Below are 57,671 nucleotides of genomic sequence, written 5' to 3'. Positions count from 1 at the left end.
ATCACCTCACGGTGATCCGCACGGAGGCGATCCGGGCCGTGGGGGGCCTGCGTCCGGGCTTCGAGGGCAGCCAGGACCACGATCTGCTCTTGCGGATCACGGCTCGACTGACGCCGGATCGCATCCGGCACATTCCGCGGATCCTCTACCACTGGCGGGCGGCCGGCGGCTCGGGGACGTTCTCGGACCGGGCCCTGGAGCGGAGCGAGGTGGCGCGGCTGCGCGCCCTGGCCGAGGTTGCAGCACCCCTGCAGGCGACGGCGGTCCGCGGCCCCCTCGGTTTCAACCGGCTCGTCCGTCCGGTCCCGGAGCCCGCGCCCCTCGTCTCGGTGATCATTCCGACGCGCGACCGCGCGGACCTGCTCGCCGTGGCGCTCGCGGGGGTTCTCGACGGGACGGACTATCCGGCCATCGAACTGCTCATCGTCGACAACGACAGCCGGGAGACCCGCACGCGCGATCTCTTCGCGCGCTTCGCGAACGACCCGCGCGTGCGGATCGTGTCCGTGCCCGGGCCCTTCAACTTTTCCGACCTCTCCAACCGCGGTGCCGCAGCGGCGCGGGGCGCGCTGCTGCTGTTCCTGAACAACGACGTCGAGGTCATCGAGCCCGGCTGGTTGCGCGAGATGGTGTCCATCGCGCTGACGCCGGACATCGGCGCCGTGGGCGCGAAGCTGCTCTACCCGGACCGGACGCTCCAGCACGGCGGCATCGTGCTCGGGATCGGCGGCGTGGCCGGCCACAGCCATCCCGGGCTGTCCGAGGACGATTCCGGATACTTCGCCCGGATGGTCCTGACCCAGGAAGTCTCGGCCGTGACCGGGGCCTGCCTGCTTCTGCGGGCTTCGGTCTTCGCCGAGAGCGGGGGCTTCGACGCCGACGAACTCGCCGTCGCGTTCAACGACGTCGACCTCTGCCTCAAGCTGCGCGCGCACGGGTACCGGATCGTGTGGACACCCCATGCGCGCCTGATCCACCACGAATCGAAGAGCCGCGGCGCGGAGGACACGCCCGAGAAGCTGGCCCGGTTCGAGCGCGAGGTCCGGATCATGCAGGACCGCTGGGGACCGGTTCTGCGCGCCGATCCGTACTACAATCCCAATCTCTCGAAGACCGCGGCGCGCTATCGGCTTTGATGGTGCGGCGCAGCGGCGTCCTGTCGCACCGCAAAGTCGCCGTAATCGGAGGCTCTATCCGCCTACCTTCAGTGGTGCCGGCAAAGCGATGCGCCGGTACCGGAGAGGGCGGCACCGAGACCGGAACCTTCGGGGCGACGATGGTTCGCATCCGCGGGGCCTGTCCGGGCCCTCCGCGGCCGGGATGCCGAAGTCACGGGCTCTTTGGCACGGGTCGGTGATAACACAGGACTCAGGCCGGGCGAGCCGATCTGATTTGTGGCATTTGTTTGGAAGTCTTGCCTGAGATCGAGTGAAAGTCGTCGCATGTGACGGCGCGCTGCTCCCTCGTCTTGCCGGAAGACCGATGAATACGTGCAACAGGGTGACTGTTCCCGGTTGGTGATTGCCCGGATTCCGAGCGCTCCGGTTGGACAGTAGCCTGGAGCCATACTAAGGATCGGGTTGGTTGCCGCCGGTGGTACAAGTCGATCCTGTCCCCCGTTCAAGAGCGTGTGCGAATCGAACGTGACACAACGTACAGACATCGCGATCATCGGCCGTGCCTGCCGGCTTCCCGGCGCTTCGAGCGTCGACGGGCTCTGGCAACTGCTCACCGAGGCGCGATGCGCCGTCGGTCGGATCCCGGACGACCGCTGGTCCCTGGAGCGGTTCGGCCACCCGCGCGCGCAGGAGCGCGGCAAGAGCTATACCTGGTCCGCCGGCGTCCTCGATGACATCTGGTCGTTCGACCCGGGTGTCTTCGGCATCTCGCCCCGCGAGGCCGAGCAGATGGACCCGCAGCAGCGCCTGCTGCTGGAACTGACCTGGGAGGCCCTGGAAGATGCGGGGCTGCGCCCCTCGGACGTGGCCGGGACCCAGATCGGCGTCTTCGTCGGCGCCTCCTCCCTGGATTACGGCAACCTGCGCGTCCTCGACACGTCGTCGGGCGACGCCTACGCGGCCACCGGGAACACGCTCTCGATCCTGTCGAACCGCATCTCCTACATCTACGACCTGAAGGGACCGAGCTTCACCGTCGACACGGCCTGCTCGTCCTCGCTCGTCGCCCTCGACGCCGCGGTGGCGGCCATCTCCAGCGGTCGGATCGACACGGCGGTCGTCGCCGGCGTGAACCTTCTCGCCAGCCCCTTCAACTTCATCTGCTTCTCGAACGCGCAGATGCTCTCGCGCACCGGCCTGTGCCAGGCCTTCTCGTCGAGCGCCGACGGCTACGTGCGCTCCGAGGGCGGTGTCGTGCTCGTGCTCAAATCCGCCAAGGCGGCCCTGCGCGACGGCAGCACCGTGCGCGGCGTCATCGCGGCCAGCGGCGTCAATTCGGACGGGCGCACCACCGGCATCTCCCTGCCCTCCGGCTATGCCCAGGGCGCGCTCCTGGAGCAGGTCTATCGCGAGGCCGAGATCGACCTCGACTCCGTGGTCTTCGTCGAGGCCCACGGCACCGGCACGCCGGTCGGCGATCCGATCGAGGCGAGCGCGATCGGCGGTAAGCTCGGTCGCCCGCGCAAGGCGCCGCTGCCGATCGGCTCGATCAAGAGCAACATCGGCCATACCGAGCCGGTCTCGGGCCTCGCCGGTCTCCTGAAGGCCAGCCTAGCCCTCGAGCATGACCTGTTCCCGACCTCGCTTCACGCGGCCGAACTGAATCCCGAGATCCCGTTTCAGGATCTGAACCTGTCGGTGACGAACAAGCCGCTGCCGCTGACCCGCGATGGCAAGGTGCGCTTCGCCGGCGTCAACTCCTTCGGGTTCGGCGGCACCAACGCGCACGTCGTTCTCACGGACGGACCGCCGGTCCGTGCCGATTCCGTCGCGCCCGATGCGGCCCGGATGCCGGAGGTGCTCCTGCTCTCCGCCCAGAGCCGTGCCGCCCTCAACGAACTCGCCCTGGACTACGCCGAACGCTTCGACGGCGCCGGCAAGGCCGAGATCGCCCGCATCGCGGCGGCCGCCGCGCATCGCCGCGAGCGCCTGTCCTCGCGTTTGGCGGTGTCCCTGGACGCCGATCTCCCGGGGGTTCTGCGTGCCGTCGGTGAGGCCGAGGATGCCCCCGAGGCCCTTCTCGGGACCGCCGTGGACCGCGCCGCGGAGGTCGCCTTCGTCTATTCCGGCAACGGCAGCCAGTGGGCCGGCATGGGTCGCGAGGCCTATGACGAGAACGCCGCGTTCCGCGAGGCCTTCGACCGCATCGACGGCCTGTTCCACACCCTGTCCGGCTGGTCCCTGAAGGACGCCCTGTTCGCCGAGGATCTCGAGGAGCGCCTCGCCCTCACGCGGGTGTCGCAGCCGCTGATCTTCGCCATCTCGAGCGCCTCGACGACGGCCCTGCGGGCCCGCGGCCTCAAGCCGAGCTACGTCCTCGGCCACAGCGTCGGCGAGATCGCGGCAGCGGAAGCCGCCGGGATCCTGAGCCTCGAACAGGCCGTGAAGGTCATCTTCTACCGGAGCAAGCACCAGGAGACGACGCGCGGCTTCGGCACCATGGCCGTGCTGCTCGCCCCGGCCGACGAGATCGAGCTGTTCCTGAAGGATTATCCGAGCCTCGACATCGCCGCCTATAACAGCCCGAAGGCCATCACCGTGGCGGGCCCGGTGGAGGATATCGACGCGGCCATGAAGGCGCTGACGCGCAAGCGTCGCCGCGGGCGCAAGCTCGACCTCGAGTACCCCTTCCACGGCCGGTTGATGAACCCGACCGAGAAGCCGCTGCTGCGGGATCTCGCGGGGCTCAAGCCGCACGCCGCGACGACCGCGATGGTGTCGACCGTCACCGGCAAGGTGCTGGCCGGCGACCAGTTCGGGGCCGGTTACTGGTGGCGCAACATCCGTGAGCCGGTTCGCTTCTGCGAGGCGGTCCAGGAGGCGACCCGACAGGGCGCCCGCGTCTTCATCGAGGTTGGCCCGCGCGCCACCCTGCTGTCGCATATCGGCGACGCCATCGAGCCCCTCGGCATCGAGAACGCCACCATCGGCGTTCTTCACCGCAAGCCGGCGGGCGGCGATCCGATCGCCCGCACCGTCGCGGCCGCCCTCGTGCAGGGCGCCGCCGTCGATGAGGCGACGGTGTTCGGCACGAATCCGACCGGCGACGTGCCGCTGCCGCTCTATCCCTGGCAGCGTCGACCCTTCCGGCTCGCCGAGACCACCGAGGGCGTCGGCGCGGCGACACCGCGTCCCTATCATCCGCTCTACGGCTCCCGCGTCGCACCGGACGGCCTCGAATGGCACGGTCACGTCGACATCGCGACGGTGCCGGACCTCGACGATCACCGCATCGACGGGCAGGCGATCCTGCCCGGTGCCGCCTTCATCGAGATGGCGCTCGGCGTCGCCCGCGAGGCGATGAAGAGCGACAGCGTCACGCTCGCCGACTTCGAGATCCAGTCGCCGATGGTGTTCGGCGAGGAATCCCTGCGCGAGGTCGCGGTGCGGGTCGCCGGCTCCGGCAACGCCATCCAGATTCTCAGCCGCCCCCGCCTGACCCAGGCCGCGTGGCAGCTCCACGCCGCGGCGAAGATCATCGACGGGAGCTTCCCGGCGCCTGCCCCGGTGGACATGCACGTTCCCGCTGAAACGGCGGTGGCGGGCGAAGGCCTCTACCGCCTCGCCGCCGCCTCGGGTCTCGGCTTCGGCCCGAGCTTCCGCCAGGTCGCGGCGAGTGCGCGCCTGGACGAGACGACCATCGTCTCGGAGCTCCTGCCCGCCGAGGCGGACGAGCGGTTCGGGCTCGTCCCGGCGCGCCTCGATTCCTGCTTCCACGGCCTGATCCTGCTCTTCGCCGGCCTGATGGGCGAGGGGTCGACCAAGGCCTATGTCCCGGTTCGCTTCGGGGAAATCCGCCTCGTGAAGCCGGGGGCCGTCATTGCCCGGGCGATGATCCGGACCCGGCGTGCCAACGAGCGCAGCATCCTGGCCGACTTCACCCTGGTGGATGCCGAGGGTGCCGTCATCGCCACCCTGCGCGAGGGGCGGTTCCAGGCGCTCCGCGCCAAGAACGGCAGCGATCTGGCCGCCTACGCCATCGCGCAGCGGCCCGAACTCGCCACCGAGCCCACCGCCATCGCGATGGAGCGCGGGAAGCGCGTCGCCGACGCGATCCGTCCGGCCTGCAAGGCCGCCGTCGCACCCGCCGAAGCACCCCTGGCACCGGGGCACCTGCTTCTCGAAGGCTGGGCGACCTCGATGGCTTACCGCCTGGCGGAAGGCCTGCAGCGCTCCGGCACCGTGGCGATCGACGACCGCGTGCCCGAGGCGATGCGTCCCTGGCTCCTCAACGCCCTCTACGCCCTGGAGAGCAGCGACCTCGCCACCCTCACGGGGGAGCGCTGGACCCTGCGCAAGGATGTCTCCCTGCCGGCCCCCGACGAGATCATGCGCTGGATCGCGGCGGATCATCCCGAACTCTCCGCCGAACTCGTGCTCACCGCCGATATCGGTGCCGTGGTCGGCCGCCTGCTCACGGGGGACCTGACCGAGGCTCCGACCCTCTCCCAGAATGCCCTGGACGCCTTCGTCCTGCGCAGCGCCACGGCACGGGCCGCGGCCGACGTGATCGCAGCTCTCGCCGAGTCCGGCCGCGGCGCCCTGCCCCGCGACCGTGCCCTGCGGGTGCTGCAGGTCGGCTTCGGGCCTCTCTCGGCGCAGGCCGCCGCCTTCACGGACACCATCGAGGCGCAGCTGACGGTCTTCGAAGCCGATCGTCGCCTGGCGGAGCGGGCGCGCCTCGCCCTGCCGCGCGGCGTTGCGGTGATCGAGGATACGGCCGAGCTGGCCGCGGGCAGCTTCGACGTGATCCTGGCCAGCAACGTCCTGCATCGCTCCGAGCGGACGCTGCTCGGCAAGGTCGCCGACGCTCTGGCGACCGGTGGGTTCCTCGCCGCCGTCGAGCCCGGGGCGTCGCTGTTCCGCGATCTGGTGTTCGGTCTGACGCCGGATTGGTTCGAGGCGACGGCCGACCTGCCGGTGGGCCGTCTCGACGACATCACCGGTTGGCAGCGTGCCCTCAGCGACACCGGCCTCGTGCGGGTGGCCGTCGATCGCGCCGTCTCGGCCAATGGCGACGATCTTCTCTTCATCGCCGAGGCCCCGGTGCGCGCCAAGCCGGCGCCCGGTCAGACCTTCGCCTTCGTGATCGGATCGCACGACGCCGTCGCGGCGGAGACGGCCTCCTCGCTGGCGACCTTGCTGGTGGCGAGCGGCGTCCACGTCTCGATCATCCTGGATTCGGAGCAGTCGCTGCTCGAACTGGAGCGTGAGACCCCCGACACGGTGGTTTTCCTCGCCGGCGCCTTCAACCATGCCGGCGCGGCGGCGGACCGCCTGCGCGAGCGCTGCCTCAGCCTGACGCGCTGTGTCGAGCATCTCGGCAGCCGCCAGACCCGGCTCTGGGTGGTCTGCCCCGGTGCCACCCGCGATGCGGGCGATCCCACCGGCTCCGTGGAGGCCGGCGTCTGGGCCTTCAGCCGGACGCTCGCCAACGAGGTGGCCAACCTCGACGTGCGTCGGATCGACCTCGCGGAGACGCTCTCGACCAAGGCTGCCGCCGAGCGCCTGCGCGATCTCATCCTCTCGGGCACGCTCGAGACCGAGATCATTCTCGACGCCGACCGGACCCGCGTGATCCGGTTCTCCCCGGGCCAGCTCTCGCGCCGTCCCGGCGCCGATGCGGTCCCGGCCGAGGCGGCCCGCCTGGAGCGCAGCAACACCGGCGGCCTCAACGAGATGGCCTGGGGGCCGGCGACGCGTCGGGCTCCCGAGCGCGGTGAGGTCGAGATCGCGGTCGAGGCCACGGGTCTCAATTTCCGCGACGTCCTCTGGGCGCTGTCGATGCTGCCGGAGGAGATCCTGGAGGACGGCTTCGCCGGTCCGCGCCTCGGACTGGAAGTGGCCGGCCGGGTCCTCTCCGTCGGCAAGGGTGTCGATGCCTTCAAGCCCGGCGATCGCGTCGTCGCCTTCGCGCAGTCGGGCTTCGCGACCCACATCGTCGTCCCCGAGCTCGTCGTCGCCCCGAGTCCGCCCGGCCTCGATCCGCAGGCCGCGGCCACCGTGCCGGTGGCCTTCCTCACCGCCTATTACGGCCTCGTCAGCTGCGCCCGCCTGCGCCGTGGCGAGTGGGTGCTGATCCATGGCGGCGCCGGCGGCGTCGGTCTCGCGGCCCTGCAGATCGCCAAGATGAAGGGCGCCCGGGTCATCGCCACGGCCGGCTCGCGGGAGAAGCGCGCCCTGGTCAAGGCGTTGGGCGCCGAGCACGTGCTTGACTCGCGGTCCCTCGCCTTCGTCGACGATGTCCGCCGCATCACCGGCGACGGGGTCGGCGTGGTGCTGAACAGCCTGTTCGGCGAAGCGATGGAGCGCAGCCTCAACGTCCTCAAGCCCTTCGGCCGCTTCATCGAGCTGGGCAAGCGCGACTACGTCGCCAACACCCATATCGGCCTGCGTCCGTTCCGGCGGAACTTGTCCTACTTCGGCGTCGATCTCGATCAGGTGCTTCAGCACCAGGGCGAGGACGGGGCGCGGCTGTTCCGCGAGGTGATGTCCCTGTTCAAGGAAGGCGGGCTGAAGCCGCTCCCCTTCCAGCCCTTCACGGCGGACGAGGTCTCGGATGCCTTCCGGCTGATGCAGCAGTCGGGGCATGTCGGTAAGATCGTCATCGCCCCGCCGAAGCCCGGCAGCGTGATGCAGGCGGAGGAATCGGCCTTCACGATCTCGCCCGAGGGGGTCCATCTCGTCACCGGCGGTCTCGGTGGATTCGGGATCGAGGCGGCGCGCTGGCTGGCCGATCGCGGCGCCAAGCACATCGTCCTGGTGGGGCGCAACGGGGCCGCGAGCCCCGAGGCCAAGCAGGTGGTGGCCGATCTCGGAGCCCGGGGCGTCAACGTGGCCGCGGTGGCCTGCGACATCACCAGCCGCAAGGCGGTGGATGCGCTGCTGGCCGCGGTGGAGCGCGAGGGCCGGTCCCTGGCGGGTGTCATCCACGGCGCGATGGTGCTGCAGGATGGCCTCATCGCCAACATCGACGCCGCGGCCCTCGACACGGTCATCCGTCCGAAGGTCATCGGCGCCGAGCACCTCGACGCGGCGACCCGCGAGCGCACGCTCGACTACTTCGTGATGTTCTCCTCGGCGACGACCTTCATCGGCAATCCCGGACAGGGTGCCTACGTCGCCGCGAACGGCTTCATGGAAGGCCTCGCCCGCCGCCGGCGCAAGCTCGGCCTGCCGGCGCTCGCCGTGGCCTGGGGCGCCATCGGCGATGTCGGCGTGCTGGCCCGCAATCGCGCGGTCATGGAGACCCTGGCCGGCCGCGTCGGCGTGACGCCGATGGATGCCCGCCACTGCCTCGACCTCATGGCGGACGCGCTCGAAGGCCAGGGGACGAACCCGGACGACGCCGTGATCGCCATCGCGTCGATGCATTGGGGCAAGGCGCGCGAGCGCCTCGCCACCATGAAGAGCCCGAGCTACGCGGAGCTCGGTTCGGACCAGCAGATGGAAGCCGGTACGGTGGCGGCCATCCATATCGGCCTGCTCCTGAAGACACAGGACATCGACTCGGTGCGCAAGACGGTGGCCGACGCCATCGTGGAGGACATCGCCCGCATCCTGCGCCTGCCCAAGGACGACATCAGCCGCGTGCGTCATCTCTCCGAGATCGGCCTCGATTCGCTGATGGGCGTCGAGCTCGGCGCGAGCCTGCAGGAGCGCTTCGCCCTCGAGGCGCCGCCGTCCGGCATCTCCTCCGGCCTCACCGTCAACGAACTCACCGAGACCCTGATCCAGTCGATCGCGGCGCCGGTGGACGAGGCGGCGGCGGCCGTGATGAGCCTGGCCCAGCGTCATGCCAGCGAGGGGGTGGATGTCCGCACCCTCGAGCCCTTCCACGCGATGGTCGAAGAGAACAGCCTCGCGATCAAAGAAATCCTCCCGTGAGCGATTCCCCCTTGAGGCATGCCGCATGAGCAATTCCGCGAGACCCGACGGCGGACGCGCGGCCCTGGCGGGCTTCGTCACCAACCGCCTCGGGCGTAACGCAAACCGGCCGGCGCCGGCCCGTGCGGCCCAGCGCCCGTCGGGCGATGCGTCCGTGCAGAACTTCGAGTCGCTGCCGGGCTACCGGGAACTGCGCCTTCAGCGCTCGGCGGCCGACCTGATCGGCCTCGGCAACCCGTTTTTCCGGGTGCACGAGACCAAGGCCGGCGCCACCACCCGCATCGCCGGCAAGTCGTTCGTCAATTTCTCGTCCTACGACTATCTCGGCCTGAACGGGCATCCCGACGTCAACGCCGCGGCGGCCCGTGCGATCGAGACCTACGGCACCTCGGCCTCAGCGAGTCGGATCGTGGCCGGCGAGCGACCGGGACACCTCTCCTTGGAGAAGGCCCTGGCCGACCACTACGACACCGAGGCCTGCGTGGTGATGGTGAGCGGCCACGCCACCAACGTCACGACGATCGGCGCCCTGCTGGAGCCGGGCGACGTGATCTTCCACGATTCCTTGAGCCACAACAGCATCGTCACCGGTGCCCAGCTCTCGGGGGCCCAGCGCCGCTCGTTCTCCCACAACGATCTCGACGCCCTGGAGACGCTGCTCGGCGCCACGCGCCACGAGCATCGCCGGGCGCTGATCGTGGTGGAAGGCCTCTACAGCATGGACGGCGATGCGCCGGACCTCGCGGCGCTCATCGCCCTGAAGCAGCGCTACGATGCCTGGCTGATGGTCGACGACGCGCACGGGCTCGGCGTCCTCGGGCGGACCGGCATCGGTCTCGCCGAGCATTGCGACGTCGATCCCCACGGGGTCGACATCTGGATGGGCACGCTCTCGAAGACCCTGTCCACCTGCGGCGGTTACGTCGCCGGACCGGCGGCGCTGATCGAGTACCTCAAGTGCACGGCCGGCGGCTTCATCTATAGCGTCGGCATCTCGCCGCCCCTCGCCGCCGCGGCCGAGACGGCGCTCGAGATCATGCATGCCGAACCGCACCGGGTGGAGCGCCTGCGCCAGAACGGTCACCTGTTCTTGTCCTGTGCGAAGAAGCACGGCCTCGACACGGGGACCAGCCTCGGCCTCGCGGTGATCCCCATCATCGTCGGCGACTCCCTCAAGTCGGTGACGCTGTCGGACCGCCTCTTCAAGCGCGGCATCAACGTTCAGCCGATCATCCATCCGGCGGTGCCGGAGCGGGCGTCGCGCCTGCGCTTCTTCATCACCTCCGAGCATACGCCGGAGCAGATCCGCGAGACCGTGGATGCGGTCGCCGAGGAACTGGCGGCCATCGAGAAGGGTGGTTCGCTGATCGAGCAACTCATGGCCAAGCGCGGCAAGCCGTAGGCGGCGCCGGGGCGCGACGCCTGCGTCGTCCAGCGGGCCGCGAGAACCGCGTCGCAAGGAAATCGCGCCGCAAGAGAATCGCGGCGCAGGATAAGCAAGTCGTAAGAAAATCGGGTTGCAGGAGAATCGGCCTGCATGAGTTCTGGGCACCGGCGTCACCACGCCGGTGCTTTTTTGCGCGCTTCGCACCGATGCGGCCGATTGCCCTCGACCCCTGAGCAGGAGACACTGACCTTGCTATCTCTGTCTGATCGCAACCGGAACCCGGCCCGGACTGCGACGTTCGTCCTCAGCCCGTCGGTCAGGAGCCCGTCATGAGACAATCGACTGTCGCCTCCATCGCGCGAAGTCTGATCAAAACCGTCGCCGAGGCGAGCCGCTCGCTGATCGGTGCGATCCTCGAAGGCCCGATGCCCGCGCCCCAGCCGGTTCCCGTGCGCGTCCGCGCCGACCGTCGCCGTTGAGGCCCTTTCCCTGAGATGGACGTGGTGCGGCGCCGTCAGGCGCCCATCACGGTGTCGAACAGCAGCTTCCCGTTCAGTACGACGATGACCGCCGCGATGGCCCAGGACAGGATCTTGAGCCACGGCCGGATCGTATGCGCGCCCATCTTCTGCCGGTCCGACACGAACCCGACCAGGGGGATGACGGCGAAGGGGAGCTGCATCGACAGCACCACCTGACTCAGCACGAGCAGCTTCGCGGTCCCCTGCTCGCCGTAGAGCGCGGTCACACCCACCACCGGCACGATCGCGATCGCGCGTGTGATCAGGCGCCGGGCCCAGTCGGGGATGTGGAGGCGCAGGAATCCTTCCATCACGATCTGGCCGGCCAGCGTCGCCGTCACGGTGGAGTTGAGGCCCGAGGCCAGCAGGGCCACCGCGAACAGCGTCGAGGCGATCCCGGCACCGAGCAGCGGCGACAGCAGCTCGTAGGCCTGCTCGATCTCCTGAACGTCGGTGCGTCCCTGCGCATGGAACACCGAGGCGGCCATGATCAGGATCGCGGCATTGACGAACAGGGCGAGCATCAGGGCGATCGTCGAGTCGGCGACCGCGAAGCGGATCGCCCCGCGCCGGCCCTCCTCGGTACGCGGATAGGCGCGGGTCTGCACGATCGACGAGTGCAGGTAGAGGTTGTGGGGCATCACGGTGGCGCCGATGATGCCGATGGCGATGTAGAGCGCCGCCGGGTTCCGCACGATTTCGGATGAGGGCAGGAAGCCCACGAGCACCGCCTGGATCGGGGGTGCCGCGAGGGCGATCTGGATCCCGAAGCTGACGAAGATCACCGCCAGCAGGGCGATGACGAAGGCCTCGAGCGCGCGAAACCCCCGCCGCATCAGAAGCAGGATCAGGAAAACGTCGAGGGCCGTGAGCGTTGCCCCGACGACGAGGGGCAGGCCGAACAGAAGCTTGAGGGCGATGGCCGTCCCGATGACCTCGGCGAGGTCGCAGGCGATGATCGCCGCTTCACAGGCGAGCCATAAGACCAGGCTGATGGGGCGTGGGTAATGATCCCGGCAGGCCTGGGCGAGGTCGCGACCCGTGGCGATCCCGAGCCGGGCCGCGAGGGCCTGGAGCACAATGGCCATGAGATTGGACAGCAGGATGACCGAGAGCAGCGTGTATCCGAACTGCGCACCGCCGGCGATGTCGGTCGCCCAATTGCCGGGATCCATGTACCCGACCGAGACCATGTAGCCGGGGCCGATGAAGGCGAGCAGCCGACGCAGCCAGGTGCCGGTCGCCTGGACCGGAACGCTGCCGTTCATCCGCCCGAGGCTCGGCTGGGCTCCCGTGTCCCGGCTGAAGCGCCAGGATCCTTCCGTGGGCGCCTGATGCGCCGGGGGACCCTCCGGTGCCGAGACGGGCCCCGGAGCCGTGAGATGTTCGTGTCGAGCCATGCGCACGCGTGTTTCCGGCAAGAGGACCGCCAGGCGCCTGCAGGCAGCCCACCGAGTTATAGCAGGGGCTATAAAAAGAGCAAACGGCTAAGTCGGCGTGTCCGCGATGCCGCGTCGTTTGGCTGCGCCGGCCGTCAGGATGCGAGGGCCTGCAGGTTGCGATCGATCTGCGCCACCCCGTGGGCCGCGGTCTGCATGCTCATGGAGATCTCCTGGGTGACGGCGCTCTGCTCCTCGACCGCAGACGCCACGCCGGTGACGAAACCGCGAACCACGTCGATCGCCTGTCCGATCGCCGTCAGGGAGGTGACGACGTCGCCGGAGACCGTCTGCATGGTCTTGATGTCCTCGGCGATGCGTGCGGTGGCGTTCGTGACCTGGTTGGAGAGGTTTTTGACCTCGCCGGCCACCACGGCGAAGCCGCGCCCCGCTTCGCCGGCCCGCGCCGCCTCGATCGTGGCGTTGAGGGCCAGGAGATTGATCTGTCCTCCGACACCCTGGATCAGTTGGACGATCCCGTTCATCGACGTGGCGGCGTCGGCGAGCTGGCCCGTCGACCGATCGGCCTTCTGGGCGCGCTCGTCCATCTCGTCCACCTCCTGGCGCGATCGGGCGAGGCTGCTGGCGATCTCGCCGATGGAGGCGTTCAATTCCTCGGCGGCCGAGGCCACCGTCTGGACGTTGACCAGGGTCTGCGACGAGGCGCTGGCCGCCTCGATCTGCGAGCGCATCCGCGCCGTGATATCGGTGGCGTACTTGACCACCTTGAACGGCGTGCCACTCATGTCCAGGATCGGGTTGTAGGAGGCCTGGATCCAGACGATGCGGCCCCCCGCACCGACGCGCTGGAAGATGCCGCTCTGGAACTCGCCCCGGCGCAGGGCGGTCCAGAACGCGCCGTACTCCGCCGAGGCCCCATAGCTCGGATCGACGAACATGCGGTGGTGCTGCCCCCGGATCTGGGCGAGATCGTAGCCCAGAACGGCCAGGAAGTTCGGGTTCGCATCCAGGACGTGCCCGGCGAGGTCGAAATGGATCACGCCCTGCGAGCGGCCGATCGCTTCAACCTGGCCCTGCAGCTCTGCCGTCCGCAGCCTCTCGGCCGTGATGTCGGTGGCGAACTTGACCACCTTGATCGGCCGCCCGGCCGGGTCGAGGATCGGGTTGTAGGTGGCCTGCAGCCAGATCGCCCGGCCGTCCTTGCCGACGCGCCGAAACTCGCCGCTCTGGAAGACGCCCTTGGCCAATCCCTCCCAGAAGACCCGGTAGGCAGCGCTGTCCCGCTCGGGGCCGTCGACGAACAGGCGATGATGCTGCCCCCTCACCTCTTCGAGGCTGTAGCCCACCACATTCAGGAAATTGCGATTGGCGCTCAGGATCGTTCCGTCGAGGTCGAACTCGATCACGCCCTGCGACCGGTCGATGGCTTCGATCTGGCTCAGGGTATCGGCGCTCCGCCGCTTCTCCTCCGTGATGTCGGTGGCGAATTTGACCACGCCGGTGACGCGGCCGTCCCGACCCCGGATGGGATTGTAGGTCGCCTGCAACCAGATCTCGCGGCCGCCCTTGCCGATCCGTCTGTACTCGGCACGCTGGAATTCTCCCCCGGCCAGGGCGGCCCAGAAGGCTTTGTAGGCCGGGCTGTCCCGATCCGTTCCATCGACGAAGATGCGATGATGCTGGCCTTTGATCTCGGCGAGGTCATAGCCCACGGTCTTCAGGAAATTCTCGTTGGCGGCCACGATCGTGCCGTCGGGAAGGAACCCGATCACGGCCTGGGACCGGTCGAGCGCCTCGAGCTTCGCCGCGGTGCGGCTGTTGAAGAACGTCATGGGCAATCCTCGGCTGCGATGCGGTCCATTGCGATGCCGACAGCTCCGCGCCCTCCGTGGGGGCCGTGAGACGGGCCCTGCCACCGGTGAGGAAGCGCGGCGCGATTCCCCGGGGGAACGGTGTTGTCGACTCGACGATCCGGAACGCTCGACATCCCCTGTGGCCTGTTTCTGCTGCAGCCTCGCAAGAAGCCGCTGGCACTCTCACGGGTGCTCGCCGATGGAAGCGGACAAGGCTTAAGTCTCAATTAAAGCGCGGCTCAATTCCCTGTGATCGACCCGCAGATCTGTAATCCAGGTCATTATCATACGTGAAATACGCACCAGGCATGTTGTCGGCTTTCACGAAGCATTACTCGTACTCTTCGCCCGTCGGGTTCGCCTCCCGCGGCTCCGGACCGATTGCGGTGAGGCGGTGTCGAAGGACTTCGCCGATGAGCGCAGGGCCGTCATCTTTCCCGAGACCGGGCTTGCCGTCGGCGGTGCCGTCCTGTGGTGGGGTTTCACTTCCGGGGACGCGGTCGGGCCCAGCGGATCCATCATTCGATTAGCGCGTATCATAAGTTATGTTTCCAGGGCTTGGCTGCATCCCTTAGGGAAGGTCCAGGCCGCAAGCGGCGAAGGGAAGGGCCGCCGCCGCGCGGGGCCCTGGACCGTCCGGGGCGCCGAAGCATCGTCCGCGCGCGTGCCCGTCTCGGTGGTTTGCCGCCGTTGCGCCTCGTCCGTGATGATGCGTACGTGGGGACGCCGCGCGCTGAGCGATGCGGCCCAGATGATCAGAGCGACGGAATCGGAGCCGGCGGGTATGAAGTGGCAGCGTCTCGCACCGGCCGGTACGCGACAGCAGATGGTCGCGACGGCGCTGGCTGGGCTCCTGCTGGGCCTCGGTGGGGTCACGGCGGGGACGACGATGGTCAAGGCCTCGGAACAGGGGGGCCTCTTCAACTTCCTCGAGACGCTGTTCCGCGAGCCGGCCCCGGCTCCGGCGGCATCGCTGCCTGCGCGCCGGCGCGGTCATTACGTGTCCCTTCCCGACGCCCGACGGGTGAGCGCCGTGCGGCCCCTGCGCCAGACTCCGCGCCCCGTCGTCGAGGCGACGGCGACCCGGCCGATCCGAGCCCGGCGGACCCGGGCTCCGGCCGCGGTCGGGCCGATGGCGGCGGGTCCCGTCGGCCCGGCCCGCACTGCGATGGGCGCCCGCACCGTCTGCGTGCGATCCTGCGACGGCTACGTCTTCCCCCTCGGACGCCTCGGCGCCCGATCCGACCTGCCGGTCCACGAGGCCGCCTGCGCGGCGGCCTGCCCGAACACCCCGACGCGGCTCTTCACCTTAGGAGGCGGCGAAACCGAACTCGACCGCGCCGTCGGCCTCGACGGACAGCCCTACCGCAGCCTTGCGGTGGCCAACCTCTATCGCACGAAGCGCGTGGAGCATTGCAGCTGTCAGCCCGACCAGGGTGTGGCCTCGCCGCTGTCGATCCTCCAAGACATGACCGCGCGCGCCGGCGACGTCGTCGCCACCGAGGCGAGTGCGGCCGTCGTGACGCCGCTCCGCGCCGGCGGCTTCACCGTCGTCGACTTCCGTGAGGCGCGCGGCCTGTCGCGTCGCGCGCGGCGCGACATCGACGCCAAGGTCGACGTGGTCCGCCGTGAGGCCGATGCCCGCGCCCTCCGCCAGGGGGTCCGCAGCGCAGATCGGGCGCCCCGCATCCGCGTGGCGGCCTCCGCCGGCTTCGAGCCGGTGCCGCCGCCGATCGAAGTCGAGCCGCGCTTCGTTCCGGCCCGGGCACCGACCCGGGTCGTGATGGCCTCGCCCTTCGTCTACTGAGGCGGCCGTTGGCCGATCCTCGTCTGTGGAAGCGGCTGCAGGCCGTCCTTCGCCTGTAGAAGCGGCCGCCGGCCGTCCTTCGCTTTCAGAAGCGGCCGCCGGCCGCCTGCGGGGCGTTGTCCCTGCACCGGCGATGGCTTAGGGCGGGTTCGATCCCACGCGCTCAGGAGCCCCGATGAGCGAGACGCCGTCCGATCCTGATTTCGACCGGGCTCCGCCTCCGAGCGGTGAGACGGTCCGGCTCTCGCCCCTGGTCCGGCGGCGGATCGCACCGAACGGCGGACCGTTCACGGCCACCGGGACCTGCAGCTACCTCGTCGGCGACGAGGCCGTCGCCATCATCGATCCCGGCCCGGCGGACGAGGCGCACATCGCGGCGCTCGTCGCGGCCTGCGCCGGGGCACCCGTGACGGCCATCCTGGTGACCCATACCCACCGGGATCACTCGCCGGGCGCCCGGCTGCTCCAGGCCCGCACGGGAGCGCCGATCCTCGGCTGCGGTCCGCACCGGGCGGCGCGCAGCCTGGGCGCGGGCGAGATCGCCCCGCTCGATGCCAGCGCCGACCGGGACCATGTCCCCGACCGGGCCTTGCGCACGGGCGACACCGTCGCGGGGCCGGGCTGGACCCTGGAGGCCCTGGAGACCCCGGGCCATACCATGAACCACCTCGCCTTCGCCCTACAGGAGGAAGCGGCCCTGTTCTCGGGCGACCACGTCATGGCGTGGTCGACCACCATCGTGGCGCCCCCCGACGGCGCGATGCGCGCCTACATGGCGTCCCTCGAGGCCCTGCGCGACCGCGACGAGACGATCTACTGGCCGGGTCACGGCGGACCGGTCCGCGATCCGCGCCGCTTCGTGCGGGGCCTCGCCACCCACCGCCGTCAGCGCGAGAGCGCGATCCGCCACCGCCTGGAGGCGGGCGACCGGGACATCCGCGCCATCGTCGCGTCGATCTACCAGGGCCTGAGCCCCGCCCTGCGCGGGGCGGCGGCCCTGTCGGTCTTCGCCCACCTCGAGGATCTGGTGGAACGCGGGATGGTGCGGAGCGACGGCCCGCCCCGGCTCGACAGCCGCTACAGGCCGGCCTGACGCCCGTTCACTTCACCGCGATGGCGAGGTTGGCGACTTCGTCCAGGTAGGCCCGGATGCGGTCGGCGTTGCTGCCGAGGTCCCGCGTCCCGAGGCGCGAGGCGGAGCGGACATCGATGCGGGCCCCGTCCGCCCGCGGATGGACCCGCACGGTGACGTCATCCGCAAGGTTGAGGATGGGACCGCGCGACACCGCCTCGATGCGGCCGTTCCCGACACGGCCGCCAGGGCGGATCGCCTCGACGATCTGCCAGCGGCGGTTCACGGCCGCCTTGCGCGCGAGCTCGAAGGCCTCGTCGGCATCGAGGTCGAGGGTCAGCGGCGCGATCTGCGGATAGGCCGCGCGCTGGGCGGTCCGGGCGGCGGGGCCCGGATCGGGCGGATAGCGGCCATCGCGGGCGGCGAAGGCGGTGCGGGAGCGCGAGAAGGCCGGGGGATTGTCGGTGTCGGTCGTCACGTCCGCGATCGCCGGAAGCCTCACGGCCCGCAGGGCGGCGTAGGCCGGATAGGCGAGGACGAGGCTCGCCAGGAACAGGCCCGCCAGGGCCGCCCCGAGGCCCCGCGCACCTTCGCGCCAGACCCGCACGAAGGCGATGAGAGCGAGGAGCACCGCGGCGACCGCCAGCATGAGACCGGCGCCGAGGGTCGCCAGGGCCGGGCCGGCCTCGGCGCGCGGATCGCGCACCAGCAGGAGGGCGAACAGGCTGACGAGGAGCGCCAGCACCGCAACGGTCCGCGAGACCGGGCCGGCGCGGGTGATCGGATCTTCGTAGGGCAGACGACGCATGCTGTGACGAGATTCGCTGTCCGGAAGATCCGCGGGGCCGTGCGTTGGGAGCTTTACCGGTCCGCGCTCCCCGGCGCCACCCGGGCCGTGCATCGCGAAGCTTCCGGGAGTGGCGCCGTCTCTGCTATAGCCGCCCGACGATGCCCGCGCCCCCACCCACTCCGATGCCCGCCGAGGCTGCCGATCCTCTGCGGGTCTGGTTTCGCTTCATCCGCCTCAACCGGCGGGTGACCGCGGCGATGGCCGGGGAATTGCGCGGATTGGGCTTGTCGATCCCGCAATTCGATGCCCTCTCGACCCTCACCGAGCGCGAAGGCATGACGCAGCAGGACCTCGCGGCGCGGCTCTACGTCACCAAGGGCAACGTCTCCGGGCTGATCGATCGTCTCGTCGAAGCCGGCCTCGTCGAGCGTCGTCCGATCCCGGGCGACCGGCGCTCGCACGCCCTCTACCTCACCGCCGCGGGAGCGGACCTCGCCACGCGGGGGATCGTGGCGCAGAAGGCGTACGTGGCCCGCACCCTCGGCCAGTTGCCGGCGCAGGACATCGCGGATTTCGAGCGCCTCGTGCTGCGGTGGCGCGATCTGGCCCGGGAGCAGCCGGTCACGGGCGAAGCCGGCGAGGGTCTGTCAGGCTCATCCTGAGCCGGACAGACCGTCGATCCCTGCCTTGACGTTTGTCGTATCGGGCGAACCGGTTCTCGCTGATCCCGGACACACGCTAGAGCCCGAGGAGCGCCGGCAGGTCCGCCGCCGAGTCGAGGATGACGTCGGCCAGGGGGGCCATCGCGTCCCGGGCCGCGGGGCCCAGCGGGCCGCTCAGCACCGCGATCGCGATCGCCCCGGCGGCGCGGGCGGCCATGAGGTCGTAGGGCGAATCCCCCACCATGGCGATCCGGTTCGCGGGCCATCCGAGGGAGTCGGCGAAGGCGGTGACCATTCCGGGCTGCGGCTTGGCGCCATGACCGGAATCATAGCCCACCACGAAGGCGCAGTGCGACGCGAGGCCGAGGGCGGCGCATTGGGCCCGCGCCGAGGCCTCGGCGTCGTTGGTGGCGATCCCGAGGGCGAAACCGCCGGCGACGAGGCATGCGGCGAGGTCCGACGGTGACCCGATCGGCGTGAGCGCCGCGAGGCCGGCCGCGCGGAACAGCGCGTCCATCTCGGCGTAGAGCGCTGGGCCGGCGGGCCGGTCCAGGACCTCGGCCCAGAGGGGGCCGTAGCCGGCCGAGGAGCCGGCGATGAGCGGCGAGGTCGGCGCGAAGCGCTGGCCGACCTCGTCGTAGTGGCTCACCCGCATGAGGGCCTCGAGCCGCGACCGGTCGCCCCCCGACAGCGCGGTCATCACCGAATAGGCGGCCGGTCCCCAGGTCCGGTCGAAATCCACCAGCGTCCCGTCCTTGTCGAACAGGATGCCGCGGATCGTCGTTCCCAGGGTCTCAGGCCGCATCGCGGACCTTCTCGACCTCGATAACCACGCCCTGCGGGGTCATGCGCTCGCGCGCTACCATGCGGTCACCCGGCTCGAAGGCGCCGAGAGGCACGTCGCGGTCGGGCAGCACCACGGTGGTGGTCTTGTTCAGATGGACCAGGACGTGGCGTTTCTGGGCCAGGGACGACACGGCCCAGCGCTTGAGCTGGCCGTAATAGGGTTCGCGCCGCCAGGCATTCGGCTGGCCTGGATCCACCTGCACGTTCATGTGCCGCGAGACCGGGTCGAGGCTCAGCACCATCTTGGCGCGTTCGGGCTTCCATTCCGGGCCGAGCCAGGCTTCGGTCATCCAGAGGCAGTGGAAGGCACGGCAATGATCGGGCCGGGTCGCGTGGATGGCGCAGCCCCGACCCTGCTTGGTGTGCCGGCACCATTGCCCGGCAACGGACTCCACCGCCGGCACGTCGTAGACCTTGCAGCAGAGGGTGCAGGTTCCGCAGGCGCGGCCGGGGGCGGGGTGGGCCACGATGGTTGCGGGGTCGAGCATGGGTTCGGGTCCGGTTGCGACGACGCGCGGGTTTCTACGGCGGGCGCCCCTCGTTACAGTCTCGCACCCATGTCGGCCATCAGCCAACCGTCAGGCAAAAATATGCTCTCGAACCTCGCGACCCGCGACGTCGAAACCCTGATCCATCCCTACACCAACCTGGAGACCTTTCGCGAGACGGGTCCGCTGGTCATCGAGCGTGGCCACGGGGTCTGGGTCTACGACAGCGACGGCCGACCCTATCTCGAGGGCATGGCCGGGCTGTGGTGCACGGCGCTCGGCTATTCCAACGAGGAGCTGGTGGAAGCGGCCAGCGAGCAGATGTCGCGCCTGCCCTTCACGCACCTGTTTTCGGGGCGGAGTCACGACCCGGCGATCGAGCTGGCCGAGACCCTGAAGGAGCTCATGCCGGTGCCGACCTCGAAGATCTTCTTCACCTCGTCGGGGTCCGAGGCCAACGATACCCAGGTCAAGCTGACCTGGTACATGAACAACGCGCTCGGCCGACCGCGCAAGAAGAAGATCCTCTCGCACATCAAGGGCTACCACGGCGTCACGGTGGCCACCGCCTCGATGACCGGCCTGCCCGCCAACCACGCCGACTGGGACCTGCCGCTGCCGGGATTCCTGCATGTGGGCTGCCCGCACCATTACCGCTTCGGGCAGGAGGGGGAGAGCGAGGAGGCCTTCACCACCCGCCTCGCCGCCGAGCTGGAGGCGGTGATCCTCCACGAGGGCCCCGAGACCGTCGCAGCCTTCGTGGCCGAGCCGGTGCTCGGTGCCGGCGGTGCCATCCTCCCGCCCGCGGGCTACTACGCCAAGATCCAGGCCGTGCTCGACCGGCACGACGTGCGCTTCATTGCCGACGAGGTGATCTGCGGGTTCGGGCGGCTCGGCACCTGGTTCGGATCCGAGGCGATGGGTATGCGGCCCGACAGCCTCTCCTTCGCCAAGGCACTGACCTCCGGCTACCTCCCGCTCGGCGGCATCTCCGTCGACGAGCCGCTCTACCGCCTGATGGTGCAGCAGAGCGCCAAGCTCGGGACCTTCGGGCACGGCACCACCTATTCGGGGCACCCCGTCGCCTGCGCGGTCGCCCTCAAGACCATCGCGATCTACAAGCGCGACCGCATCGTCGAGGGGGTCGCCGAGAAAGCGCCGCAGTTCCAGGCGCGCCTGGCGGCCCTCGGCGATCATCCCCTCGTGGGTGAGGCGCGCGGGATCGGACTCATCGGCGGCATCGAGCTCGTGGCCGACAAGGCGTCCCGGCGGCAATACGAACCGAAGGCCGGTGTGGCGGCTCGGGTGGTCGCCTTCGCCCAGGCCGAGGGGCTGATCGTGCGTTTCCTCGCCGGGGACCGCGTCGCGGTTTGCCCGCCCCTGGTGATCGCACCGTCCGAGATCGACACCCTGTTCGATCGCCTGACGCGCGCCCTCGACCGGACTGCGGCCTGGATCGCCGAGCAGAAGCTCGAGGCCGCGCCGCTCCGCGAAGCGTGAGGGTCGAGACGGCACTGCGAAGGTCTTCTTCGCAGTGCATGATGTCTTTTGCGCCGCAAAACTGTCGCTGCTTAAGTGTTGTGGAGCTCGGTAAGCGTCTTGATTTGCGCTTTGGTCGAGGGATCGTGAGCGCCTTAAGCTTTCATTCAGGTCGGCCGCGGCTGTATGGTCTTCACGTCGCTCGACAGGCGTCCGGGTCAAACCATTGGGTGCCCGCGAGACGTTCATCGCTCAGGATTCAGCACGAGACCCTGACCGAAGCTGTCGAGCACAACAGGACACTGGTGATATGCATCCGCACCAACAGACTTCAGGCACCGCTCGACGCTCCGATCGCTCGACCATCATCGTCGATCATCAGGCCGAGACGTTCCGGCCCGTTGCGCTTCCGGCCCTGGCGGCGGCCGTGCAGGCCGTGTCCACGGCGCAGAAGTTGGCCCGGACGGGGCTCCTGAGCGGCACACGCTCGGCGCGCTTCGAGCACGAGGACACGCCCCTCTCCTGACCGACCGGGGTGGGTTGCGTCGCCGGGCGCGAATCCACCGCAGCGGTCTTCCTTCTTCGACGCCGCGGGCCTATCCGTCACCGCGCCTGCGGCACGCTCCTCGCTTTCGTCATCTTTTGTGGCGAGAGGGACGCACCGCGCCTGTCGCGCGACCGAGGAGCCTGACCATGCTGATCCTGCCGAGCCGCCGGCAGTTCCTGACCGGGCTCGGGGCGAGTGCGGGTGTCGTCGGGTCGACGGGCGTCTACGCCTTCGGCATCGAGCCGCTCTACCGGCTCGTCGTCACGCCCTACGCGCCTGTCCTTCCGAACTGGACCCCCGGCTTGTCCCTGCGCGTGGCCGTGCTGGCCGACTTCCATGTCGGCGAGCCGTTCATGCCCCTCGACCGGATCGCCGAGATCGTCGACACCACCAATGCGCTGAAGCCCGATCTCATCCTGATGCTGGGGGACTACCCGGCCGGACCGAACGTCACCTACCGGAAGGTCCCGCTGACGGACTTCGCCCGGGTGGTGTCGGGGCTCCGCGCCCCCCTCGGCGTCTACTCGATCCTCGGCAACCATGATTGGTGGGACGACAAGCAGGCGCAGGCACGCCGCGACGGACCCGTGGAGGCGCAGCGGGCGCTGGAGGGGGTCGGGATTCCCGTCATGGAGAACGACGCCCTGCGTCTCGTGAAGGACGGCAAGCCGTTCTGGATCGCGGGCGTCGGCGACCAGATCCCGTTCCTCGTGGACGATGACGCGGGTGGGCGCGACGACCTGCCGGGCACGCTCGCGAAGGTGACCGATTCCGCGCCCGTGCTCCTGATGATCCACGAGCCGGACCTGTTCCTCGACGTGCCGGACCGCGTGTCCCTGACCCTCGCGGGCCATACCCATGGCGGACAGGTTCGCCTGTTCGGCTACTCGCCGGCCATTGCGGCGATCCACGGCAACAACGATTTCGCCTACGGCCACGTGGTCCGGAAAGGCCGCCAGATGATCGTCTCGGGCGGGTTCGGCGTCAGCCGCATCCCGGTGCGCCTGGGGGTGCCGCCGGAGATCGTCCTGCTGAACCTCGGCAGTGCGTCCGATCCGGCGGGCAAGACCGTCCAGGGAACCGGGCACGCCCAGGGCTGAAGGGTCCTCGGCCGCAACCCGGCGCGGGCTTGACCCGCACCGGTGCCCTGCGGGCCTACTTCTTGCCGGCTTTCGGCGCGGCCACCACCGTCCCCTTGGTCGAGGGCGCCGCCGCGATCGTCTTCGTCACCGGCTTCTTGGGCTTCTTCGCCTCGCGACTTCCACGCTTCTGTTCAGTCGCCATGACCTGTCTCCTCCCGGTTGTGGGTGCGGGATCATGGCACCGTTCCGGGAATAGGCCACCGGAATGTTTCGCGACGCCGGCCCGGTCGGATACCGGGCCGGTCCCCGCCCTCAGAGCGGGATGTTGTCGTGCTTCTTCCAGGGCTGCTCCATCTCCTTGGTGCGCAGCATGCTGAGGGCGCGGGCGATGCGCTTGCGCGTCGAGTGCGGCATGATCACCTCGTCGATGTAGCCCCGCTCGGCGGCCACGAACGGCGAGAGGAAGCGGTCCTCGTACTCGCTGGTGCGCTCGGCGATCTTCTGCGCATCGCCGATCTCGCTGCGGAAGATGATCTCCACGGCGCCCTTGGCCCCCATCACGGCGATCTGCGCGGTCGGCCAGGCGTAGTTGAGGTCGGCACCCACGTGCTTGGACGCCATCACGTCGTAGGCCCCGCCGAAGGCCTTGCGGGTGATGATGGTCACCAGGGGCACGGTGGCCTGGGAGTAGGCGAAGAGCAGCTTGGCGCCGTGCTTGATCAGGCCGCCGTATTCCTGCGCGGTGCCCGGCAGGAAGCCCGGCACGTCCACGAAGGTGACGATCGGGATCGAGAACGCGTCGCAGAAGCGCACGAAGCGGGCCGCCTTGCGGGAGGCGTCCGAATCGAGCACGCCGGCCAGAACCATCGGCTGGTTGGCCACGAAGCCGACGGTCCGGCCTTCGATGCGTCCGAAGCCCGTCATGATGTTGCGGGCGTAGGTCGCCTGGATCTCGAAGACGTCGCCCTCGTCGGCCACGCGCCGGATCAGCTCGCCCATGTCGTAGGGCTTGTTCGGGTTGTCCGGGATGAGCGTGTCGAGGCTCAGGTCGAGGCGCAGCGGATCGTCGAAGCTCTCGATCTCCGGCACGCCGTCGATGTTGTTGGCGGGCAGGAAGTCGACCAGGCGGCGGACCTGCAGCAGGGCCTCGACGTCGTTCTCGAACGAGCCGTCGGCGATGGAGGACTTGGTCGTGTGGACCTTGGCGCCGCCGAGTTCTTCCGCGGTCACGACTTCGTTGGTGACCGTCTTCACCACGTCGGGGCCGGTCACGAACATGTAGCTCGTGTCGCGCACCATGAAGATGAAGTCGGTCATGGCCGGCGAATAGACGTCGCCGCCCGCACAGGGGCCCATGATGACCGAGATCTGCGGGATGACGCCCGACGCGGCGACGTTGCGGCGGAAGACCTCGCCGTAACCGCCGAGCGCCGCGACACCCTCCTGGATACGGGCGCCGCCGGCATCGAAGATGCCGATGATCGGCGCGCGCATCTTCAGCGCCATGTCCTGGACCTTGACGATCTTGGCCGCGTGCGCCTCGGACAGGGAGCCGCCGAACACCGTGAAGTCCTTGGAGAACAGGAAGACGGTGCGCCCGTTGATGGTGCCCCAGCCCGTGACCACGCCGTCGCCGGGGATCTTCTGCTTCTCCATGCCGAAATCGGTGGAGCGGTGCTGCACGAACATGTCGAACTCCTCGAACGACCCGTGGTCGAGGAGGAGCTCGATGCGCTCGCGCGCGGTCAGCTTGCCGCGCTTGTGCTGGGCCACGACGCGGTTCTCGCCGCCGCCGAGGCGGGCCTGGGCGCGCCGCTCTTCCAGCTTCTCGAGAATGTCCTTCATGCGCGCCCAGCCCTGGTTGGAGAGATCCCGTCGCGTTCCGCACGAACCTTGGCGGTCGCGATTTGAACCGGCCTTAGCACGCGGCGCTTTCCGCGAAAATCGATTTAACGGCTCAATTGTGCCAACTGGGCCGCGGCCTCGAACTCGGCTTGCCGAACGGCGTGGCGCGCCTCGGCTTCCGCGTCACGGCCCCAGACGCTCGCCTGATACGCCTCGTCGACATGGGCCGCCGTCCAGGCGTCGGTCGGACCGACCTGACCCCGCAACACCGCGAGGGCGAGGACGAGCGATCCGCTCAGGGTGGTCAGCGTGTGGAGGGCGGCCAGCCGGAAAGGACCTTCGGTCTCTTCGATCGCCCGGCGCAGGGCCGCCACGGTGGTGTCCGGCTGGGTGACGTGCATCACGCCCTCGCCCAGGATGAAGCGCGCGCCGAGATCCCGGTGGGCCCAGTCGAGGATCGGGTCCCAGGCCTCGGCCTGGGCGCGCACGAGGCGCTCGGGATCGCCGGCGCGATACGCCAGCAGGTCGGTGCCCGCGTAGGCCGAGAGGTCGTCGATGACCGCCTCGCGGCGCGGCGCGACCCCGTCGATGGCGGTGTTGGCGAGCCGCGTCAGGGGCATGGTGGCGGGGTCGATGACCGCGACCTGCGCCGCCCACTCGGCGGCCACGGCCTCCGCGAGGGCGCGCGTCGGCAGGGCGAGGGGATTGCGCGCCGGCGTGTTCGCCGGGCGCCCGTCGAGGGTCAGCCGGAAGCCGTCGCCATGCGGGGCGAGGCCGGCCTCCGCGTAGAACCGCTGGGGCAAGGCGGGCTTGCCCGGGCCGCGCGCCGCGCGGGTCGGATCGGGCTGGGCGGGGGGCTCGGGCGCACCGAGCCAATCGGGTTTGGAAGCGTCGCTCATGTCCTGCAGATAGGGCATCGCGGCGCGGGCTGCGAGACGCCTCGCCTCTCCGCTTCCGTCTCGCGTCTTGGATCTCGGGTCTCGCGCCTTGGGTCGCGGGCCTCGCGCCCGGTCAGGCCCGAATCGCCGCCCCGGCCTGCGGATCGCCGGAGAAGAGGGCCCCGAGCTCCTCCGCGGTGTCGACGACGATGGAGGCGCCGGCACCGAACAGCGCACCGACGGGATGGTAGCCCCAGGCCACGCCCACGGCAGCGGCCCCGGCATTGATCGCCATCGTCATGTCGTAGGTGGTGTCGCCGATCATCACGGTGGCGTCCGGCGCGATGCCGGTCTCCGCCATCGCCTGGAGCAGCATGGCCGGATCGGGCTTGGAGGGCGCGTCGTCGGCGCTCTGGGTCGTGGCGAACCAGCCCCCCCAGCCGTGGGTCTCGATCAGGCGATCGACCCCGCGCCGCGCCTTGCCGGTGGCGATCCCGAGTTGCACGTCGTCGCGCGCGTGCAGGCGCGTGAGCAGCGCTTCCATGCCGGGGAACAGCGGCTCCTCGAAGCTCGGGTCGAGGCGCAGGATGTTGAAGGCGCGCTTGTAGCTCTCGGACAGGCCCTCGATCGGGCCGTCGTCCCCGACCAGGCGGCGGAAGGCCTGCGGCAGGGACAGGCCGACCACCGAGAGCGACTCCATCCGGCTCGGCGCCGTCAGGCCATGCTCGGCGAAGGCCACGCCCTGCGCGGCCACGATGAGGTGCTGGCTGTCGACGAGGGTTCCGTCGACGTCGAAGACGATGAGCTTCACGGGTGCGGACTCGTGCTGTGAGCGGCCTTCCTCACGGCTGTCGGGTGCTCTGGGGCTGACCGTTTCGGGGACGATCATAGCCGAGCTTGCACCGGACGAGGAACCGACGCCGGGCCCCGCCGCGCAGACCGCGCGTGTGCGAGATGCGGTTGCAGGCTGCGTAGGATCGCCGCCGGGGCCGGCCGACCTGCGCCGCGCCACGGCCACCGGCCGTCCCCACGGCCTGGCTGGCGCCCGCCGGCCGCGAGCCCTGCCCCTGCGCGCCTGACCCTTGCCCCTGCGCGCCCGACCCTTGGGGCTGGGCGGCGGGCGCCGAGGGCGGCAGCGGTCCCGAATTCGGCGGCGTCCCCTGCGGCGGGGGCGATGCCGGCGCCTGGGCCGACGGCGGCGCCTTGGTCTGGGCGGGCGGCGTGGCCTGTGCGGTCGCGGCGGTGCTGAGCGTGCTGCCAGCGCCGATCGCCGTGAGTGCCAGGAGGGCGAAGCCGATCGCCGGCGTCAGGATCGTGTCTCGATGCATCGTGGCGCGACGGTCCTTGGCCGGTGGCAACGCGCCCGCCGGGATGGATCAGGAGGATAAGGTAAGGCGGGCGCTTGCCAAGGTGCAACCGTGGCGGCCCTCCCCCTCGTCCTCTGGCGAGGTGCCGCACCTCCCGGAGGTGGGCGCGGGCCTCAGGCTTCCGGCGCCTCCACGATGGGATCGTAGCGGGACGCGTCGAACCCGAGCAGGTTCCAGCTCTGCACCATATGCGGCGGAAGCGGGGCCGTGACGTCCACGGGCTGGCCCGTGCGCGGGTGCGGGATCACGATTCTGCGGGCGAGCAGGTGCAACCGGTTCTGAATGCCGCCGGGCAGCTCCCAGTTCTCGATGCTGAAATATTTCGGGTCGCCCACGATGGGGTGCCCGATATGGGCGGCGTGGGCGCGCAACTGGTGGGTGCGCCCGGTCACCGGCTTCAGGGAGAGCCAGGACAGCTTCTGCGCCGCGTTGTCGACCATGGCGTAATACGTCAGGGCGTGGGCGGCGCCCTCATCGCCGTGCTTGGCGACCCGCATGCGCGCATCCGCGTCCGTGGGCTCCTCCTTCGCGAGGTAGGTCGAGATCCGGCCCTGCGCCACCCGCGGCACGCCGGCCGTCAGGGCCCAGTAGACCTTGCGGGCCGAGCGCGACCGGAAGCTCTTGGCCAGCGTCGCGGCGGCCAGCCGCGTCTTGGCCACGATGAGGCAGCCCGCCGTGTCCTTGTCGAGGCGGTGTACGAGGCGCGGCTTCTGGCCGTCCTTGCCCGTCAGCGCCTCCAGGAGACCGTCCACGTGGCGCACGGTGCCGGAGCCGCCCTGCACCGCGAGGCCGAAGGGCTTGTTCAGGATCATCATCTCGGCATCCTCGTAGAGGATGAGCGAGCGGATGAAATCGGCGTCGGTGGCGTCCTTCGCGGCCGAGCGGGGGCGCTCGCCCTGGGCCTCGAGCTTGAGCGGCGGCACGCGCACGCTCATGCCCGGCTCGAGCCGGTCGTTGGGTTTGGCACGCTTGCCGTCGACCCGGAGTTCGCCCTTGCGCACGATGCTCTGGACGCGGGTGAACGGAAGCTGGGGAAAACGCGTGGTGAGGAAGCGGTCGATCCGCATCCCGGCCTCGTCCTCCTCCACCGTGAGGGTCTGGACGCCGGAGGCCAGGGTGGCGGAGGCGGCCGCGCGCTGCTCGCGCCGGGTCGGTCCCTCCGGCACCGGCGTGGTCGCGCGCGGGCCCGCGCCCGGGCGACGGGCCGGCGCGCCACCGGCCGGTGCCGGCCGCTCGGCGCGGGTGCGCGGGGCACGCCGGGGGGCTTCGTCAGGTTTCTCGAAGCCGTCCTGCGCGAAGCCGTCACGTTCGAAGCCGTCAGGGGACCCGGTCTCGCGGTCCCGGGCCTCCTGACCGGGGCGCCAGGGCGCATGCTTGGCCGCGGCATCTCCGCGGGCCTGCGCTGCCCGCTGGGCGGCATCGAGGGCGCTGGTGCGCGGCCCCGTGCGCTCGCGGTCCGGCCGCTTGAAGGCGCCTGGCTTGCCGGGCCGGCCGGGGCGGCCAGGAGCAGCGCCGCGCCCGGTGCCGGCGCCCGGGCCTTTGCCGGCTCCCTTGCGCCCGGAGCCGCCGCGTGAAGGTGGTCGTGTGGTCATGGCGTGCTCGTAACACCCGACGGCGCCACCACAAAGGGCGCACGGCGCGTGTCGCCCGTTCGCGCCGATGTTTCGGCCCTTCCCGGCGGCGTCAGGCTGCGCGTCGCGCCGCTTCGAGGGTCAGCCCGGTGCCCACGGAGCCGAAGGTGTCGCCATCGACCACCCGGGCGTTCGGGACGCCGGCGGTCAGGGCGGCGCGGACATGCGGCAGGCCGGTGGAGCCCCCGGTGAGGAACAGGGCGTCGATCCGGTCGGCCGTCAGGCCGGCCTGCGCGAGGCACCTTTCGATCCGCTCGGCGATCCGTCGCGCGAGCGCGTCCGTCTGGACCATGAGGCCCTGCCGGTCGATCTCGGCCTCGAGGCCCGCCTCGACCCAGTCCAGGTCGATCCGGCCCTGGCCCGCTTCCGAGGTCGCGATCTTGGCGCCTTCCACCTCCATCGCCAGGGAATGCCCGCGCTCGGCTTCGACGACGGTGTGCAGCCGCGCCAGCAGGTCGGGACGCTGCGCGTCGCGGCGAACCTCCTCGATCTCGCGCAGGGTCTTGGCATTGTAGAGCCGGTTGATGCTCGACCAGGTGGCGAGGTCGTGGAAATAGCCCGTGGGGACATCGATATCGCCCCGCGTCATCGGGCTGCCGAGGCCGAGCAGCGGCATCACCGTGCCGAGGCTCAACCGGCGGTCGAAGTCGGTCCCGCCGATGCGCACCCCATCGTTGGCCAGGATATCGCCGCTGCGATCGGGCCGCGCATGACGCTCCGGCGAGAGGCGCACGATGGAGAAGTCCGACGTGCCACCGCCGATATCCGCGATGAGGGCGATCTCCTCCGCGCGGACCTGCTGCTCGTAATCGAGGGCGGCCGCGATCGGCTCGAATTGGAACGAGACGTGGCGGAATCCGATGCCGGTGGCGATCGCGCGAAGGGCGTCCTCGGCGCGGGCATCGCCCTCCGGATCGCCGTCGACGAAGTGAACCGGCCGGCCGTGGACGACCGTGTCGAGGGCGCGGCCCGCCTCAGCCTCCGCCCGCGTCTTCACGGCTGCGAGGTAGCGCGCGATGACGTCGCGGAACTTGATGCGCTCGCGCCCGACCGGGGTCGTCTCCTCCAGGAGGGACGAGCCCAGCACCGACTTGAGGCTCCGCATCAACCGGCCCGGCGTGCCCTCGAGGTACTCGGCCATGGCGGCACGACCGACGAAGGGCGCCTGCCCCGGTGGGAAGAAGATCGCGCTGGGGATCGTGACGTGGCGCCCCTCCAGGGGCACGAGCTGCGGGCGCTGTCCGGTGACGAGGCCAAGGGTGGTGTTCGAGGTGCCGAAATCGAGGCCGCAGGCCGCCATGAGGATCTCCGGACATCAGGTCCGCTGAGGTAAGGGGCCGTCGGCCTACAGGCTGACCCGCTTCCGGTCCACCATCCTGCACGCGCGGAGCCCCGGGCCGGGGCGGATCGCGGCGCGCTGCAACGGTTGGACCGCGCGACTTTTCGACCCCCGCGAGATCGCCACGCATTCGGGCAGCCCGCAGCGGCGGTGCGGATCGTCAGACCGCCCCCTCGCCGAGATACCGGAGCCGCAGGTGATCCATGAAGTCTTGCGCGCCGAGGGGTTTGCCGGTGGCGGCGGTGAGCAGGTCATCGGTCTCGAGCAGGGAGCCGCGGGCGTGGACGGCGTCGCGCAGCCAACCGCGCAGGGCCGTGAAATCGCCGCGGGTCAGATCGGCCGGGACGCTCGGCACCTGTTCCCGCGCCGCGCGGAACAGCTGCGCCGCCGCCATCGCGCCGAGGGTGTAGGTCGGGAAGTAGCCGAAGCTTCCGCTCGGCCAGTGGATGTCCTGGAGGCAGCCCTGCCGGTCGTCGGGGACGGTGAGGCCGAGGAGATCGTGCAGGCCGTCGTTGAAGGCGCCGGGCAGGTCGGAGACGGCGAGATCGCCCGCGATCATCGCGGTCTCGAGGGCGTAGCGCAGGAGGATGTGGGCCGGATAGGTGACCTCGTCCGCATCCACCCGGATGAAGCCCGGCGCCACCCGCGTGTAGCACCGGTACAGGTTCCGGGCGCTCCAGGCGGGGCCTTCCCGGCCGAAGGTCTCCGCCAGGATCGGCGCGAGATAGGCGCAGAACGCCTCCGAGCGACAGGCCTGCATCTCCACTAGCAGCGACTGGCTCTCATGCAGGGTCATGCCGCGGGCGGTCCCCACCGGCTGGTGATGCCACGCGGCGGGCAGGCCCTGTTCGTAGAGGGCGTGGCCGGTCTCGTGCAGCACGCCCATCAGGGCGCTGGTGGCATCGGCGTCATCGTAGCGGGTGGTGATCCGCACATCGTCCGTGGCGCCGCCGCAGAAGGGGTGAAGGCTGACATCGAGCCTGCCCCGCTCGAAATCGAAGCCGACGGCGCGCATCAGCCGTTCGCCGACCGCCCTCTGACCCGCCACCGGAAATGGGCCGGTCAGCGGCAGCGGGGCCGGCTCCCGCGCCTGGCGCGCGTGGGCCGCCGCGATCAGGTCCGGCAACGCGGCGCGCAGCTGGGCGAACAGCGGGTCGATCGTCCCGCGGCGCATCCCGGGATCGTAGCCGTCGAGGAGGGCATCGTACGGATCGAGGCCGAGGGCGGAGCCCTTCGCCACGCCGACCTCCCGCTGCAGGCGCAGGGTCTCGCCCAGTGCCGGCGCCAGCATCGCGAAATCGGCGCGCGCCCGCGCCTCGCGCCAGATCATGCCCGAGTGCGAGGACGCTTTCGAGCTCGCGGCGACGAGATCGGCCGGGACCGCGGCGGCGTGGAGATAGGCCCGGCGCATCTCACGCAGGTTCGCCCGTTCCCACGGCCCGAGGCTCGCGGCGTCGTCGAGGGACCGGGCGATCAGGTCGCCGGTCTCCGCGGCCGTCAGGATCTCGTGGCCGATGACCGCGAGGTGCGCGAGCTGCTCGGCCCGCATGTCGGCCGCCCCGGCGGGCATCAGCGTCTGGCGGTCCCAGTGGAGAAGCCCTGCGGCGTCACCGAGGGCGCCGAGGCGCGCGAAGCGGGCGGAGAGGATCGCGTAGGCCTGCATGCTGGCTCGAAGGGTCCTGTCGGATCGCGGCGCGGGCACGACACGGTGCCGGCCGGCCGCGGGAAAACGGGTCTGGGGCGTCACGCGCCGGACGGCCCGCGGCGCGAATCCCACCATGGCGGCCCCCAGGTTGCAAGGCCGGCGCGCGCGATCGGGTCGTCCCGAAGCCCGACCGGCGCTGGGCAGCGCACACCCCGCAAGACTTGGTCCTCGCAAGACTTGTCCCTCGCGAGATTTGCTTTCTTGCGCGCCGGTGCAGATTCGCCGCGGGTCGAAGCAGTTAAGACGATGTTAGCGGAATCGATCCAGTCTGAGCGATATGGATACCTTGCCCTTTCCACAGAGCCACGACTCCGCTGTGTTCGACTTCAGCGAATTCCCGCTGGCGCCGAACGGCGTGGTCCCCGGGGCGACCTTGGTCACGCCACCGGCGAATCTGGACGCAACCACGACCGGGTCGCAGCCCAATCCCCTCCTCCGCAAGCTCCTTCCCTGGATCGGCGCGCAGGTCGCCGCGGCCATCGGCCTCGGCACCTGTCTGGCGCAGGCGATGCCCCCCGTCGCCGCGAAGCCGCTCCTGACCAACGAGGCGGCCTTCGCCTTGCGCCTGGGCGAGGCGGCGGAGTTCACCGGACCGGTCCCGAGCGCCATCCGGGACGGCTTTCATCTCCGCCTCGGCGCGGACGACTAGGCGCCCGCCGCCGGCGCGCGCGGTTCGCGAACCTTCGGCGGGCGGGACGGGAGGGTCAGGCCTCGTCGGTGCGTCGCTGCCGACGCAAGGCCTCCCAATGGGCCAGCCGCTCGGTGTAGCGCTGCTCCATGCCGCGATCCGTGGGCGCGTAGAAACGCTGGCGCCCGAGCTTTTCCGGCCAGTAATCCTGGCCCGAGAAGGCGTCGGGCTCGTCGTGATCGTAGCGATAGCCCTCGCCGTAGCCGATCTTCCGCATCAGCTTCGTCGAGCCGTTGAGGATGGTGCGGGGCGGCGGCAGCGAGCCGTGTTCCTTCGCGATCCGCGTCGCGGCCTTGTAGGCGTTGTAGACCGCGTTCGATTTCGGGGCGCAGGCGAGGTAGACCGTCACCTGGGCGAGCGCCAGTTCCCCCTCCGGCGAGCCGAGGAAGTCGAAGGCGTCCTTGGCGGCGGTCGCCACCACCAGGGCCTGCGGGTCGGCCAGCCCGATATCCTCCACCGCCATGCGCACGAGGCGGCGGGCGATGAACAGGCGGTCCTCGCCGCCATCGAGCATCCGGCAGAGATAGTAGAGCGCCGCGTCCGGGTCGGAGCCGCGCACCGTCTTATGCAGGGCGCTGATGAGGTTGTAGTGCCCCTCCTGGGACTTGTCGTAGATCGGCGCCCGCCGCTGGATGATCGCCTGCAGCTGTTCGGCATCGAAGATCTCGCCGGGCTTGGCCGAGCGCCAGACCTCCTCGGCCAGGGTCAGCGCGGCGCGCCCGTCCCCGTCGGCCATGCGGACCAGAACGCCCCGCGCCTCCACGTCGAGGGGAAGCGGTTGCCCGGTCAGGGCCTCCGCCCGCAGCAGCAGCTTGGCGATGGCCGCGTCGTCGAGCGCGCGGAACAGGAGGACGCGGGCGCGCGACAGGAGTGCGGCGTTCAGCTCGAAGGAGGGGTTCTCCGTGGTGGCGCCGACCAGCGTCACCGTGCCGTCCTCCATCACGGGCAGGAAGGCGTCGAGCTGCGCCCGGTTGAAGCGGTGGATCTCGTCGACGAAGAGCAGGGTGCCCCGCCCCATGGCCCGGCGCCCGCGCGCTGCGTCGAACACCTTCCGGAGTTCGGCGATGCCTGAGAAGATCGCCGAGATCTGCTCGAAATGCAGGTCGGTCTCGTGCGCCAGCAGCCGCGCCACGGTGGTCTTGCCGGTGCCCGGGGGCCCCCAGAACACCAGCGAGCCGAAGGAGCGGGCGTTGAGGAGCCGGGTCAGGGCCCCGTCGGGCCCGGTCAGGTGCTCCTGCCCGACGACCTCCGCCAGGGTTTTCGGACGCAGGGCATCGGCGAGGGGGCGGGGGGCGGCGTTTGCCAAGCCGGCCGAGGCGAACAGATCGGACATCGGCGCATCAAAGACGCGGGTGACGCCGCTTAGCAACCGAGCCTTCGCACCTGTCACCAACGATCCGGCGCATGTCGCTGCGCGGTGCTCCGCCTTCGTCCGAAACACCCGCTGGAAACGGACTTCTGATGAGGGTCGACTACAGGCGAAGGGACGATGGCCGTTGGTCGTGCCGCAGCACCTCCCCGGACACTTCGGGATCGAGGTCGCCGAAGGTGTTGTAGAGGTCTTCCACGGCGGCGAGTTGCGCGATTACCGTCTCGTGGAGCCTGATGTCGTGCGCGGCGATCGCCGAGAAGAGCGTATCGGCCGCCAGACCGAGCTCGCCCGCCGCGATGAACGAGCGGATGTCCGTCGCATCGTGGTCGCTTAGTTCGCTCTCGATGGCCTGGAGGATCCGGGCGAGAATCGCGGCTTTTGGCTGAAGGGCGTCGCTCATGACGGAGCACCAACCTGTCTAGAGAGGAAATCCCGTGATGACCCGGCCGTTCCGGTCGACGACCACCCTGACCTGAACACCCGATTGCACCCCTTCGACGATCAGGCGGCCCTGGTAACTCGGCCGCTTGGGAAGCGTCGGATCCAGAGCGATCTCGGAAATCCTATCAAGGATCGTCTGATCCGACCATGAGCCTGGAAAGTGCGACTTTCCGGGATGTCCGGTTCGCGGTGAGTGGCCGCCCCCGTTCGTGTCCCCGTGGAGGATATGAGCGGCGCGTTCCGCCGTGACGTTCGAGGGCAGCCTGAGTGACACGCCCATCTCCGGCATCCGGCGTCCGAGACGCGACGCACCGATCTCAACTTTCGGTTGTGATTAGCGTCTTGCGCACGCCGAGGCAAGCGGCTGGCGTGAGGCGATGCGCTTCGGACGTGCTAGCCCCCGAACATTGAGGTCATGACCTCGCCGCCGCGGTTGATCGAGACCTCCCACATGTTGAGGCTGTTGCGGGTGATCCGCTCGAGGTCCTTCGTGGTGGCGACGGGCAGGCCGTTGATGGCCACGATCATGTCGCCCTTCTGCAGGCCGGCCCGCGCGGCGATCGAGCCCTCGTCGACGCTGGCGACGGCGACGCCGTCCGCGGGGAAATCGGCCTGCAGCTCCTCCGCCACGGCGGGTGACGTGTTCATCAGGGTGGCGCCCAGGAAGGGCGAGCGGGTCCGCACCTTGAGGGTCTCGCGCGGACGCGTCTCCGGCGCGGGGCTGAGCTTCACCGAGACGGTGGAGCGCCCGGTGCCGCGCAGGATGCCGAACTGGGTCTGGCCGCTGAGCCCCTTCAGGGCGAAGCGGTAGCCGAAGGCTTCCGGATCGTCGACGCTCTTGCCGTCCACCGTGAGGATGAGGTCGCCGCGCTTGAGGCCGGCCTCCTCCGCCGGGCTCTTGGCCTGGAGGCTGGCCACCAGCACGCCGGTGGGATGATCGAGGCCCATGCTCTCGGCGATATCGGGCGTCACGCTCTGCACGCGCGCGCCGAGCCAGGGGCGCCGCACGGCGGTGGCTCCACCCTTGGCGGTCTCCACCACGGCGCGGACCATGCTGGCGGGAATGGCGAAGCCGATGCCGTGGCTGCCGCCCGATTGCGAGTAGATCGCGGTGTTGATCCCGACCAACTGGCCCTGGAGGTTGACCAGGGCACCACCGGAATTGCCCGGATTGATGGCCGCATCGGTCTGGATGAAGAACTGGTAGTCGGAGGAGCCGACCTGCGTGCGCGCCAGCGCCGAGACGATGCCCTGCGTCACCGTCTGGCCGACCCCGAACGGGTTGCCGATCGCCATCACGAAGTCGCCGACCTCGAGGGACTCGGAATCGCCGAAGGCCATCGGGATCAGCCCGCCGGACGGGCTCTTGATCTTGACCACGGCGAGATCGGTGCGGGGGTCGCGCAGCACGATGGTGGCCTCGAACTCGCGCCGGTCGGCGAGCGCGATGCGCACCTCGTTCATGTTCTCGATGACGTGGTTGTTGGTGATGACGAGGCCGGATTCATCGACGATCACCCCGGAGCCGAGGGACTTCTGGGCGCGTTCGCCCGGCGCGCCGCCGCGCCCGCGGCCCCCGCCATTGTCGCCGAAGAAGCGCCGCATGAACTCGTCCATGGCGCTGCGGCTCTGGCCCCGCGTGTCCACGTGCGAGGCGTAGACGTTCACCACGGAGGGGGCGGCCCGCTTCACCACGGGAGCGAAGGAGAGCTGCACCTGGCCCTTGGCGAGGGGGACGACCTTGTCGGGCGTGCCTGGCTCGGGGACCGCCGGCGACTTCATCATCTGCGCCGTGGCAGGCGCGGCGGCGAGCGTCGCGGTCAGCAGCGGAACGAGCAGAAGGAGGGTGCGCGGCATGAGGGACGTGCGCGGCATGGAAACTCCCGGAACGAGGGCGCGGCGCCCTGCCCCGGTCTGGGACGGCGCCGCGACGGATTCCGGGATATCTAGACGGGTCGGGCCGCCGGCGCGAGGGGCGCCGGCGCCGGATGTGTCAGCGCCGGCCGATCGTGCCGGTGAACCGGCTGGCGCGCCTGGCGAGGGCCGCGAAGCAGCTGAGCGACGCGTCGGCCGCGCGCTGCATCTCGCTGACCTGGAGGCGGATGGCATCAGCCGGATTCTTGGCCCCCGAGAGGGCCTGCCAGTGGGCCAGAGCCGCGGCGCCCTCGCCGCGCAGGTAGCTGAGCACGGTGGTGTTCACCTCACCGAGTTCGCCCATCACCCCGGAGATCCGCACCCCGGAGATCCGCCCCTCGGAGATCCGTGGCGACAGGGCGCGTTCGGCGCTCGTGCCGAACGAAGCCGGGGAGCCTTCGCGGGCGGACATCGCCGCCGGCAGGGGCTCGGCCATGGTCGCGGGCAGGGTCCGAACGACGGTCTCGACGGCGTCGGTCGCGGTCTCGACGGTTTCTCGCACGCCCGCGGCCGGTGCCGCCGTCTCCTCAGGGACCACGGTGAGATTCGCGACGCGGTCCGGGGGCTCGGTCGCGGCCGGAGCGGGCTCGGTCGTCGCCGGAGCGGACGCGGTCACGACGGGCGCTGGCTCGCCATCACTGTCGCTCGCCGTCGCCAGCGCGCCCGGGGACACGCCTTCGAGGAGCGCGTCATGGATGTTCCGCCCGTGCTCCGATCCCGGGGATTCCGTCTCCGAGAAGTCCTGTCCCGAGAAGTCCTGCCCTGAGGATTCCTGCCCTGAGGATTCCTGCCCTGAGGATGCCTGTCCCGATGAGTCCTTCGGATCACCAACCGCGACAGCCTGTGCGATGTCGGTGTTCATCGGCCCATCCTCCTGGCTGGCCGCGGTCTGCGGCAGCGTTCCGGCTCGGTCCTGCGCTTTGGAGGGCGTTCTGCGCCGTCTGGCCATGGCTTTGTGTCTCCTTGCCGCTTCGGGGGACGAACGACGTCAGGGGAAGAATAGCCCGAATCGGCGGGATGTCTGCGGGGCGCCGCGCACACGGCCGGCGCCCCGCGATGCGGACGGTGACGTCCGCGAATCCCAACGATGCGGACGGCGACGTCCGCGGGTCGCGAGTCCGTGGCCGGGCTCAGGCCGAGGGGCGAAGGGTGTTCTGGGCCACGGCGCCCAGATCCTTGGCCTGCGCCTGCAGGTTGGCGATCTGGCTGCTGATGAATTCGGCCTGCAACGCCATCGCCTCGCGGACGTCGCGGGTCCGGACCAGCTTCTGCGCGAAGTCGAACGTCGCGGCGGCGTTCTCCTGAACCTGGTCGAGACCCTTCGCGACGACGGTCTGCAGGGATTCCTGCACCGACTTCGACGTGGTCTGCATCTGCTCGGCCGTCTTGACGGCCGTTCCGATGAAGCTGCTCACGGCCGTACGGGCCTGATCGACGCCCTTCTCGGCGAAAGCGCGCATCTCGGCGGGGATCTCGAAGGTCTGACCGGTCATCTGGCTTCTCTCCACTGTGCATCGACTCATTCAATGCAGTGCGAGAGACTTATGTTGCGGTGCAACATCTGCGTCAAGATCACGGATCTCGAAAGTTGCAGAATTTTGCCAAGTTTCGGCGCCGTCTTCAAGCCGCCGGCGCGATGGCCCGGGCGTGCTCCGGCGCGACGGCCCGCGTCGCGAGGATGCGCTCGTAGACCGCGATCAGCGCATCGGTGTGCGCCCCGAGCGTCATCGGGCTCGCCCAGTAGCGGGTATGCGCGGCGGCGCCGAGACGGGCCAGAAGGGCGTCGTCGTGGAGCGTGGCGGCAGCCCGCGCCCAGGCCTCAGGCTCCGGAGAAACGGAATAACCGTTCACCCCGTCGAGGACCTTCTCGGACGCGCCGGAGCGGTTCGAGGCCAGGACCGGGATGCCGTGGGCCAGGGATTCGTAGACCGTCAGCGGCCCGGTCTCGTACCAGCGTGACGGCGCAGCGATCGCCCGGGCCCGGCGGCGCAGCAGCGCCCAGACCGCCTCCGGCGTCTGCCAGCCGACGAGTTCGACCCCGGGGCGCCCACGCAGTTCGTTCTCCAGGGGACCGGTGCCGACGAACAGGGCCGGAAGCCCGGCGGCCTGGGCGGCGTCCGCGACGAGGTCGACGCCCTTCTCGCGGGTCAGGCGGCCGACATAGGCCAGGGCATCGCCCCGGGCCGGATCGGCCGGCCCCTGCTTCGTGACGCCCACCGGGTTGTCGACCCGGTGATGGGTGACCGAAAGGCCCTCCAGGAGCGCTCCCATGCGCGCCACGCTCGCGTCGCAGACATGAATGACGTCGAGACGCCGGTGCTTCAGGGCGGCGCGCAGGGAGACCGAGCGTCCGACGCGGACCAGCTTGTGGAGCCGGCTCCGGCCGTCGCAGGGCGCTGCGATGCAGGCGGCCGAGAGCGGCTTCAGCGCGCAGGGTTCGGCCTGATCGAAGCGATAATAGACGCCGTTCGGGCAGGCGAGAAAGTAGTCGTGCAGGGTCGTGACGACGGGCAGGTCGCGCGCGAACAGGGCCGGGAAGACGCTCGGCGACAGGCTGCGCGTCCATTGATGGAGATGGATCAGGTCCGGCCGCACCGGCAACGCGTCGAGGGCGGCTCCGAGACGGGCCGCGGCCTCCGCGTCCCAGAGCCCGGTGAACGCGGCGCGATGCGCCGGACGCTGCCAGATGTCGGTGTTGCCGAGGCCGATTCGACGGATGCGGGGATGCGCCAGCAGGGCATCCACCGGACCGTCGATGGCCTGGATGTAGGTCACGTCGATTCCGGCCTCGGCGAGGCCGCGTGCCGATTCGACGGCCACCTTCTCGGCGCCGCCGCTCGCCACCGCGAACTCCGCCAACACGACGATCTGCATGTGAGGTCCGAGACTGTGTCGATGCCCGAGGAATTCGAAGCGGTTCGTCCGACGACCACCGCAAGAGATCGGATTTACCGGCGATCAACGTACGTTCGGTAAAGATCGGCGAAGACCTCGTCGTTGGCCGGGACTGTCCACCATGCACCTCGTCCTCGTCGTGGACCATGCCTTCATCAATGGCGGACAGGCCAAGGTGGCCCTGGATTCCGCGCTCGGCCTGCGCGCGCGGGGCCACAGCGTCACGGTGTTCGCCGCGGTCGGTCCCGCCGATCCGCGCCTGGAGGCCGCCGGAATCCGCGTGGTCTGCCTCGGTCAGGACGATATCGGCACGACGACGAACAAGCTCGCCTTCGCCGCCCAGGCGATCTGGAACCGTCCGGCCGCCCGGCGCCTGGCCGCGGCGTTGCAGGGCCTCGACCCGCGCGACACCGTCGTCCACGTCCATGCCTTCGCCAAGGCGCTCTCGCCCTCGATCGGGCGCAGCCTCGCGGCGTCCGGTCTGGCGCTGCTCTACACGATGCACGAGTTCTTCCTCGTCTGCCCGAATGGCGGCTTCTACGAGTATCCGGCCGCCCGGATCTGCCACCGCACGCCGATGTCCCTGGGCTGCCTGAGCACGAACTGCGATGCCCGCAGCTACCCGCGCAAGCTGCTGCGGGTGGTGCGCCACCTCGGCCTCGAGCATGTGGCCGGCCTCAAGGCGTTGTTCCCGCACATCGTCACGCTCAGCGCCCTGCAGGAACGGGTGGTCGCCCCGCATCTTCCCAGCGCGACCCGCTTCCACCGGGTCGACAACCCCATCGCGGTGGACAAGGCCCCTCTCCGCTCGGGGCCGCCGGGCGAATTCCTGTTCGTCGGGCGCATCTCCACCGAGAAGGGCGCGCCGATCTTCGCCGAGGCGGCCCGCCGCGCCGGAATCCGGCCGGTCTTCGTCGGGGACGGGCCGGCCCGCGCCGATCTCTCGGCCCGGTATCCGGAGGCGGTGATGCTGGGCTGGCGCGACGAGGACGGCGTCCAGGCCCTGATGCGACGGGCCCGAGCCCTGGTCTTTCCCAGCGTCTGGTACGAGGGCCAGCCCCTCACGGTGTACGAGGCCCTCGCCTGCGGCGCGCCCGTGATCGTCAGCGATGCCTGCGCCGGCCGGGAGGCGGTGGAGGATGGCGAGACCGGCTTCTGGTTCCGCTCGGGCGACCCGGATTCCCTCGCCGCGCACCTCGTCCGGCTCTCCGACGATGCGCTCGCCGAGCGCATGAGCCGGGCGGCCTACGAACGCTACTGGGCCTCACCCCTGACGTCGGATGCGCATCTCGACCGCCTGATGCAGGTCTACGACTTCGTCCTGCGGGAGGCCCGGACGGCGCCCGCCCGCCCCGACCGGGCCGCGACCCGGACGCAGATCCCGGCAGCCCCCTGAGGGCGGATCCCGGCGCGTCCATGGAAACCGGACGCGCCCGCGGCGTTGTCCCGGACGATGTGCCGACGCAGGCGCGGACCTACGAACCGAAGGAGTGCCCAGGATGGCCGATCACCAGAAGACGCCGGAGACCGACATCATCTCCACCACGGGCCAGGCAGCCCCGAAGGGATCCGACAGGAACCGTCCCGAGAATCAGAAGGGCGAACTCGACGAGCGCCTCGACGAGGCCCTCGAGGAGACCTTCCCGTCGAGCGACCCCGTGTCGGTCAAGATCACGAAGTAGCGCGACCTCGACGACACCCTGTTTGAATACCAGACCGCCGGGGCGATCGGATCGCCCCGGCGGTCTCGCGTCATCGGCCTCGCAACGCGGTGCCGGTCCTCGCGGCTCAGGCGGCTTCGAGCAGGCGGCGCGCGATGACCTGGGCCTGGATCTCGGCGGCCCCCTCGAAGATCGACAGGATGCGCGCGTCGCAGAGCACGCGGCTCACCGCGTATTCCAGCGCGAAGCCGTTACCACCATGAATCTGCAGGGCATTGTCGGCCGCCGCCCAGGCGACACGGGCGCCCAGGAGCTTGGCCATGCCGGCCTCGAGGTCGCAGCGCTTGCCCTCGTCCTTCTCCCGAGCCGAGAAGTAGGTCAGCTGCCGGGCGATGTTGATCTCCACCGCCATCATGGCGATCTTGTCGGCCACGCGGGGGAAGTTGATCAGGGCCTTGCCGAACTGCACCCGCTCCTCGGCGTAGCGCAGGCCGAGGTCGAGGGCGTTCTGCGCCACGCCAATGGCGCGGGCTGCGGTCTGGATCCGCGCCGATTCGAAGGTCTGCATCAGCTGGGCGAAGCCCTTGCCCTCGACCTCGCCGAGCAGGTTGGCGGCCGGGACCTCGAAATTGTCGAAGGCGAGCTCGTATTCCTTCATGCCGCGGTAGCCGAGCACGTGGATCTCGCCGCCGGACAGCCCCTGGACCGGGAACGGCTCGGCATCGGTGCCGCGCGGCTTCTCGGCGATGAGGAGCGACAGGCCCTTGTGCCCCTTCTCCTCCGGCTTGGTGCGCACGAGGCAGGTCATGATGTCGGCGCGCACCGGGTGCGTGATCCAGGTCTTGTTGCCCGAGATCTTCCAGACATCGCCGTCCCTGACGGCCTTGGTGCGCAGGCTCGCGAGATCGGAGCCGGTGTTCGGCTCGGTGAACACGGCGGTGGGCAGGGTGTCGCCCGAAGCGATGCCGGGCAGGAAGCGGTGCTTCTGCTCCTCGGTGCCGCCGCACAGGATCAGCTCGGCGGCGATCTCCGAACGGGTCCCGAGGGAACCGACACCGATATAGGCGCGCGACAATTCCTCGGAGACCACGCACATCGAGATCTTCGGCAGGCCCATGCCGCCGTACTCCTCGGGAATCGTCAGGCCGAAGACGCCGAGTTCGGCCATCTTGGTGACGATCTCCATCGGGATGTAGGCGTTCTGGCTGTGCCACTCGTGAGCATGTGGCACGACCTCGGCAAGGCCGAAGCGGCGCATTTCGGAGCGGATCGCTTCCATGTCCTCGTCGAGGCCGGACTTGCCGATGGTGGCCGCGCCGCCATTGTCGCGGATGCGGGCCACGAGGGCAGCGCGGTTCTCGGGGGTGTTGCCTTCGGCGATCAGGGTCTCCACCGCCTCGGTACGGAACTTGGCGACCTCGCGCGCGCCCAGGCCCAGGGAGCCGGTGGGTCGCACCATCTCGCCCTGGCTCATCGGGATACCGGAGAACATCTGATCGAGGTACTCACCGAGGCCGATCCGGACCAGGAGGCTCTCGGTCTCGCCGAACTCCCCGCTCTCCGTGAGGCGCTGGGCGTAGGCCCCGAGCTCACGCACGCCCTCGGCGTAGGTTGCGATCCAGGCGAGGCCGTGCGTGGCGTGCTGCTGCATCTCCATCTTCTCGGCCGAGATCTTGCCCTCGTCCGACAGGATCGTGGCGCGCACGCGCCGCGTGGCCTCGGCGACAAGACCCTTCGCGGCTTCGGCCGCATCACGGGCCAGGGTCACGAGATCCTGCGGTTCGGTCGAGACGACGGGGGAGGCTGACATGGTAAGCTCGCTGGCAAAGGAATGGGGGTTTGTAGTTCATTATAGGCAGGTTTGCTGCGCCTGTAGAGGCGTCTCGCCGCACTGCGGCACTATCCCGCCTGAATTCATTATGCGCCAAGCCGAAAAGCCGTGATTTCTCTTTGCTATTCGAGGGATGATGAATTTTATTGAGATGTTTCTCAAAGAAAAAGTCGATCGCCGAACCCGTCGATCACCCCTGGCTGGCGAGCGCGACGCCCAGGGTGGCAATGACCATGCCGCCCATCTGGATCGGCGCAAGTGCCTCGCCGAACAGTGCGTAGGCCATCGCCGCTGAGACTGGCGGGACGAGGAACAACAGCGCGGCGACCCCCGCCACCGCGCCGCGACGGATCAGGAAGAGCAGCAGCAGGATACCTCCGACGGAGTTGACGAGGACCGACCAAGCGAGGCCGAGCCACAGGGCGGTGGACGCATCGAAGCCACCGGTGCCGAAGATGAGGGCGACCGGTACGGCGAGGAGAGCGGCCCCCACGAACTGGATAGCGGCATTGCTGAGGAGGTCACCTTCGGCCCCGTATCGCTTCTGCAAGAGGGTGCCACCCGTCATCGCCGCCATCGCGAAGAGGCAGGCAGCCAGAGCCGCGACCGGGATGCCGGCCGAATCCGATGCGCCGATCTTCGGCAACAGGACGAAGAGCGCACCAGCGAAACCGGTCGCGATGCCGAACCAACGTCGCCGGCTCACGGTCTCTCCGAGGGCGGGCCCCGCCAGGGTCGCGGTCAACAGGGGCTGAAAGCTGCCGACCAGGGCGGCGATGCCCGCCGGCAAACCATGCTGCACCGACCAGAACACGCCGATGACGTAGATCCCCTGCATCAACACGCCCGCAAACGCGGCATGGAGCCAGCCGGCTCGGCCACGCGGCCAGCGTGCGCGGAGCACGAGAGCGAGGCCCCCCAGCACGAGCGCGACTGCGACCACGCGGATTGCCACGAAGGTGAAGGCCTCGGCATGGGGAGCCACGAAGCGGGCCGCGACGAAGCCCGTCGCCCAGATCAGAACGAACAGGGCGGGAACGAGGAACGGAGCGGGAGCGGGCATGATGGCAGCCACGCATCACACGGCCGTGTCGAATTCAAGCGGGTACGGCGCTGGGTCACGCACGGTACGTTGCGCGAACAGGCTGCGTTGCGTTTAGAAGACACGCCTACCCGCCTGCCCCGTTCGAGGACGACCCCCCGCCCCGTGAGACGTCTCCGCAAGCCTTTCGAGATCGCAGGCGTCGCCGCCCTGCGCTTCGTCGCTCATGACGGCTGGGCCATCGCCAGCCACATCGCTCTCTCGAGTCTGACCGCGCTGTTTCCGTTTCTGATCCTGCTCGCGGCCCTGGCCGGCCTGTTCGGGACGAAGTCGCTCGCCGACGAAGCCAGCGTCCTCATCTTCGATGCCTGGCCGCGCGAGGTGGCCAAACCCATCGTCAACGAGGTGCACCGGGTGCTGACCGAGCAACGCGGCGGCGTGCTCACTCTCGGCGCGCTTTTGGCGCTGTACTTCTCATCCTCGGGTGTGGAGAGCCTGCGCGTCGGGCTGAATCGCGCCTACGGCCTGCGCGAGGTGCGGCCCTGGTGGCTGACGCGTCTCGAATCTATCGGTTACGTCGTCTGCGGCGCCTTCGCGATGCTGGCCTTTGCGCTCCTTGTAGTGCTGGGCCCGCTGATCTGGCGCAAAGTCATCAACGTGGCACCGGGGCTCGAGCCCCTCAGCTTGACCGTCGCGATCGGACGGATCGGTATCACGGCCTTCCTGCTCCTCACCGTGCTGGTGATCGCTCATAAGTTTGTGGCAACAGGGCGTCGCTCCGTCTTGGCAGTGGTTCCCGGGATCGCGGTGACGTTGCTGCTGTGGTTTCTGGCCGGCCTCGGGTTCGGCTACTACCTGGACCGCTTCTCCAACGCCTACGCCTCCACCTATGGTGGCCTTGCCACCGCGATGGTGTTCCTCGTGTTCCTCTATTGGCTAGCCGCGATGTTCCTGTTCGGCGGTGAGATCAATGGCACCGTCATTGCAGCGCGACGCGTGCGGCTTCAGGCGCGGATGCAGGAGAAGCAGGCGCGGGCCCGGGGGCTCTGAACCTGCACTGCTTCATCTGCGCGCAGGGCGCGCGATGACATCCGTCTGTGACCCTGGCGGCCTAGTGTCTCGGTCCGAGCGCGGGCAGTGAGGGCGCAGGCGGCGGCGCGGCGGGCGGCCCGGGGGAGCTTCGATGCGAATTAGGTTCGGTTGCGAGATGGGCTATGACTTCCCTCAGCCGACGCCCGTGATCGCCCGCCTGAACTCCTATCCGTCGAACGGCTTGGCTGCCGTACCGCCGGACGTGCTCACCCTCGATCCGCCGCTGCCCCTGCGGACCTTCCGAGATGTCTTCGGCAATCGGACCGTGCGCTTCGTAGCTCCCGGGGGCGCCCTGACCCTCAGCGTTCATGCCGAAACTGAGGATGACGGCGCCCTGGATCCAGTCGTGCCGGAAGCCGAGGAGCACGCGGTCGAGGATCTACCAGAAGAGGCTTTGCCGTTCCTCGTGGCGAGCCGCTATTGCGAATCCGACCTGCTTTCGAACGAGGCCTGGGGACTGTTCGGCGACCTTGACCCCGGGTGGTCGCGCGTGCAGGCGATCTGCGACTTCGTCCACGACCACATCACCTTCGGCTACGGGTATGCCCACGTCGACCGCACCGCTGCCGACGCCTTCGCGAGTCGGCGCGGTGTATGCCGCGACTATGCCCACCTGTTCGTCGCCTTTTGCCGGGCCCTAAATATCCCGACTCGGTACTGCACTGGCTATCTCAGCTTCATCGGAGAGCCTGAACCGCATGCTCCAGGCGATTTTGCCGCCTGGACCGAGGTCTACCTCGGCGGCGCCTGGCACGTCTTCGACCCGCGCAACAATGCCCCTCGTCGGGGCCGGATCCTAGTGGCACGCGGGCGCGATGCGGCGGACGTACCCCTGACCCACACCTTCGGATCGAACCGTCTGACAAAATTCCGGGTCTGGGCGGAAGATGCGGCGTTGTCTGCGGCGGATTGATCGCCTGCACCGGATTGGGTGGTCATCGGACCGTACCTGATAGCCGTCCGGTCACAATGGCGGCGTGGGTCTATCTCCTCCAAGTCTTTGCCGAAGACCTTGTTTTAAAAGAAAAAGCCCCCACCCGAGTGCCGGATGAGGGCTTCTCTTGTCGACCTGCGTCGCGTGGATCAGGCCGCGAGCGGCATACCCTCCGGCTCGGCGCTCGCCATGAACTGAGCTCGGGCGAGATCGGCAAAACGTCCGTTCTGCGCGACGAGATCGTCGAAGCTACCCGATTCGACGATCCGGCCCTCGTGGAAGACGAGGATACGGTCGGCGTTACGGATCGTCGCCAGACGGTGGGCAATGACGAAGGTGGTGCGGCCCTCCATCACGGCCTCCAAGGCACCCTGCAGCTTGCGCTCGGTGGTGGCATCAAGGGCGGATGTAGCCTCGTCGAGGATCAGCACCGGCGGGTTCTTCAGGAGCGCGCGGGCGATCGAGAGGCGCTGGCGCTCGCCGCCAGAGAGCGAGCGTCCGCGCTCGCCAATCACCGTGTCGAGGCCATCCGCTTGGCGAGCCATGAATTCGCTGGCCTGAGCCCGCTCGAGGGCGTCGAGCATCTCGGCATCGGTGGCGTCGGGGCGGCCGACCTGCAGGTTCTCGCGGATCGAGCGGGCGAACAGCATCGGCTCCTGGAACACCACACCGATGTTGTGGCGCAGCGACGACAGGCCGATGTCGCGGATATCAGTGCCATCGATGCGGATTGCGCCGTGGTCGGGGTCGAAGGCGCGGTGGAGAAGGCCGAGCGTCGTCGACTTTCCCGAACCGGTGGTGCCGACGAGAGCGACGGTTTCGCCGGCCCGCGCGATGAAGGAGACATCCTCCAAGGCCTTGCGGCGGGCGTTGTAGGAGAAGCCGACACCTTGGAAAGCCACTTCGCCGTCGAACCGTGCGACCTGCTGGGCGCCCGGGCGGTCATGAACCGCCGGCGTCGTGTCAAGGATCTCGAAGAATTCGTCGATCTTGGGCATCTGCTGGAACAGGCCGTTGATGCAGGTGGCAACTTGGTCAAGACGTGAAACCAGCATGGTCGCAAGGCTCATGAAGGCTACGACCTCGCCGACGCTGGCCTGACCGTGCTGATGGAGGGCGATGCCGGTGATGAAGATCGCGGTCATCGTCAGAGTCGCCGAGGCGCGCGTGGCCACGTTTGCAAGCGCCCACCAAGACAGGACCGGGATCTGCGCAGCGAGCAGGTTGCGGATGATGTCGTGCATCGCGTCCTTCTCGGCCTTGGCGCGCGTGAAGGACTGGATGACCGCGACGTTGCCGAGGGCATCCGAGGCGTGTTCGGCCAGACCCGACTGATAGGCCTCGACCCGCCCCTGGAGGGTCTCGGTGCGACGCATGACCATCGTGGTCAGGGCCGTGAACGCCAGGACGAGCACAACGAGGATCGAGCCGAGCTGCCAGTTCACGAACAGGGTCATCGGCAGGAGGACGATGAGCGAGACAAAGGCCACGAAGTGATCACGGAAGAAGCCGAGCCAGAGCCAGAACATGCCATTCGAGCCCTCCAGCATCGCCTTGAGAACGCGACCCGAATGGTTCGACGAGTGGAACGCCAGCGGCAGTTCCAACACGTGCTCGAAGTAATTCGCCATGGCCGACAAGCGGTTGCGGTGGGCAAGCCGGTCCGCATGCAGCGCGATCGTGACGCCGGCCGCGATCGTGAACAGTCCGAAGCCCACCCAGGCGCCGATCAGCGGCGCCAGCGTGGTGAAGGCGTTGGTGCTGCTCTTGAGATGCGTCAGCTGGTCGATGATGCGGCCCATCAGCAGCGGCTCGGCGAAGGCTGCTACCGCCAGGGCCACGTTCGCGCAGGCCAGGACAGCGGCCAAGCGGCGGTCGGTGCCCAGAAGACCCATGACTCGCGCGTAGAGACGAACCAACGACATGATACCGTGTGCTCCGATGCCGGACCGGGTTGCGACGACGCTTCCCGGCAGAGGCGGCCAAACCTTTGGCGCTCCGTGCCTTATGTCGTGGCCTCCCTGAACGGTGCATGACGCGATCGCGTAGCGTTTGGCCAGGGTTTTTACGGTTCGTTCAACCTGAATCCGTAACGGTGGGGACGGCGCCTCGTCCTGTGGCGCCAACGCGGCATGCGGGCAGCCGCCCAGGCTCGAGTGATCATGGATCTCGCAACCGGTATCGGCCTCGTCGGTGGCTTCGGCGTCGTCTTCGTCCTGATCATGATCGATGGCGGCAACTTCGCCGCCTATTTCGATAAGCACGCCGTCATCGTGATCTTCGGCGGGGCCACCGCCGCCACCATGATGCGCTTCCCCTTTTCGACGATGATGCACGGGCTGCCGATGGGCTTGCGCTATGCCTTCTCGATGCGCGCCATCAAGCCCCGCGACCTCATTGAGGAGATCACCAAGATCGCTGATGTGGTGCGGAAATCCGGCCCGATGGCGCTGGAGAACATGGAGATCTCCGATCCCTTCCTGGCCCAGGGCGCGCGCTACATCGCCGATGGCTATGACCGCGAGTTCATCCGCGACACGATGGAGCGCGACCGCGACAACTTCCTGATGCACCTCGACGAAGGCTCGAAGATCTACCGTGCCTTCGGAGACTGCGCCCCCGCCTGGGGCATGATCGGAACCATCCTAGGCATGGTGACGATGTTCGCCAACATGTCGGACCCCTCGAAGCTCGGCCCGGCCATGGCGACCGCCCTCCTCGCCACGCTCTACGGTGCCTTGATCGCCAACATGATCACCCTGCCGCTTGCTGACAAACTTCACGTGAAGCTGGAGGAGGAGGATGTGTCGCGCTCGCTCATCATCGACGGGATCCTCCTGATCCGCGACGCGAAGAGCTCGTCACTGGTGCGCGAGATGCTGATCGCTTATCTGCCGCACAACCACCGCGACGAACTCGTGGCCGAGCCGGCGTAATGGCGTCCACCCACATCACGCGCGACGGCGCAGATGGCTAAGAAGAAGCGCGGCGGCGCGCATGGTGGCCACGGGTGGTTCGTGACCTTCGCCGACCTGATGGCACTTCTCATGAGTTTTTTCGTGATGATTGCCGCCTATTCGACCCAGGACCAGAAGAAGATGCAGGCGGTGGCCGGCTCCATGCGAGACGCATTCGGCGTCAACAAGGAGTCGCGCTTTGCTGGCATTATCGAGAAGGACGGCCTCGCCCACGCCGACAAGGTCAAGTACAAACGCGACATTCCCCCTGACCTCGCTACCGATCACACCACCCCACCTGCGGTCGACGGCAACGTTGACGAGGGTATGCCGGACAAGGGCTACCCGGACGGTGCCGGTCTTGCCGCAGCAAGCCTGCGGCAGGCGTTACAAGACATGCCCGAGGTCGCCGAGCTATCGAAGAACATCATCGTCGCTCCCTCGCAGCGCGGGATCGACGTCTCGATTGTCGATCAGGACGGCGCTTCAATGTTTCCCGATGGATCGAGTCGGCCCAATGCCCGTACCCGACGCCTCTTGGAGCGGGTCGCCGGAACTCTGCGCAAGATGCCCAATCGTATCGCCATCACGGGCTACACCGCGACGGAGAGACCCGGAACGCGACCTCCGGCTCCACCCTGGGAGCTCTCGGCCAACCGCGCGATCAGCGTCCGCGAAATTCTGGCCGGCAGCGGCGTTCCCGATGACCGTTTCGCAGCCGTAACCGGGAAAGCCGACACGGAGCCCATGTTTCCGGATAATCCCTACCTCCCGGCCAACCGCCGAGTGACCGTGACCCTCCTCAGCGAAACATCGCCGACGCCTCGGATGAAGAATTTTCCCTGAGCCGCCGAGGATGCGCCGCGCGCAGAGTTTGGCTCAAAGGCCGGTCGGATCGGGCGGCGTCATCCGCAACGGTGAAGTTTCCGTCCGCTAACCGTCCGGGAACCCCTCCGAAGATGCGCCTACAGTTTCGTGTCTGACGGTAAAGCCAACATCCGGCCGGGACAGGCGTGCATAAACGCCGTCTAGCGGGCCAACAGGAGCGCCCAGTAGACCTTGTACTTTGACCCGGGCGCGTAGGCGGTCGCGATGCCCATGCGCTGAGCACCGGTTGCCAGCATCGCGGCGTTGTGAGCCGGGCTGTCACGCCATCCTGAAAACGCCTCGGCCAGGGTGTGGTAACCGGCCGACAGGTTAGCCTCCGCCGATTGGAAGCCGAGCCGCTCGACTGCATTCTTGACGGTCTGAGCCCGGCTTGGTCGGTCGGCCGCGGCCATCGCGGCTGCTTCCGTCTCCGCGAGCTTCTGCAACTCGGGGTCAAGGCGCAGCGGCCCTGCTCCGTTTCGAGCGCGGTAGGCCGAGATCATGTCGCGGGCCGTCGCCGTATCGACCTGCGCCGACTGCGTCGTCATCGGCCAGTAGAGGCTGGGAAGCGTGGCGTTGACAGGCTCCTGGGTGGCGCAGCCCGCGAGCAGCGTCAGACCAACCGCCATGCCGGTGGGAAAACCCAGTACCGTTCTACGCCCCACGTCCCCGTCTCCCTACGTACCGCGTCAACTCCCCGCGCGCCGCCTTGTCACCTCCGCGGAGCGCATAGGCTCGGCCTCGTCGAACCGCTCCTCGACACGCTGCGGTGAGGTTTGATCAGCAGAGCGTTGCGGTTGGGTGAACGCGCTGGCGATCTGCCCAACCGCACTTTGGAAGGAATCCAGTCCTTGCACGGTGACGACGCTGGACCCCGGCCCGAGAGCGGGGATCATTCCAGCCTGCGACAAGGTCTGAAAGACCGTAAGGTTCAAATCGTTCTGCACTTTCAGGCCCAGACTGACATCGACGATCATGACGATCAGCTCGAATTCCAGGAAGGGATCGCCGATCTTGCGGAAGACGACGCGGGGCGGCGGTTCCTTCAGCACGTCCGGCTGGGCCTGACCGCAGCGCATCAGGAGTTCGGCTGCGTGGACGGGGTCTTGGTTGCGCAGAACGCTGACCGTGATGCTGACACGGCCCGTCCGATCGCCGCGGACGCGGTTCTTCACGATACCGGAAATCAAATTCGAGTTCGGTACGATTACGGCCGAGCGATCGAAGGTCTGGATCTCGGTCGAACGTACCGAGATGCGCTTTACGATGCCTTCGCTGTCGCCGATCAGGACCTGATCGCCGACGCGGATCGGGCGCTCCCAGAGGAGAAGCAAGCCAGAGACGAAGTTGTTGACGATGGATTGCAGGCCGAAACCGATACCGACGGAGAGGGCACCGGCCACGATGGTGAGCTTCTCCAGGCTGAGGCCTAGGTAGGAAAATGCAAGCGCTAGAGTGAGCAGGAAGCCGATATAACCCGCAATCGTCGAAATCGAGTTGCGCAGGCCGGCGTCGAGGTCAGTGGCCGGCAGGTAGGTCTGCTCGAGCCAGCGCTGAATCGCGCGCGTCACCGCCATGCCAAGGAGCAGGAGACCAATGGCGAGGACGATCGTCGAGAGCGAGATCGTCACGTCACCGACTTTGAAGCCGAAAAAGGCGCTGCGGACCGAGCTGAACACGTCGGTCGAGTCGAGGCCCCAGGGGGCTAGGGCGAGCAGCGCGGCAACGAGGACTAGCACCACCCGCGCAAGGCCGGTCGCCAGCACGGCAATCTGATTGATTGAGCGTTTGCGTAGGCCCGTATTGGCCTGGAGCGCAGTGGCGATCTTGGTATCGTCCCCGAGGGTCCCCCCGATGAAGGTATCAGCGCTGGAGATCAGCAGGAACAGTAGGACGAAGAGCCCCGCCGTCCAGACGAGCTGATCGATGACGAAGGCCGCGAAGGCCACGTAACCGACGATGGGAGCGATGGCGATGACGACCGCGGCCGCCCAGCCGAGAAGGCGCGCGGGGCCGCCGATCCCGGTGGTGGCTTCCGGGGCCACGTAGGGGCCGAAACACGCCTCCTCCTGCTCAGCCGAATCGGCGAAGCGGTGCAGTCCGATGGCGAGGATCAGCGCGGTGGCGAGCGCGCCGATACCGCGGGTGGCGATGGAGATGGGCAGAGCCGCGGAGATACCCGAATTCAGCGCCTCGATCGACTTAACCACCGTGATGACGATGGCGATGCCGACGGCCAGGCGGGTCACCCGCGCAGCGGCGGCGTCGCTCATTGTCGCAACGCGCCAGGACGGCTTGTCGGGAGAGAGCAGAGCGTCCGCCAGCGCCTCCACGAAGGCGATGAAGGCGAGGCCGCCCAGGATGGCGCCCGCCACTGGCAACAGGCGCAGGGGCAGGAGATCGGTGGCGTCGAGGGCGTAATAGACCGCGTAGCTGCCAATGAAGGCCGGAATGGTGCCAAGGAGGAACACCCGCCAAGCGGCGAGGAGCTTCCGGCGCTGTGAGGGATCGACGGCCTTGGCATCGCGCCGCCCGAGGCGCGGGGCGATGTTGCGGCGCCCGAAATACAGGGCAATCGAGATGCCGAAGGCGATCCCGAGCAGCAGCAGATTTCCGATGGTGCCGTTGCGGGCGAACAGGTCTGCCGTATCCTCCACGGCGCTCTGCAATGCGCGTATGTCGCGTGGGATGTCCGCTGCGATCCGCATCCATAGATCTGGACTGACGAGGGCAGTCGAGCGCTCGAACAGGCCGCGAGTGAACGCTGCGCGTCGGCGGTTCGAGACCTGATCGACGATCTGGTCGCTCTGAACCAGCAGGGAGCGGGCGAGGCGCTGCGTTTCGTCGATCTCCGCGACCGCGTGCTCCCGCTCCGTCCGCTCGCGCGCTACGTCCTCGCCCTCCTCCCCTTCCTTCGGTTTCGGACCGAGCTGTGTCAGCCGTTCGCGAGCCGCCTCAAGGCGCGGGGTGGTGATGTCGATGACGTGGCGGATCTTGTCTGCAATGGCTTCGATGCCATCGCGGGCACGGGTCAGGTCGCCGCTTCCCACATGCGGTCCGGTCAGAATTTTTTCGCGTTGCTCCAGATCGACCTTGGCACTGTCGAGCTGGTCGCGAACGTTCTGGATCTGCTCCGACACGGCCGGCTTCGGTACCACCGCTTTTGGGGCGGGCTTGCCATCTGCGGTAGCCGCCGGCGCAGTGGCTGGGGCAGCTTTCGGTGGGACCGCCGCAGGCGGTGCCGTCGGCGTGCCCTGCCCCACTGCACCCATGGGGGCCAAGACCAAGACGCCGAGCCATGCGGCGATCAGTGCCGCCCTTCGAATGCCACGGGTCGTTTGGCCGGTCGGGAAATCGCCCATGATGATCCTTTCGCGCTGAGCCATAGCGCGGTCATGGCGCGTCGTCGCGCCTCGCCTCGTTGGGCCGCTGGCAACCCGCATGCCTGAACGGCACGAGCAGAATCTGCGCGACCCGGAAGGACGGGGAGCGACCAGGAACAGCCCCATCGCCGAGCAATGGGGCGAAAGGCTGACGGTACCGCAGATTCAGGCGGTCAGCCGACGTGGCTGCCGACCTGTGGGCGCGACCTCGTGGGAAGCCGGGTTGACCTTCACAAGCGTGTCACGCTGATATTAGACTAAGCGCCGATGGACTTGGCCTTTTCGTTCCCGTGCGAGGAGGTGGCGACGACCATCCGCGCCGATGAGCGTCGCCACGAACCGGGCGTTTCCGCCCGATGCGACGGCTTTTGGCCAAACACCGGCTCCCCTGCCCTTCGTCGGCGCTCTCGGAGCGGCTGGTCCCTATCCCCATCCCCGGCTGTGTCACGACTCCCCGGGTTGCGGAGATGTTTGATCTTTCACCAACCTGGGACGACGCGCTCACCGATTCCTGCGCGTTGTCCCTCCGTTGACCCGTCGAGAGGGTAGCGCCGATGCTGGATCTTCAAACGCTTGTCCTGAATGCGGATTACCGGCCGCTCTCTTATAATCCGCTTTCCTTGTGGTGCTGGAAGGACGCTTTCACCGCGTTGTTCCTCGATCGAGTGACGCTCGTGGCCAGCTACGACGTCGAGGCCCGGTCCCCGTCTCGCTCACTGCGCGTACCCAGCGTTGTCGCCCTGAAGAGCTATGTGACGCTGGCGCGTAGCCCGGCCTTCACCCGCTACAACATCTACCTGCGCGATACTTTCTCGTGCCAGTACTGCGGCTTGCGCCTTCCGGCGGGCGGCCTGACCTTCGACCATGTGGTGCCCCGGTCCCGCGGCGGCCTATCGAGCTGGGAGAACGTCGTTGCGGCCTGTTCCCCCTGCAATCTGCGCAAGGCCAATCGCACTCCGGCGGAAGCGGACATGCCGCTGCTCCACGAGCCGCACCGTCCGACGCGGCACGAACTACACCGCCGTCAGCCGGAGTTCGATCACCGGGAGTATCACCACACCTGGCTCGACTATCTCTACTGGGATACCGAGCTGGAGACCTGAATACGGTCAGAGCGCCTGAAAGCGCGGGGGCGGCTCGTTGTAGAGCGGCAATGCCAGGGAACGCGGCAAGCGACGGATCGGAATCAAGACGACCGGGCGCTGCCGAGCAACGTAGGCTGGGTCGCGATAAGCGATGTGGGGCGGTAGAACCAAGCACTTGTACGCGGCGGTCGGCTCACCGCCCGCCTGGACTGGGTCAACGCCCATGGACACGACCACAGCGCAACCAATGACGACGAGGCGATGCATCAACGAACTCCCGGCCGGTCGATCCGCCGAGCGGTGATGCTAGACTGTGAAATACCAGCGTTCTGTTAACGACTCTCAGAACTTCACGGCCGCGCCACCACGAACCGTGTTCAGGTTTACCTTGTGTCCGTCGAAATCGTTGAACTGAACGTACTGGTACTCGCCACGAACCAGAATGTTCTCCGTGACAGCGAACTCCAATCCGCCTCCGAGGGCCAATCCGCCGACCGTTTTGATCGTGGTTTTGCCTATGGTGTAGGGCGCATTGGGAGCGGTCTGAACTTGGCCGTACGGGGATGAATAATTTCCGGGATAGGCAGGATTGAAGCTCGCGTAATCATGCCTGACGACGTAGGCGGGTGCTGTCGCGGTCAAGTTGGACGCATAGGTCTGAGAGTTGTAGCCGTAGTTTTGTACGGCGACCGTATCGGTGATAGCAGCACGGCCAATCGCGAGCCCGGCCGTTACGAAGGGCAGGAACCTCCCGAATGCCCAGCCACCGCGGGCACGGATGGTTCCGTAATCCTCGATCTTCGTGGACGAAAGGCCCATCAAGTTAACGACCTCGGTCATGCCGCCGGTGGTCGTCATGATACGACTGATACCGTTGCTGACTTGGCCTGCTCTGTTGAAGCGCGTGTAGTCGGCCTCGATGCCAACTACGACTTCGTCGAACTGATAGTTGAAGCCGGCAAAGGCCCCGTAGCTTGCTCCGTCTATGCGGGCCGAAGGCGCGGTAAGGAAGGACGAAACACTGAATTGGCTCTCGATGTCGCGCACCCTGAACTCTTCGGCGAGCATCTTCTGGAACACGTTGTTCTGATTGAGGGATGTCGACGTGTATCCGCCGTGCCCGCCGAAATAGACGCCGTTCCAATCGATAACTTGAACCTCGGGTTCGTAATCAGCGCCGCGAAGAACCCCATAATCTAGGTCTGCGCCCTGCGCCGGGGCAACGACGCCGAGCGTAAAGCTAGCCATGAGCGCAAGGGTTACGGTACGCATTGATATCGTCCTCAGGGCGTCAGGCCGATGGTTTGGGGGGCCGAGCCTGTAAGTTTAGTTTTACTTGGGTAACCTTAATAATCCGTTGAACTACGCTTCCGAGAAAATACCTTCGGCCTACCGAAGCAGCGCAGCCCTCTCCTTGAGGGTCACTCGTAGGGATTTTGGGACGAAGTCACGCTGGTGAGCCCGGGGAGACGACCTAAGCCGCTAGCGAAGCTGTAGCGTAGGCCAACCCGAACCTCGTGCGAGGCGAGGTCTTTCAAACGCGAATCAAAACCAAAGGTGTCGCGCCCCGTCTTTGCGCGACCAAGATCGACGTAACGGTAGCTGGTGTCGAGGCTCAGGCCACCGCCGATCTCGTAGGCAACGCCGCCCGTCAACGACCAGGCCATTGACATCACCGAACGGCTCGGCCGACGCACCACGTCGCGCAAACCGGTCCCGGGATTGTTGTCACAGAATTCGAGAATACAGGTCGTCTGAGTGTAGGCCTTGGCAAAGTGCTTGTCCGCAATACCAATGCCACCGCCGATATAGGGCGTCAGGCCCCACCAGGTTCCAAGGTCAGCGTAGACGTTCACCAGCCCCGTGAGAATGTCGAGTTGACCCGACTCGATATTGTAGCCGGTGACGAACCCAGAGCCCGAAGAATAGGCGCTGTAGCGCGAGGGGGTCCGTTGATCGATCGTTGCGTCGACGCGAAGCCAATCGGTGATGCGGTAGCCGACGCCACCGCCGTAGCCAGGGGCCGTGTCGAGATTCAGACGTGTGAGGGGAACCAGCGGGCTTCCATCAGACGGAGCCGACGTTGCATCACGTGGGCGCGCATAGTCGCTGACCGTCGCGTCGACTCGGAGGTACCACCCCTCTCCGATGGCGACGGGCGCGGATGTCGGCGGCAGCAATCGGAGATCCGCCGCCTGAACGATCGCCACCTGCCCTTGCGCGGCAAGCATGAATCCGAAAGCCGTGACGGTGCGAAATCTGAATGCGGCCATGACGGTCTCGAACACTGGAGGACGCGACGCGGTCGAAGGTTCTATCTGTGCACCTTGGATCAACGTCGAGAGCAGTCTGCACTTGAACCGTTAGTGAGGACTTAACCCTAACATATTGAGCTGCCAGGAATTTCGGCGCTTTTGCTGGTGTTCGAAAACGAAAAAAGGCCGGGCGCGGTATTCCACGCGGCCGGCCATTTGGTTCATATTCGTGCAGCGACGCGATCCCTGACCCTCCCGGAAAGGATGCTTTCAGTACTTGCGAACCAGGGGTGTCGGTTCAGGCTGATACTCGGCGACCGCCGGTGCGACAATCCCTCCGAGGAGCCAGCGCATGCCGATTCGAACGTCGTGGGAGGTGACCTCCTTGACCTTGTAGATCGCGCCACCGCAATCCTGGTTGATGCAGTTGACGACCCCAGAGCGCACGTCGCCCAAATTGAGGTAGCGATAGCCGAGTTCCAGCTTCAAGTTGGGCGTTACGCTGTAGGCGAGGCCGGCCATGGCTGCCCAGGCCAGGGTGTTCGAGTGCTTGTCCTTTGCGAATCCATATCCACCGCTTGCGGTACCGAAGCCGCGGTCGTTGAATCCGGAGAATTCATGGAAGGCAGTGCCGACACCGCCGCCAATGAAGGGCGTCACGCCATACCAGGTGCCGAGATCGATGTAGCCGTTCGCCATGACGACCACCGAGGCGAGATTGGCTTGGTACGCGTTAACTCCGCGGCAGTCAGCCAAGAGGCAATCCGCTCCGTAGCTGTCCTGGAAGGTCAGTTTGCCGCCGCCACGATACTCGGCCGTGACATCGCCGTGGAAGTAGGAGCCGAACTGATAGCCAACACCGCCACCAGCGAAGAACTGGCTCTCGATGGCCTTCTGATCGTAGCGGTATCCGTCCGGAAGGGATCCCTTCAGGACCGTAGTCGAAATGGCGCCCACGCTTGCCGCGCCGACACCGACGTCGCCGCGCAGGTACCAGCCACCGCCGATTTCGACGGGCGGGGGCAGCGGTTCGGGCGGCAGGGGCGGAAGCAGATCCGCCGCTTGGGCGAGGCAGGGCGCTGCCACGCTCGCAAAGAGCGTGATCGAGCGCGCCAAGGCAGACAGCTTGGTGCGGCGCATCGGATGTCCTTCAATCGACCGTGTGCCGGAAGCCTGGAGCGCCGGCGGGATGACGAGAGCATCATGGAGTCCAAGCGTTAAATCCGATTTAACGTTAAATCTTATCCTTGCGGAAGAGTTGACGGTCAGCACACAACGCTAGGTCCGTGTCGAGCAAGGCTTGCCCTCTCGCTTCAAGAAGAAGCTCAGATCTCAACGGAAATACTGCACGTGCCCAGCACACCAGAGGATGTTCGCCGCTTGGCTGGATCTCTCCCGGAAGTGACCGAGGGGGCCCACAACGGGCACCCCGATTTCCGGATTCTGGGACGGATCTTCGCGACGCTGTGGGTCGAAGAGGAGCGACTGGT

At 68.4% G+C, this 57,671-nt stretch carries 47 protein-coding genes (2 of these 47 only partly in view); 19 read left to right on the top strand and 28 right to left on the bottom strand.

Annotation, left to right across the window (positions count from 1 at the left end; translation table 11 throughout):
- From ASF58_RS08625 to ASF58_RS25680, 4 genes are all read left to right on the top strand, one after another.
- Window positions 1-1,136, top strand: partial view of a glycosyltransferase gene (locus ASF58_RS08625; RefSeq protein ID WP_055950403.1) — the 3' portion only. It extends 1,054 nt beyond the left edge of the window; 1,136 of the gene's 2,190 nt are visible here — the last part of the coding sequence; its start codon lies off the left edge, out of view; the stop codon is at window positions 1,134-1,136.
- Window positions 1,137-1,643: 507 nt separating this feature from the next.
- On the top strand, window positions 1,644-9,065 hold the full coding sequence (locus ASF58_RS08620; RefSeq protein ID WP_156375596.1) for a type I polyketide synthase: 7,422 nt from the start codon (window positions 1,644-1,646) through the stop codon (window positions 9,063-9,065).
- Window positions 9,066-9,090: 25 nt separating this feature from the next.
- The gene (locus ASF58_RS08615; RefSeq protein ID WP_055950399.1) at window positions 9,091-10,467 is read left to right on the top strand and encodes an aminotransferase class I/II-fold pyridoxal phosphate-dependent enzyme; all 1,377 of its coding nucleotides are present in this window, start codon (window positions 9,091-9,093) and stop codon (window positions 10,465-10,467) included.
- A 314-nt stretch (window positions 10,468-10,781) separates the two neighbouring features.
- The gene (locus ASF58_RS25680) at window positions 10,782-10,931 is read left to right on the top strand and encodes a hypothetical protein (protein ID WP_156375595.1); all 150 of its coding nucleotides are present in this window, start codon (window positions 10,782-10,784) and stop codon (window positions 10,929-10,931) included.
- Window positions 10,932-10,966: 35 nt separating this feature from the next.
- On the opposite strand, the gene ASF58_RS08610 is transcribed toward ASF58_RS25680, so the two are convergent.
- Complete coding sequence (locus ASF58_RS08610) at window positions 10,967-12,373, bottom strand: Nramp family divalent metal transporter (RefSeq protein ID WP_082512934.1); 1,407 nt, start codon at window positions 12,371-12,373, stop codon at window positions 10,967-10,969.
- Window positions 12,374-12,507: 134 nt separating this feature from the next.
- Entirely contained in the window at window positions 12,508-14,205 is a 1,698-nt protein-coding gene (locus ASF58_RS08605; protein ID WP_055950393.1) for a PAS domain-containing methyl-accepting chemotaxis protein, read from the bottom strand.
- An 805-nt stretch (window positions 14,206-15,010) separates the two neighbouring features.
- Between ASF58_RS08605 and ASF58_RS08600 the strand changes: the two genes are divergently transcribed.
- Both ASF58_RS08600 and ASF58_RS08595 read left to right on the top strand, forming a co-directional pair.
- Entirely contained in the window at window positions 15,011-16,033 is a 1,023-nt protein-coding gene (locus ASF58_RS08600) for a DUF2865 domain-containing protein (RefSeq protein ID WP_055950391.1), read from the top strand.
- Between the two features lie 175 nt (window positions 16,034-16,208).
- Complete coding sequence (locus ASF58_RS08595; RefSeq protein ID WP_055950389.1) at window positions 16,209-17,126, top strand: MBL fold metallo-hydrolase; 918 nt, start codon at window positions 16,209-16,211, stop codon at window positions 17,124-17,126.
- A 7-nt stretch (window positions 17,127-17,133) separates the two neighbouring features.
- Here ASF58_RS08595 and ASF58_RS08590 read toward each other — a convergent pair whose 3' ends face one another.
- The gene (locus tag ASF58_RS08590) at window positions 17,134-17,913 is read right to left on the bottom strand and encodes a DUF1499 domain-containing protein (protein WP_055950386.1); all 780 of its coding nucleotides are present in this window, start codon (window positions 17,911-17,913) and stop codon (window positions 17,134-17,136) included.
- Between the two features lie 164 nt (window positions 17,914-18,077).
- Here ASF58_RS08590 and ASF58_RS08585 point away from each other — a divergent pair, with 164 nt between their 5' ends.
- Window positions 18,078-18,557, top strand: coding sequence for a MarR family transcriptional regulator (locus ASF58_RS08585; RefSeq protein ID WP_244477236.1), 480 nt, complete (start codon window positions 18,078-18,080; stop codon window positions 18,555-18,557).
- Window positions 18,558-18,633: 76 nt separating this feature from the next.
- Here ASF58_RS08585 and ASF58_RS08580 read toward each other — a convergent pair whose 3' ends face one another.
- Both ASF58_RS08580 and ASF58_RS08575 read right to left on the bottom strand, forming a co-directional pair.
- Window positions 18,634-19,362, bottom strand: a complete 729-nt coding sequence (locus tag ASF58_RS08580) for an HAD-IA family hydrolase (RefSeq protein WP_055950380.1) — start codon at window positions 19,360-19,362, stop codon at window positions 18,634-18,636.
- Window positions 19,352-19,891 (bottom strand): hypothetical protein, encoded by a 540-nt coding sequence (locus ASF58_RS08575; protein WP_055950377.1) that lies wholly within the window; start codon window positions 19,889-19,891, stop codon window positions 19,352-19,354. Before ASF58_RS08575 ends, ASF58_RS08580 begins: the two co-directional genes overlap by 11 nt.
- Window positions 19,892-19,993: 102 nt before the next feature.
- Here ASF58_RS08575 and ASF58_RS08570 point away from each other — a divergent pair, with 102 nt between their 5' ends.
- From ASF58_RS08570 to ASF58_RS08560, 3 genes are all read left to right on the top strand, one after another.
- Window positions 19,994-21,391, top strand: coding sequence for an aminotransferase (locus ASF58_RS08570; protein WP_055950374.1), 1,398 nt, complete (start codon window positions 19,994-19,996; stop codon window positions 21,389-21,391).
- Window positions 21,392-21,680: 289 nt separating this feature from the next.
- Window positions 21,681-21,896, top strand: a complete 216-nt coding sequence (locus tag ASF58_RS08565; protein ID WP_055950371.1) for a hypothetical protein — start codon at window positions 21,681-21,683, stop codon at window positions 21,894-21,896.
- A gap of 167 nt (window positions 21,897-22,063) precedes the next feature.
- Window positions 22,064-23,017, top strand: coding sequence for a metallophosphoesterase (locus ASF58_RS08560; protein WP_055950368.1), 954 nt, complete (start codon window positions 22,064-22,066; stop codon window positions 23,015-23,017).
- A 55-nt stretch (window positions 23,018-23,072) separates the two neighbouring features.
- Here the strand turns inward: ASF58_RS08560 and ASF58_RS27435 are convergent, their stop codons facing one another.
- The 8 genes from ASF58_RS27435 to ASF58_RS08525 all read right to left on the bottom strand — a co-directional run bounded on the left by ASF58_RS27435 (window position 23,073) and on the right by ASF58_RS08525 (window position 31,722).
- Window positions 23,073-23,201, bottom strand: a complete 129-nt coding sequence (locus ASF58_RS27435; protein ID WP_277996193.1) for a hypothetical protein — start codon at window positions 23,199-23,201, stop codon at window positions 23,073-23,075.
- 110 nt (window positions 23,202-23,311) lie between these two features.
- On the bottom strand, window positions 23,312-24,844 hold the full coding sequence (locus tag ASF58_RS08555) for an acyl-CoA carboxylase subunit beta (protein WP_055950365.1): 1,533 nt from the start codon (window positions 24,842-24,844) through the stop codon (window positions 23,312-23,314).
- A 104-nt stretch (window positions 24,845-24,948) separates the two neighbouring features.
- Window positions 24,949-25,743, bottom strand: a complete 795-nt coding sequence (locus ASF58_RS08550; protein WP_055950441.1) for an ATP12 family protein — start codon at window positions 25,741-25,743, stop codon at window positions 24,949-24,951.
- Between the two features lie 112 nt (window positions 25,744-25,855).
- On the bottom strand, window positions 25,856-26,533 hold the full coding sequence (locus tag ASF58_RS08545) for an HAD-IA family hydrolase (protein WP_055950362.1): 678 nt from the start codon (window positions 26,531-26,533) through the stop codon (window positions 25,856-25,858).
- Between the two features lie 31 nt (window positions 26,534-26,564).
- Entirely contained in the window at window positions 26,565-27,050 is a 486-nt protein-coding gene (locus tag ASF58_RS08540; RefSeq protein ID WP_055950359.1) for a hypothetical protein, read from the bottom strand.
- A 152-nt stretch (window positions 27,051-27,202) separates the two neighbouring features.
- A complete protein-coding gene (locus ASF58_RS08535; protein ID WP_055950353.1) occupies window positions 27,203-28,681 on the bottom strand; it encodes an RluA family pseudouridine synthase in 1,479 nt (492 codons plus the stop codon).
- A 91-nt stretch (window positions 28,682-28,772) separates the two neighbouring features.
- On the bottom strand, window positions 28,773-30,020 hold the full coding sequence (locus ASF58_RS08530) for an Hsp70 family protein (RefSeq protein ID WP_055950348.1): 1,248 nt from the start codon (window positions 30,018-30,020) through the stop codon (window positions 28,773-28,775).
- A gap of 199 nt (window positions 30,021-30,219) precedes the next feature.
- Entirely contained in the window at window positions 30,220-31,722 is a 1,503-nt protein-coding gene (locus ASF58_RS08525) for a carboxypeptidase M32 (RefSeq protein WP_055950346.1), read from the bottom strand.
- Between the two features lie 358 nt (window positions 31,723-32,080).
- On the opposite strand from ASF58_RS08525, the gene ASF58_RS08520 reads away from it, so the two are divergent.
- Window positions 32,081-32,413, top strand: coding sequence for a hypothetical protein (locus ASF58_RS08520; RefSeq protein ID WP_055950343.1), 333 nt, complete (start codon window positions 32,081-32,083; stop codon window positions 32,411-32,413).
- 55 nt (window positions 32,414-32,468) lie between these two features.
- On the opposite strand, the gene ASF58_RS08515 is transcribed toward ASF58_RS08520, so the two are convergent.
- The 6 genes from ASF58_RS08515 to ASF58_RS08485 form a co-directional block, all read right to left on the bottom strand.
- Entirely contained in the window at window positions 32,469-33,785 is a 1,317-nt protein-coding gene (locus tag ASF58_RS08515; protein ID WP_055950341.1) for a replication-associated recombination protein A, read from the bottom strand.
- Window positions 33,786-33,924: 139 nt separating this feature from the next.
- On the bottom strand, window positions 33,925-34,224 hold the full coding sequence (locus tag ASF58_RS08510) for a hypothetical protein (RefSeq protein WP_055950340.1): 300 nt from the start codon (window positions 34,222-34,224) through the stop codon (window positions 33,925-33,927).
- 434 nt (window positions 34,225-34,658) lie between these two features.
- Window positions 34,659-36,122, bottom strand: a complete 1,464-nt coding sequence (locus ASF58_RS08500; RefSeq protein WP_055950438.1) for a Do family serine endopeptidase — start codon at window positions 36,120-36,122, stop codon at window positions 34,659-34,661.
- A 136-nt stretch (window positions 36,123-36,258) separates the two neighbouring features.
- Window positions 36,259-37,041, bottom strand: coding sequence for a hypothetical protein (locus ASF58_RS08495; RefSeq protein ID WP_055950336.1), 783 nt, complete (start codon window positions 37,039-37,041; stop codon window positions 36,259-36,261).
- A 268-nt stretch (window positions 37,042-37,309) separates the two neighbouring features.
- Window positions 37,310-37,672 carry a phasin gene (locus tag ASF58_RS08490; RefSeq protein WP_055950333.1) on the bottom strand — a complete coding sequence of 121 codons (363 nt, stop codon included), beginning with the start codon at window positions 37,670-37,672 and terminating at the stop codon, window positions 37,310-37,312.
- Between the two features lie 127 nt (window positions 37,673-37,799).
- Complete coding sequence (locus ASF58_RS08485; protein WP_055950330.1) at window positions 37,800-39,053, bottom strand: glycosyltransferase; 1,254 nt, start codon at window positions 39,051-39,053, stop codon at window positions 37,800-37,802.
- 142 nt (window positions 39,054-39,195) lie between these two features.
- On the opposite strand from ASF58_RS08485, the gene ASF58_RS08480 reads away from it, so the two are divergent.
- Complete coding sequence (locus tag ASF58_RS08480) at window positions 39,196-40,470, top strand: glycosyltransferase family 4 protein (protein WP_055950327.1); 1,275 nt, start codon at window positions 39,196-39,198, stop codon at window positions 40,468-40,470.
- A gap of 103 nt (window positions 40,471-40,573) precedes the next feature.
- Entirely contained in the window at window positions 40,574-40,756 is a 183-nt protein-coding gene (locus ASF58_RS08475) for a hypothetical protein (protein ID WP_055950325.1), read from the top strand.
- Window positions 40,757-40,862: 106 nt separating this feature from the next.
- On the opposite strand, the gene ASF58_RS08470 is transcribed toward ASF58_RS08475, so the two are convergent.
- The gene (locus ASF58_RS08470; RefSeq protein WP_055950322.1) at window positions 40,863-42,545 is read right to left on the bottom strand and encodes an acyl-CoA dehydrogenase family protein; all 1,683 of its coding nucleotides are present in this window, start codon (window positions 42,543-42,545) and stop codon (window positions 40,863-40,865) included.
- A gap of 211 nt (window positions 42,546-42,756) precedes the next feature.
- Window positions 42,757-43,629, bottom strand: coding sequence for a DMT family transporter (locus ASF58_RS08465; protein ID WP_055950319.1), 873 nt, complete (start codon window positions 43,627-43,629; stop codon window positions 42,757-42,759).
- Between the two features lie 144 nt (window positions 43,630-43,773).
- Between ASF58_RS08465 and ASF58_RS08460 the strand changes: the two genes are divergently transcribed.
- Both ASF58_RS08460 and ASF58_RS08455 read left to right on the top strand, forming a co-directional pair.
- Entirely contained in the window at window positions 43,774-44,658 is an 885-nt protein-coding gene (locus tag ASF58_RS08460) for a YihY/virulence factor BrkB family protein (RefSeq protein ID WP_055950316.1), read from the top strand.
- A gap of 133 nt (window positions 44,659-44,791) precedes the next feature.
- Window positions 44,792-45,613: a transglutaminase family protein gene (locus ASF58_RS08455; RefSeq protein WP_055950313.1), complete on the top strand. Its 822-nt coding sequence runs from the start codon at window positions 44,792-44,794 to the stop codon at window positions 45,611-45,613.
- 170 nt (window positions 45,614-45,783) lie between these two features.
- On the opposite strand, the gene ASF58_RS08450 is transcribed toward ASF58_RS08455, so the two are convergent.
- Window positions 45,784-47,559 carry a glucan ABC transporter ATP-binding protein/ permease gene (locus ASF58_RS08450; protein ID WP_055950308.1) on the bottom strand — a complete coding sequence of 592 codons (1,776 nt, stop codon included), beginning with the start codon at window positions 47,557-47,559 and terminating at the stop codon, window positions 45,784-45,786.
- 237 nt (window positions 47,560-47,796) lie between these two features.
- Between ASF58_RS08450 and ASF58_RS08445 the strand changes: the two genes are divergently transcribed.
- Window positions 47,797-48,570, top strand: a complete 774-nt coding sequence (locus ASF58_RS08445; protein WP_055950305.1) for a MotA/TolQ/ExbB proton channel family protein — start codon at window positions 47,797-47,799, stop codon at window positions 48,568-48,570.
- A 33-nt stretch (window positions 48,571-48,603) separates the two neighbouring features.
- A complete protein-coding gene (locus ASF58_RS08440) occupies window positions 48,604-49,437 on the top strand; it encodes a flagellar motor protein MotB (RefSeq protein ID WP_055950302.1) in 834 nt (277 codons plus the stop codon).
- 182 nt (window positions 49,438-49,619) lie between these two features.
- On the opposite strand, the gene ASF58_RS08435 is transcribed toward ASF58_RS08440, so the two are convergent.
- Entirely contained in the window at window positions 49,620-50,087 is a 468-nt protein-coding gene (locus tag ASF58_RS08435) for a CAP domain-containing protein (protein WP_055950298.1), read from the bottom strand.
- 60 nt (window positions 50,088-50,147) lie between these two features.
- Window positions 50,148-52,820: a DUF3772 domain-containing protein gene (locus tag ASF58_RS08430; protein ID WP_244477235.1), complete on the bottom strand. Its 2,673-nt coding sequence runs from the start codon at window positions 52,818-52,820 to the stop codon at window positions 50,148-50,150.
- A 575-nt stretch (window positions 52,821-53,395) separates the two neighbouring features.
- Here ASF58_RS08430 and ASF58_RS08425 point away from each other — a divergent pair.
- Entirely contained in the window at window positions 53,396-53,944 is a 549-nt protein-coding gene (locus tag ASF58_RS08425) for an HNH endonuclease (protein ID WP_055950293.1), read from the top strand.
- A gap of 6 nt (window positions 53,945-53,950) precedes the next feature.
- On the opposite strand, the gene ASF58_RS08420 is transcribed toward ASF58_RS08425, so the two are convergent.
- The 4 genes from ASF58_RS08420 to ASF58_RS08405 form a co-directional block, all read right to left on the bottom strand.
- Window positions 53,951-54,193: a hypothetical protein gene (locus ASF58_RS08420; protein ID WP_055950287.1), complete on the bottom strand. Its 243-nt coding sequence runs from the start codon at window positions 54,191-54,193 to the stop codon at window positions 53,951-53,953.
- Window positions 54,194-54,268: 75 nt separating this feature from the next.
- Window positions 54,269-55,198 (bottom strand): outer membrane beta-barrel protein, encoded by a 930-nt coding sequence (locus ASF58_RS08415; RefSeq protein WP_055950283.1) that lies wholly within the window; start codon window positions 55,196-55,198, stop codon window positions 54,269-54,271.
- Window positions 55,199-55,347: 149 nt separating this feature from the next.
- Window positions 55,348-56,199 carry an outer membrane beta-barrel protein gene (locus ASF58_RS08410; protein WP_055950280.1) on the bottom strand — a complete coding sequence of 284 codons (852 nt, stop codon included), beginning with the start codon at window positions 56,197-56,199 and terminating at the stop codon, window positions 55,348-55,350.
- A 252-nt stretch (window positions 56,200-56,451) separates the two neighbouring features.
- A complete protein-coding gene (locus ASF58_RS08405; protein ID WP_055950278.1) occupies window positions 56,452-57,321 on the bottom strand; it encodes an outer membrane beta-barrel protein in 870 nt (289 codons plus the stop codon).
- Window positions 57,322-57,561: 240 nt separating this feature from the next.
- Between ASF58_RS08405 and ASF58_RS08400 the strand changes: the two genes are divergently transcribed.
- Window positions 57,562-57,671 carry the 5' end (the start) of an MmcQ/YjbR family DNA-binding protein gene (locus ASF58_RS08400; protein ID WP_244477234.1) on the top strand. It continues 193 nt past the right edge of the window, so only the first 110 of its 303 coding nucleotides appear in the window; the start codon lies at window positions 57,562-57,564; the stop codon falls past the right edge of the window.

Origin of the sequence: Methylobacterium sp. Leaf125, from assembly GCF_001423085.1 — a bacterium.
Lineage (GTDB): Bacteria > Pseudomonadota > Alphaproteobacteria > Rhizobiales > Beijerinckiaceae > Methylobacterium.
This window is presented reverse-complemented; position numbering and strand designations above follow the sequence as displayed.

Coding starts and splice junctions, on each gene's coding strand:
- ASF58_RS08615 (WP_055950399.1), top strand. CDS start 9,091: ATGAGCAATTCCGCGAGACCCGACGGCGGACGCGCGGCCCTGGCGGGC.
- ASF58_RS25680 (WP_156375595.1), top strand. CDS start 10,782: ATGAGACAATCGACTGTCGCCTCCATCGCGCGAAGTCTGATCAAAACC.
- ASF58_RS08610 (WP_082512934.1), bottom strand. CDS start 12,373: ATGGCTCGACACGAACATCTCACGGCTCCGGGGCCCGTCTCGGCACCG.
- ASF58_RS08605 (WP_055950393.1), bottom strand. CDS start 14,205: ATGACGTTCTTCAACAGCCGCACCGCGGCGAAGCTCGAGGCGCTCGAC.
- ASF58_RS08600 (WP_055950391.1), top strand. CDS start 15,011: ATGAAGTGGCAGCGTCTCGCACCGGCCGGTACGCGACAGCAGATGGTC.
- ASF58_RS08595 (WP_055950389.1), top strand. CDS start 16,209: ATGAGCGAGACGCCGTCCGATCCTGATTTCGACCGGGCTCCGCCTCCG.
- ASF58_RS08590 (WP_055950386.1), bottom strand. CDS start 17,913: ATGCGTCGTCTGCCCTACGAAGATCCGATCACCCGCGCCGGCCCGGTC.
- ASF58_RS08585 (WP_244477236.1), top strand. CDS start 18,078: ATGCCCGCCGAGGCTGCCGATCCTCTGCGGGTCTGGTTTCGCTTCATC.
- ASF58_RS08580 (WP_055950380.1), bottom strand. CDS start 19,362: ATGCGGCCTGAGACCCTGGGAACGACGATCCGCGGCATCCTGTTCGAC.
- ASF58_RS08575 (WP_055950377.1), bottom strand. CDS start 19,891: ATGCTCGACCCCGCAACCATCGTGGCCCACCCCGCCCCCGGCCGCGCC.
- ASF58_RS08570 (WP_055950374.1), top strand. CDS start 19,994: ATGCTCTCGAACCTCGCGACCCGCGACGTCGAAACCCTGATCCATCCC.
- ASF58_RS08565 (WP_055950371.1), top strand. CDS start 21,681: ATGCATCCGCACCAACAGACTTCAGGCACCGCTCGACGCTCCGATCGC.
- ASF58_RS08560 (WP_055950368.1), top strand. CDS start 22,064: ATGCTGATCCTGCCGAGCCGCCGGCAGTTCCTGACCGGGCTCGGGGCG.
- ASF58_RS27435 (WP_277996193.1), bottom strand. CDS start 23,201: ATGGCGACTGAACAGAAGCGTGGAAGTCGCGAGGCGAAGAAGCCCAAG.
- ASF58_RS08555 (WP_055950365.1), bottom strand. CDS start 24,844: ATGAAGGACATTCTCGAGAAGCTGGAAGAGCGGCGCGCCCAGGCCCGC.
- ASF58_RS08550 (WP_055950441.1), bottom strand. CDS start 25,743: ATGAGCGACGCTTCCAAACCCGATTGGCTCGGTGCGCCCGAGCCCCCC.
- ASF58_RS08540 (WP_055950359.1), bottom strand. CDS start 27,050: ATGCATCGAGACACGATCCTGACGCCGGCGATCGGCTTCGCCCTCCTG.
- ASF58_RS08535 (WP_055950353.1), bottom strand. CDS start 28,681: ATGACCACACGACCACCTTCACGCGGCGGCTCCGGGCGCAAGGGAGCC.
- ASF58_RS08530 (WP_055950348.1), bottom strand. CDS start 30,020: ATGGCGGCCTGCGGCCTCGATTTCGGCACCTCGAACACCACCCTTGGC.
- ASF58_RS08525 (WP_055950346.1), bottom strand. CDS start 31,722: ATGCAGGCCTACGCGATCCTCTCCGCCCGCTTCGCGCGCCTCGGCGCC.
- ASF58_RS08515 (WP_055950341.1), bottom strand. CDS start 33,785: ATGTCCGATCTGTTCGCCTCGGCCGGCTTGGCAAACGCCGCCCCCCGC.
- ASF58_RS08510 (WP_055950340.1), bottom strand. CDS start 34,224: ATGAGCGACGCCCTTCAGCCAAAAGCCGCGATTCTCGCCCGGATCCTC.
- ASF58_RS08500 (WP_055950438.1), bottom strand. CDS start 36,122: ATGCCGCGCACCCTCCTTCTGCTCGTTCCGCTGCTGACCGCGACGCTC.
- ASF58_RS08495 (WP_055950336.1), bottom strand. CDS start 37,041: ATGAACACCGACATCGCACAGGCTGTCGCGGTTGGTGATCCGAAGGAC.
- ASF58_RS08490 (WP_055950333.1), bottom strand. CDS start 37,672: ATGACCGGTCAGACCTTCGAGATCCCCGCCGAGATGCGCGCTTTCGCC.
- ASF58_RS08485 (WP_055950330.1), bottom strand. CDS start 39,053: ATGCAGATCGTCGTGTTGGCGGAGTTCGCGGTGGCGAGCGGCGGCGCC.
- ASF58_RS08480 (WP_055950327.1), top strand. CDS start 39,196: ATGCACCTCGTCCTCGTCGTGGACCATGCCTTCATCAATGGCGGACAG.
- ASF58_RS08475 (WP_055950325.1), top strand. CDS start 40,574: ATGGCCGATCACCAGAAGACGCCGGAGACCGACATCATCTCCACCACG.
- ASF58_RS08470 (WP_055950322.1), bottom strand. CDS start 42,545: ATGTCAGCCTCCCCCGTCGTCTCGACCGAACCGCAGGATCTCGTGACC.
- ASF58_RS08465 (WP_055950319.1), bottom strand. CDS start 43,629: ATGCCCGCTCCCGCTCCGTTCCTCGTTCCCGCCCTGTTCGTTCTGATC.
- ASF58_RS08455 (WP_055950313.1), top strand. CDS start 44,792: ATGCGAATTAGGTTCGGTTGCGAGATGGGCTATGACTTCCCTCAGCCG.
- ASF58_RS08450 (WP_055950308.1), bottom strand. CDS start 47,559: ATGTCGTTGGTTCGTCTCTACGCGCGAGTCATGGGTCTTCTGGGCACC.
- ASF58_RS08445 (WP_055950305.1), top strand. CDS start 47,797: ATGGATCTCGCAACCGGTATCGGCCTCGTCGGTGGCTTCGGCGTCGTC.
- ASF58_RS08440 (WP_055950302.1), top strand. CDS start 48,604: ATGGCTAAGAAGAAGCGCGGCGGCGCGCATGGTGGCCACGGGTGGTTC.
- ASF58_RS08435 (WP_055950298.1), bottom strand. CDS start 50,087: ATGGCGGTTGGTCTGACGCTGCTCGCGGGCTGCGCCACCCAGGAGCCT.
- ASF58_RS08430 (WP_244477235.1), bottom strand. CDS start 52,820: ATGGGCGATTTCCCGACCGGCCAAACGACCCGTGGCATTCGAAGGGCG.
- ASF58_RS08425 (WP_055950293.1), top strand. CDS start 53,396: ATGCTGGATCTTCAAACGCTTGTCCTGAATGCGGATTACCGGCCGCTC.
- ASF58_RS08420 (WP_055950287.1), bottom strand. CDS start 54,193: ATGCATCGCCTCGTCGTCATTGGTTGCGCTGTGGTCGTGTCCATGGGC.
- ASF58_RS08415 (WP_055950283.1), bottom strand. CDS start 55,198: ATGCGTACCGTAACCCTTGCGCTCATGGCTAGCTTTACGCTCGGCGTC.
- ASF58_RS08410 (WP_055950280.1), bottom strand. CDS start 56,199: ATGGCCGCATTCAGATTTCGCACCGTCACGGCTTTCGGATTCATGCTT.
- ASF58_RS08405 (WP_055950278.1), bottom strand. CDS start 57,321: ATGCGCCGCACCAAGCTGTCTGCCTTGGCGCGCTCGATCACGCTCTTT.